61 protein-coding genes, 1 tRNA gene and 1 pseudogene (2 of these 63 running past the window's edge) are annotated in these 57,545 nt (G+C 44.9%); 34 read left to right on the top strand and 29 right to left on the bottom strand.

The window, feature by feature from the left end; translation table 11 throughout:
* Positions 1-582, top strand: partial view of a S41 family peptidase gene (locus HH214_RS05870; protein WP_169606446.1) — the 3' portion only. Its footprint begins 786 nt before the window's first position; only the last 582 of its 1,368 coding nucleotides appear in the window; its start codon lies off the left edge, out of view; the stop codon is at positions 580-582.
* A 387-nt stretch (positions 583-969) separates the two neighbouring features.
* Here the strand turns inward: HH214_RS05870 and HH214_RS05865 are convergent, their stop codons facing one another.
* The 14 genes from HH214_RS05865 to HH214_RS05800 all read right to left on the bottom strand — a co-directional run bounded on the left by HH214_RS05865 (position 970) and on the right by HH214_RS05800 (position 13,434).
* Positions 970-1,809 carry a bacteriorhodopsin gene (locus tag HH214_RS05865; protein ID WP_169606445.1) on the bottom strand — a complete coding sequence of 280 codons (840 nt, stop codon included), beginning with the start codon at positions 1,807-1,809 and terminating at the stop codon, positions 970-972.
* Between the two features lie 76 nt (positions 1,810-1,885).
* Positions 1,886-3,088, bottom strand: coding sequence for a family 1 glycosylhydrolase (locus HH214_RS05860; protein WP_169606444.1), 1,203 nt, complete (start codon positions 3,086-3,088; stop codon positions 1,886-1,888).
* 19 nt (positions 3,089-3,107) lie between these two features.
* A complete protein-coding gene (locus HH214_RS05855) occupies positions 3,108-3,836 on the bottom strand; it encodes an SDR family NAD(P)-dependent oxidoreductase (RefSeq protein ID WP_169606443.1) in 729 nt (242 codons plus the stop codon).
* A 41-nt stretch (positions 3,837-3,877) separates the two neighbouring features.
* Positions 3,878-5,269 carry a cytochrome b N-terminal domain-containing protein gene (locus tag HH214_RS05850; RefSeq protein ID WP_169606442.1) on the bottom strand — a complete coding sequence of 464 codons (1,392 nt, stop codon included), beginning with the start codon at positions 5,267-5,269 and terminating at the stop codon, positions 3,878-3,880.
* Between the two features lie 6 nt (positions 5,270-5,275).
* Positions 5,276-5,782: a QcrA and Rieske domain-containing protein gene (locus HH214_RS05845; RefSeq protein WP_169606441.1), complete on the bottom strand. Its 507-nt coding sequence runs from the start codon at positions 5,780-5,782 to the stop codon at positions 5,276-5,278.
* Entirely contained in the window at positions 5,775-5,999 is a 225-nt protein-coding gene (locus HH214_RS05840) for a hypothetical protein (RefSeq protein ID WP_169606440.1), read from the bottom strand. The genes HH214_RS05845 and HH214_RS05840 overlap by 8 nt, the downstream gene beginning before the upstream one ends.
* Entirely contained in the window at positions 5,992-6,822 is an 831-nt protein-coding gene (locus HH214_RS05835) for a cytochrome c oxidase assembly protein (RefSeq protein ID WP_169606439.1), read from the bottom strand. Before HH214_RS05835 ends, HH214_RS05840 begins: the two co-directional genes overlap by 8 nt.
* Entirely contained in the window at positions 6,819-7,370 is a 552-nt protein-coding gene (locus HH214_RS05830) for a cytochrome c oxidase subunit 3 (RefSeq protein WP_169606438.1), read from the bottom strand. Before HH214_RS05830 ends, HH214_RS05835 begins: the two co-directional genes overlap by 4 nt.
* Positions 7,360-9,054 (bottom strand): cytochrome c oxidase subunit I, encoded by a 1,695-nt coding sequence (ctaD, locus tag HH214_RS05825; protein ID WP_169606437.1) that lies wholly within the window; start codon positions 9,052-9,054, stop codon positions 7,360-7,362. The genes HH214_RS05830 and ctaD overlap by 11 nt, the downstream gene beginning before the upstream one ends.
* The gene (gene coxB, locus HH214_RS05820) at positions 9,051-10,019 is read right to left on the bottom strand and encodes a cytochrome c oxidase subunit II (protein ID WP_169606436.1); all 969 of its coding nucleotides are present in this window, start codon (positions 10,017-10,019) and stop codon (positions 9,051-9,053) included. The genes ctaD and coxB overlap by 4 nt, the downstream gene beginning before the upstream one ends.
* Positions 10,020-10,243: 224 nt before the next feature.
* Positions 10,244-10,852: a hypothetical protein gene (locus HH214_RS05815; RefSeq protein ID WP_169606435.1), complete on the bottom strand. Its 609-nt coding sequence runs from the start codon at positions 10,850-10,852 to the stop codon at positions 10,244-10,246.
* A 60-nt stretch (positions 10,853-10,912) separates the two neighbouring features.
* The gene (locus tag HH214_RS05810) at positions 10,913-12,421 is read right to left on the bottom strand and encodes a trypsin-like peptidase domain-containing protein (RefSeq protein WP_211166315.1); all 1,509 of its coding nucleotides are present in this window, start codon (positions 12,419-12,421) and stop codon (positions 10,913-10,915) included.
* Positions 12,422-12,489: 68 nt separating this feature from the next.
* Positions 12,490-12,900 carry a BON domain-containing protein gene (locus HH214_RS05805; RefSeq protein ID WP_256367699.1) on the bottom strand — a complete coding sequence of 137 codons (411 nt, stop codon included), beginning with the start codon at positions 12,898-12,900 and terminating at the stop codon, positions 12,490-12,492.
* 93 nt (positions 12,901-12,993) lie between these two features.
* On the bottom strand, positions 12,994-13,434 hold the full coding sequence (locus HH214_RS05800) for a hypothetical protein (RefSeq protein WP_248282217.1): 441 nt from the start codon (positions 13,432-13,434) through the stop codon (positions 12,994-12,996).
* A gap of 351 nt (positions 13,435-13,785) precedes the next feature.
* On the opposite strand from HH214_RS05800, the gene HH214_RS05795 reads away from it, so the two are divergent.
* The 6 genes from HH214_RS05795 to HH214_RS05770 all read left to right on the top strand — a co-directional run bounded on the left by HH214_RS05795 (position 13,786) and on the right by HH214_RS05770 (position 21,782).
* Positions 13,786-14,703 (top strand): mechanosensitive ion channel family protein, encoded by a 918-nt coding sequence (locus HH214_RS05795; RefSeq protein ID WP_169606433.1) that lies wholly within the window; start codon positions 13,786-13,788, stop codon positions 14,701-14,703.
* 37 nt (positions 14,704-14,740) lie between these two features.
* Entirely contained in the window at positions 14,741-15,790 is a 1,050-nt protein-coding gene (locus HH214_RS05790) for an AI-2E family transporter (RefSeq protein ID WP_169606432.1), read from the top strand.
* Positions 15,791-15,838: 48 nt separating this feature from the next.
* Complete coding sequence (locus HH214_RS05785; RefSeq protein WP_169606431.1) at positions 15,839-17,056, top strand: DUF2254 domain-containing protein; 1,218 nt, start codon at positions 15,839-15,841, stop codon at positions 17,054-17,056.
* Between the two features lie 91 nt (positions 17,057-17,147).
* Positions 17,148-19,007 (top strand): mechanosensitive ion channel family protein, encoded by a 1,860-nt coding sequence (locus HH214_RS05780; RefSeq protein WP_169606430.1) that lies wholly within the window; start codon positions 17,148-17,150, stop codon positions 19,005-19,007.
* The gene (locus HH214_RS05775; RefSeq protein ID WP_169606429.1) at positions 19,004-20,245 is read left to right on the top strand and encodes a cation:proton antiporter; all 1,242 of its coding nucleotides are present in this window, start codon (positions 19,004-19,006) and stop codon (positions 20,243-20,245) included. Before HH214_RS05780 ends, HH214_RS05775 begins: the two co-directional genes overlap by 4 nt.
* 238 nt (positions 20,246-20,483) lie before the next feature.
* Positions 20,484-21,782 (top strand): permease, encoded by a 1,299-nt coding sequence (locus tag HH214_RS05770; RefSeq protein WP_169606428.1) that lies wholly within the window; start codon positions 20,484-20,486, stop codon positions 21,780-21,782.
* Positions 21,783-22,071: 289 nt separating this feature from the next.
* Here HH214_RS05770 and HH214_RS22215 read toward each other — a convergent pair whose 3' ends face one another.
* Positions 22,072-22,176, bottom strand: coding sequence for a TetR/AcrR family transcriptional regulator (locus tag HH214_RS22215; RefSeq protein WP_169611055.1), 105 nt, complete (start codon positions 22,174-22,176; stop codon positions 22,072-22,074).
* An 80-nt stretch (positions 22,177-22,256) separates the two neighbouring features.
* Here HH214_RS22215 and HH214_RS05760 point away from each other — a divergent pair, with 80 nt between their 5' ends.
* Positions 22,257-22,526, top strand: a complete 270-nt coding sequence (locus tag HH214_RS05760; RefSeq protein ID WP_169606427.1) for a transposase — start codon at positions 22,257-22,259, stop codon at positions 22,524-22,526.
* 582 nt (positions 22,527-23,108) lie between these two features.
* Here the strand turns inward: HH214_RS05760 and HH214_RS05755 are convergent.
* Positions 23,109-23,771 carry a nucleotidyl transferase AbiEii/AbiGii toxin family protein gene (locus HH214_RS05755; RefSeq protein WP_169606426.1) on the bottom strand — a complete coding sequence of 221 codons (663 nt, stop codon included), beginning with the start codon at positions 23,769-23,771 and terminating at the stop codon, positions 23,109-23,111.
* A complete protein-coding gene (locus HH214_RS05750) occupies positions 23,771-24,274 on the bottom strand; it encodes a helix-turn-helix transcriptional regulator (protein WP_169606425.1) in 504 nt (167 codons plus the stop codon). The genes HH214_RS05755 and HH214_RS05750 overlap by 1 nt, the downstream gene beginning before the upstream one ends.
* A 210-nt stretch (positions 24,275-24,484) precedes the next feature.
* On the opposite strand from HH214_RS05750, the gene HH214_RS05745 reads away from it, so the two are divergent.
* From HH214_RS05745 to HH214_RS05670, 16 genes and pseudogenes are all read left to right on the top strand, one after another.
* Positions 24,485-24,907, top strand: coding sequence for a VOC family protein (locus HH214_RS05745; protein WP_315853189.1), 423 nt, complete (start codon positions 24,485-24,487; stop codon positions 24,905-24,907).
* A 118-nt stretch (positions 24,908-25,025) separates the two neighbouring features.
* On the top strand, positions 25,026-25,829 hold the full coding sequence (locus tag HH214_RS05740; protein ID WP_169606424.1) for a YncE family protein: 804 nt from the start codon (positions 25,026-25,028) through the stop codon (positions 25,827-25,829).
* Between the two features lie 140 nt (positions 25,830-25,969).
* The gene (istA, locus tag HH214_RS05735) at positions 25,970-27,499 is read left to right on the top strand and encodes an IS21 family transposase (RefSeq protein ID WP_248282179.1); all 1,530 of its coding nucleotides are present in this window, start codon (positions 25,970-25,972) and stop codon (positions 27,497-27,499) included.
* A gap of 16 nt (positions 27,500-27,515) precedes the next feature.
* Positions 27,516-28,268, top strand: a complete 753-nt coding sequence (istB, locus tag HH214_RS05730; protein ID WP_169605652.1) for an IS21-like element helper ATPase IstB — start codon at positions 27,516-27,518, stop codon at positions 28,266-28,268.
* Between the two features lie 120 nt (positions 28,269-28,388).
* Positions 28,389-28,790 (top strand): hypothetical protein, encoded by a 402-nt coding sequence (locus tag HH214_RS05725; protein WP_169606423.1) that lies wholly within the window; start codon positions 28,389-28,391, stop codon positions 28,788-28,790.
* Between the two features lie 11 nt (positions 28,791-28,801).
* Positions 28,802-29,212, top strand: coding sequence for a hypothetical protein (locus HH214_RS05720; RefSeq protein WP_169606422.1), 411 nt, complete (start codon positions 28,802-28,804; stop codon positions 29,210-29,212).
* Positions 29,213-29,229: 17 nt separating this feature from the next.
* Entirely contained in the window at positions 29,230-29,640 is a 411-nt protein-coding gene (locus tag HH214_RS05715; protein ID WP_169606421.1) for a hypothetical protein, read from the top strand.
* Positions 29,641-29,847: 207 nt separating this feature from the next.
* Positions 29,848-30,051: pseudogene (locus tag HH214_RS05710) on the top strand (M23 family metallopeptidase); the annotation flags it as partial.
* Between the two features lie 37 nt (positions 30,052-30,088).
* Positions 30,089-31,258, top strand: a complete 1,170-nt coding sequence (locus HH214_RS05705; RefSeq protein WP_169606419.1) for a zincin-like metallopeptidase domain-containing protein — start codon at positions 30,089-30,091, stop codon at positions 31,256-31,258.
* Between the two features lies 1 nt (position 31,259).
* Positions 31,260-32,036 (top strand): DUF4099 domain-containing protein, encoded by a 777-nt coding sequence (locus HH214_RS05700; protein ID WP_169606418.1) that lies wholly within the window; start codon positions 31,260-31,262, stop codon positions 32,034-32,036.
* Entirely contained in the window at positions 32,036-32,653 is a 618-nt protein-coding gene (locus tag HH214_RS05695) for a hypothetical protein (protein ID WP_169606417.1), read from the top strand. Before HH214_RS05700 ends, HH214_RS05695 begins: the two co-directional genes overlap by 1 nt.
* On the top strand, positions 32,613-33,071 hold the full coding sequence (locus HH214_RS05690) for a PH domain-containing protein (RefSeq protein WP_169606416.1): 459 nt from the start codon (positions 32,613-32,615) through the stop codon (positions 33,069-33,071). Before HH214_RS05695 ends, HH214_RS05690 begins: the two co-directional genes overlap by 41 nt.
* A 9-nt stretch (positions 33,072-33,080) precedes the next feature.
* Positions 33,081-33,356: a hypothetical protein gene (locus tag HH214_RS05685; RefSeq protein ID WP_169606415.1), complete on the top strand. Its 276-nt coding sequence runs from the start codon at positions 33,081-33,083 to the stop codon at positions 33,354-33,356.
* A gap of 273 nt (positions 33,357-33,629) precedes the next feature.
* A complete protein-coding gene (locus tag HH214_RS05680) occupies positions 33,630-34,610 on the top strand; it encodes a hypothetical protein (protein WP_169606414.1) in 981 nt (326 codons plus the stop codon).
* Between the two features lie 116 nt (positions 34,611-34,726).
* The gene (locus HH214_RS05675) at positions 34,727-34,990 is read left to right on the top strand and encodes a helix-turn-helix domain-containing protein (RefSeq protein WP_169606413.1); all 264 of its coding nucleotides are present in this window, start codon (positions 34,727-34,729) and stop codon (positions 34,988-34,990) included.
* 3 nt (positions 34,991-34,993) lie between these two features.
* Positions 34,994-35,281 (top strand): hypothetical protein, encoded by a 288-nt coding sequence (locus HH214_RS05670; protein ID WP_169606412.1) that lies wholly within the window; start codon positions 34,994-34,996, stop codon positions 35,279-35,281.
* Between the two features lie 10 nt (positions 35,282-35,291).
* Here the strand turns inward: HH214_RS05670 and HH214_RS05665 are convergent, their stop codons facing one another.
* The 3 genes from HH214_RS05665 to HH214_RS05655 form a co-directional block, all read right to left on the bottom strand.
* The gene (locus HH214_RS05665; RefSeq protein ID WP_169606411.1) at positions 35,292-36,566 is read right to left on the bottom strand and encodes a site-specific integrase; all 1,275 of its coding nucleotides are present in this window, start codon (positions 36,564-36,566) and stop codon (positions 35,292-35,294) included.
* A gap of 249 nt (positions 36,567-36,815) precedes the next feature.
* Positions 36,816-36,903 (bottom strand) — tRNA-Ser (locus HH214_RS05660).
* Positions 36,904-37,010: 107 nt separating this feature from the next.
* Positions 37,011-37,334: a hypothetical protein gene (locus HH214_RS05655; protein ID WP_169606410.1), complete on the bottom strand. Its 324-nt coding sequence runs from the start codon at positions 37,332-37,334 to the stop codon at positions 37,011-37,013.
* A 163-nt stretch (positions 37,335-37,497) separates the two neighbouring features.
* Between HH214_RS05655 and HH214_RS05650 the strand changes: the two genes are divergently transcribed.
* Positions 37,498-38,469 carry a polyprenyl synthetase family protein gene (locus HH214_RS05650; protein ID WP_169606409.1) on the top strand — a complete coding sequence of 324 codons (972 nt, stop codon included), beginning with the start codon at positions 37,498-37,500 and terminating at the stop codon, positions 38,467-38,469.
* Positions 38,470-38,604: 135 nt separating this feature from the next.
* Here HH214_RS05650 and HH214_RS05645 read toward each other — a convergent pair whose 3' ends face one another.
* On the bottom strand, positions 38,605-39,945 hold the full coding sequence (locus tag HH214_RS05645) for a Gfo/Idh/MocA family protein (protein WP_169606408.1): 1,341 nt from the start codon (positions 39,943-39,945) through the stop codon (positions 38,605-38,607).
* Between the two features lie 217 nt (positions 39,946-40,162).
* Here HH214_RS05645 and cdaA point away from each other — a divergent pair, with 217 nt between their 5' ends.
* The 6 genes from cdaA to HH214_RS05615 all read left to right on the top strand — a co-directional run bounded on the left by cdaA (position 40,163) and on the right by HH214_RS05615 (position 46,921).
* Positions 40,163-40,954, top strand: a complete 792-nt coding sequence (cdaA, locus tag HH214_RS05640; protein ID WP_169606407.1) for a diadenylate cyclase CdaA — start codon at positions 40,163-40,165, stop codon at positions 40,952-40,954.
* 306 nt (positions 40,955-41,260) lie between these two features.
* Complete coding sequence (locus HH214_RS05635; RefSeq protein ID WP_169606406.1) at positions 41,261-42,220, top strand: ABC transporter ATP-binding protein; 960 nt, start codon at positions 41,261-41,263, stop codon at positions 42,218-42,220.
* Positions 42,221-42,225: 5 nt separating this feature from the next.
* Complete coding sequence (locus tag HH214_RS05630; protein ID WP_169606405.1) at positions 42,226-43,800, top strand: ABC transporter permease/substrate-binding protein; 1,575 nt, start codon at positions 42,226-42,228, stop codon at positions 43,798-43,800.
* Between the two features lies 1 nt (position 43,801).
* Positions 43,802-44,947 (top strand): ergothioneine biosynthesis protein EgtB, encoded by a 1,146-nt coding sequence (egtB, locus tag HH214_RS05625; RefSeq protein WP_169606404.1) that lies wholly within the window; start codon positions 43,802-43,804, stop codon positions 44,945-44,947.
* A 23-nt stretch (positions 44,948-44,970) separates the two neighbouring features.
* Positions 44,971-45,972, top strand: a complete 1,002-nt coding sequence (egtD, locus tag HH214_RS05620) for an L-histidine N(alpha)-methyltransferase (protein WP_169606403.1) — start codon at positions 44,971-44,973, stop codon at positions 45,970-45,972.
* 139 nt (positions 45,973-46,111) lie between these two features.
* Positions 46,112-46,921 carry an SDR family oxidoreductase gene (locus HH214_RS05615; RefSeq protein WP_169606402.1) on the top strand — a complete coding sequence of 270 codons (810 nt, stop codon included), beginning with the start codon at positions 46,112-46,114 and terminating at the stop codon, positions 46,919-46,921.
* 68 nt (positions 46,922-46,989) lie between these two features.
* Here HH214_RS05615 and HH214_RS05610 read toward each other — a convergent pair whose 3' ends face one another.
* From HH214_RS05610 to HH214_RS05600, 3 genes are all read right to left on the bottom strand, one after another.
* On the bottom strand, positions 46,990-48,438 hold the full coding sequence (locus HH214_RS05610; RefSeq protein ID WP_169606401.1) for a RagB/SusD family nutrient uptake outer membrane protein: 1,449 nt from the start codon (positions 48,436-48,438) through the stop codon (positions 46,990-46,992).
* A gap of 11 nt (positions 48,439-48,449) precedes the next feature.
* On the bottom strand, positions 48,450-51,497 hold the full coding sequence (locus tag HH214_RS05605) for a SusC/RagA family TonB-linked outer membrane protein (RefSeq protein WP_169606400.1): 3,048 nt from the start codon (positions 51,495-51,497) through the stop codon (positions 48,450-48,452).
* A 639-nt stretch (positions 51,498-52,136) separates the two neighbouring features.
* Positions 52,137-52,643, bottom strand: a complete 507-nt coding sequence (locus HH214_RS05600; protein ID WP_169606399.1) for a hypothetical protein — start codon at positions 52,641-52,643, stop codon at positions 52,137-52,139.
* Positions 52,644-52,802: 159 nt separating this feature from the next.
* On the opposite strand from HH214_RS05600, the gene HH214_RS05595 reads away from it, so the two are divergent.
* Together HH214_RS05595 and HH214_RS05590 are read left to right on the top strand one after the other, a co-directional pair.
* Positions 52,803-53,717: a DnaJ C-terminal domain-containing protein gene (locus HH214_RS05595; RefSeq protein WP_169606398.1), complete on the top strand. Its 915-nt coding sequence runs from the start codon at positions 52,803-52,805 to the stop codon at positions 53,715-53,717.
* Between the two features lie 15 nt (positions 53,718-53,732).
* On the top strand, positions 53,733-54,023 hold the full coding sequence (locus HH214_RS05590) for a chaperone modulator CbpM (RefSeq protein ID WP_169606397.1): 291 nt from the start codon (positions 53,733-53,735) through the stop codon (positions 54,021-54,023).
* Positions 54,024-54,086: 63 nt separating this feature from the next.
* Here HH214_RS05590 and HH214_RS05585 read toward each other — a convergent pair whose 3' ends face one another.
* Both HH214_RS05585 and HH214_RS05580 read right to left on the bottom strand, forming a co-directional pair.
* On the bottom strand, positions 54,087-54,581 hold the full coding sequence (locus HH214_RS05585) for a hypothetical protein (protein WP_169606396.1): 495 nt from the start codon (positions 54,579-54,581) through the stop codon (positions 54,087-54,089).
* A 125-nt stretch (positions 54,582-54,706) separates the two neighbouring features.
* A complete protein-coding gene (locus tag HH214_RS05580) occupies positions 54,707-55,018 on the bottom strand; it encodes a hypothetical protein (protein WP_169606395.1) in 312 nt (103 codons plus the stop codon).
* Positions 55,019-55,153: 135 nt separating this feature from the next.
* Between HH214_RS05580 and HH214_RS05575 the strand changes: the two genes are divergently transcribed.
* Positions 55,154-55,330, top strand: coding sequence for a hypothetical protein (locus tag HH214_RS05575; RefSeq protein WP_169606394.1), 177 nt, complete (start codon positions 55,154-55,156; stop codon positions 55,328-55,330).
* A 7-nt stretch (positions 55,331-55,337) separates the two neighbouring features.
* Here the strand turns inward: HH214_RS05575 and HH214_RS05570 are convergent, their stop codons facing one another.
* The 3 genes from HH214_RS05570 to HH214_RS05560 form a co-directional block, all read right to left on the bottom strand.
* Positions 55,338-55,571 (bottom strand): hypothetical protein, encoded by a 234-nt coding sequence (locus tag HH214_RS05570; protein WP_169606393.1) that lies wholly within the window; start codon positions 55,569-55,571, stop codon positions 55,338-55,340.
* Between the two features lie 290 nt (positions 55,572-55,861).
* Complete coding sequence (locus HH214_RS05565; protein ID WP_169606392.1) at positions 55,862-56,320, bottom strand: thioredoxin family protein; 459 nt, start codon at positions 56,318-56,320, stop codon at positions 55,862-55,864.
* Positions 56,321-56,387: 67 nt separating this feature from the next.
* A protein-coding gene (locus HH214_RS05560; RefSeq protein WP_169606391.1) for a DUF6600 domain-containing protein crosses the window boundary here: on the bottom strand, positions 56,388-57,545 show its 3' portion. It continues 609 nt past the right edge of the window; only the last 1,158 of its 1,767 coding nucleotides appear in the window; its start codon lies beyond the right edge, outside the window; the stop codon is at positions 56,388-56,390.

The raw sequence follows: 57,545 nt of genomic DNA, 5'->3' as shown, positions 1-57,545 counted from the left end.
ACTACCTTAACTATTGACCTGCGCCAGAATACCGGAGGAAATGCTTTGATAGCACATCTGCTCATTAGCTACTTCAATACTAAGCCCTATGCACTTTCTGGTGGCAGATACTGGAAAGTAAGCCAGCGCTATAAGAACTACCTTGTCAGTCGTGGCGATACAGGGAATTCTTACCTCAGGCAGGTTAACGGAACTATATTTGACCAGAGACAGTGCGGCCCTCAATCCCCAATGTTCACGGGCAACAAGCTATTGTTTGGTGGAAAAATCTATTTGATTACAGGTCCACAAACCTATTCAAGTGCCACGCAATTGGCTGATGCCATAAAGCAGTACCACATGGCTACTGTTATTGGGCAACCAACAGGTGAAAACACCAACGACTTTGGCGAACTGTATAGGTTTGAATTGCCTAACAGCAAGATACAAATGCAGGTAACTACTACATTTGATTTAGGGGCGGACTGCAACGCCAAAAAAAATCAACCAGTAATGCCAGACCATCTGATTCAAGTACGACAAAAGTCACCGTCCGGCAGTAAAGATGCTGTGCTTGAATATATAATGAAGCATGTTAATTAAAAGGCGCATGAGTACCCACGATCTTACCGGAAGCCATCTTATGCACGGGCACCCTATTGGATACTAAATTTTATGGTAAAAAATATGAGGTAATTATAAACAAGCTCGTATGGAATTAGCAAAGTATCCAGGAATACAATTTATTTTAGAGTATTTATGAATAGTTTATAGAAGATATCTCACAGATATCCTGAATTCAAATCTGCACTCAAACACTCGGTTGACAATAACCTAAAATTGCTTGAAAGCACTTGATATTAACTTTCGATATGCATGGTGAATAAGCACAGAACAAGCTAATCAACGGCGTTGACCATTTATGAGATGACTTCTAATCACGCTGCCGCACATGGAAGTGATGCATGGGTTGAACAACCAGTTAAGCGATTAATCGACCAAATGCACCTCTGCTACCGCGTCATCCGCCACCTTTTTTTCCAGTACGCTTTTAGCCGCCAGATAAACCACCGCACCGGCGCCTACCTTATTGATTACATCAAATATACTGAAGGAGATATGAATGTAGTTCAGATTGAAACCATCCACTGTGGTCAGGATATAACCTAACGGGTAAACACCCCAGGTGGTAACGGTGGAAAGGGCCAGCCATTTAAACGCGGTACGTTCTTCGGGTTGCACGGTGTCTTTAAAGCGTTTCCACAGGTTCCATAGCACAACTGGAATGATGATGTAACCCACAGTGGATATGGCACCCCAGATGAGCTTATCACCTACCAGGATATGCCCGTCAGCGCCGATCTGCTGTTCGCCGATGTAGCCGGTAATTACCATAAATAAATCAGCGAACAATAGCCAGAATATCGCCGTTTTGGCCTGGCTGGGCTTGATCTTTAGCATACCTACTGTTTTAAGCAATAGCAACGGCGTGGTTACGGACCAGTCAATATATCGTAGCTGACCGATGGCGTTGTAAGATGTCCTTAATAGCTCTTCCCGTTTGGCCGGGTCGGTAAGGCGGGATAACTCACTGAGCATTTCGTGGTAAAAATGCGCTATCAGCATATAAGATATCCCGGCTACCGCGGCAATGATCGCCGTAAAGTACCGTGAGGTACGGTGCTCGGGTGCTACGCTGGACTTACCCAGCCAGGCAAAGATGAACCCGCCCAGAAAGGCATAAGCTGCAAAAATCATAAAAAAATAGGCCACCATCGATGAAATGCCAACGCTGTTGGCCGTGGGCAGAAAAGAGTCAGAAAAATGCATAATGTTTCGTTTTTAAAGGTGAAAAATGAGGTACTCAAATTGTTGTCAGGGGTGATAGATTGTCTTTTGTAAAAATCTACAGGTATTTCTGCAAACCAAAATTTTCCTTCTCCAGTACCGGCCGCCACAATTCAATCAGCTTTTTATAAGCTTCGCCCACCGGACGTAGTTTCCGGTTCAGGTCATAAAGGCCCAAAGGATTAACCTTGCCGGCGTTGTTGCGTAATGCCGAATCCCAGTCCACCTGATCGAGCAGGCTAAACCAGGTGAAACCCAGTATCGGAAAGCCGTCCTGCTTAAACCGGTAGATATTGGCCCATTCCTTTTTCAGCCAGCTGACGGATCCAGGTTCACTGATGTTCGTTTCGGTATGCATTACCGGCAGGCGGTAACGCTCATAGTATTGCCGGGTGATGATATAATAACCGAATATTTCGCCGGAAGCGGAGGTGCTGCCATCGGCATGGACCAGGTGCTCATTGGTGGCATAATAATCGTTACCCATAATACACTTGGCCTTTGTAACATTGTTATCCATGAACCACTGGTATTCTTCATGGGTCATGCCGTTGTCCAGCAGATACAGGTACATGTCCACGCTCACCGGGTGCCCGTACGACAGATCAAGTGCCAGGAACCGCTTCTCATTTAGAAAATCTGCTTTGGCCCGGCAGTCAGGGTCTTCGGCATGAAAGTATTCGGATGACTCACTTTGAATAAAGGTCGCATCTGGCTGCACTTCTGCAATGGCCTGCATCGCCAAAACGTTGGCTCTACATAGGTTTTTAAGTGCGGTAACGAACCCTTTCTCCGTTTTCAGGCATTCATTCCACCAGCCATACTGCCCGGAAAACATCGCACACACATAAATCTCGTTGACAGGGGTGTAAAATAGCTGCTCCGGGAAACGCTGTGCAAAAGCGCGGGCATATTCCGCAAAGTGCTGCGGCCAGTCGGCATTTTGAAAATCACCTACCCAGTCAGGCACACCAAAATGGCACAGATCCAGTATTGGCCTAATACCTAAGTCCTTCAGTTCCTGCAACGTTTTGTCGGCTATTGCCCAATCATAAGTGCCGGGGCCGGTATGCGCCGTGTAATAGGGCGGCCCATACCGCAGGAACTCGATACCTAAATCCTTGACCAGGCCGAAATCTTCTTTCCAGTGGCCGTAATGACCGGTTTTCTCCATCTCATCGATACGTATCTTCTTACCTTCACTCCAAATGGTAGGATAGCTGTTTTCAATGCCGGTGGCGAATATAAATTTGTTGTGCATGGCTGATGATTTTTCAGATTTATAGAATAGCTAAACGTCCGCCGTCTACAACGAGCGTAGTGCCGTTGACGAACCGGGCCTCATCCGAGGCCATGAAACAAATGGCGGCGGCCAAATCTTCGGGCTCGCCAACTTGCCCGGTTATTTTTTCATCACCATCCTTTACCTCCGGGTTTGACCACAGCATTGGGGTATCCACCGCACCGGGCGCTACACAATTGAAACGGGCTTGTTCATGTGTGTATTCACGGCTTAATCCCCTCGTAAAGGCTTCAATACCGCCTTTACTGGCAGCATAGGGCAGAACGGTTTGCTCGGTCTGGAAGGCATGTACCGAGCTTACATTAACCACCGCCCCCTTTTTCATATACGGTAGGCAGTATTTGCAGAAGGCAAATACCGAGCGGAGGTTCACGTCAATCACTTGGTCCCAATCAGCTATCGAAAGATCTACGATTTTTTGAAACGTCATCATGGCGGCATCATTCACCAGCACATCTATCTTTTTATACTTCTCCACAACCGTCTTGACACACTGTTCAATTTCATCCGTTACGCCCACATCTACCCGGATGAACATGGCTTGGCCGTCTTTTTTGGTGATTTCATCCACCGTTTTTATGCCTGATTTTTCTTCCCGGTCAATCACGATGACAGTACCGCCTTCTACCGCCATTCGCAGGCAGGTTGCCTTGCCAATGCCTGAACCGCCGCCGGTCACCAGGCAAACTTTGTTGCTGAATCTCATAGTTATGGTTTTAAGTGATTTAAATTATGCTTTTCAGATTCTCACTTTCTGCTTTGTAAGAAAGCGAGAATGTCCGTTAACTCTTTTTTGCTTAATATACCCCCGTAAGCCGGCATATTGCCGCCGCCATTTACAATACGGATGGTTAAATCACCATAGGATAATCGTAAGCCGACCTGCGTGAGGTTAGGGCCTCTATATCCGCCTTGATCATTTATCCGGTGGCAGTACAGGCAACCCTTTTTATAAAATAACGCTCCCCCGGCCATTACTTCGGGGTTAGTGGAATGAATATTAACGGCAGTTAATGGCTTGGATTTAAACCGGGGCGACCACGGTGATTTTTCGCCCAGCAGGAACAGTGCAAATACGAATATGACCACGCAAGCCGAACCAAATACGGCCCATGGCCGCCTGATCGGGTGACGTTCGCCCTTGTTGGAAACAAAAGGCAGGGCCAGCAGAATAATTATTGTCAGCGTAGGCCCGATGATGATCATGTACGATTCAATCCTGGCCGGCATGAGCGCAAACAGGGAAAAGATAGAAAGCATGTACCAGTCGGGCGCAGGCGTAGTGTTCAGGTGCGCGGGGTCGGGCGGTGTGGTCAATTCCGGCGGCCCGACAAAATAGGCGAAACCAATGATGGCAATAATGGTGCCGGCTCCAAACAAGACATCGCGCCAGGCCGCATAAGGCCAGAAAGGTACGCCTTTACTTTTCAGCATATCCTGGTACCATTGCCGGTAGGTTTTGGGGTCTACTAGCCGTCCGGCTTCAGGCGGTTCTGAGATGCCATTGCGGATGACCAGCATCAGGTGATAGCCCACAAACAGGAATATAATAGCCGGTATAATAAATACATGGTAGGAAAAAAAACGGCTCAGGCTATGCCCGCCAATGGTATCGCCGCCCAACAGTAAACGTGCCGCCCACTTGCCGATAAAAGGCAATCGTCCCAATTGTTCTGCGGCTACAACCGATGACCAAACCCCGTTTGAATCCCAGCGTAGCAGCTGACCGGTGAAGCCCATGGCTATCGTGAGGAAGAACAACAGTACACCGCTGATCCAGGCCATTTCCCGTGGAAACTTGTAAGCAGCGGTGAGGTAAACCCTGATCATGTGAACAGTTACCATAATGATCATAAATGAAGCGCCGAAATAGTGCATACCCCGCAGGATGTTGCCGAACGCCGCCTGGTGGGTAATGAATTGCAACGACTGGTACGCTTCCGCAGAAGATGGCTGGTAGAGTAAGGACAGTGCTACTCCGGTTATGACCTGTAACACCAAGCAGAATAATGTGGCGCTGCCGAACACATAACTCCACTTAGCACCCGGCGGTACCAGATGACCCAGCAGCGGCCCGAATATCTCGGTAAAACCACTGCGGTCATCAATCCAGTGCCATATTTTTTTCAGGGTTTTCATGCTGGCTTATGCGCTGATGTTGGTAATAGGCACTGGTGATGTTTGTACCTGCACCTGGTTTTTTTGAATGCGTACAGGGTACTGCACCAGTGATTTGGGCGGCGGCCCGGCAGCTACCGAACCGTCTTTATAATACACACCACCGTGGCAAGGGCACATGAATAGCTGTGCACCTGCTTCCCAGCGGACCGGGCAGCCGAGGTGAGTACAATTAGCCGAGAAGGCCGTAAATTTATGGTCGGCATCGCGCCTGAGCCAGGCGGCCGTATGAGTAGTTACGCCGGCCCATGCCTCAGCGTTGGCATTCTCAAAAGTGACCAGTTTGGTGGTGCCAATCTGAAAATCATCCAACAAGCCTACATTACGCCATACCTGCGGTGTCTTTTCAATCAGCGGTGCAAACAAGGCAGCCAGAACCGGCACACCGGCTACAGCTGCGGCCAGGCCGGCCAGGCCCAGACTCAGCTTTACTAAAAAGCCTCTTCGTTTTTCATCGGTGGTATCTTCATTCATGGCGTAATAGGTTAATCCACCCGATCAGGGAAACGACGAAAATCAACAAGCCGGCGGTCAGGATAACCCAGGTGGTGAGCAATCCCCAAAAGGTGAAGGCCAAACCCATCGCCAGAAAGAAAGGCCAGTAGGTAGGCTTGGGTAATACTTCCGGCTTCGCCTTCTCCCAGTCGGGGCCAGGCTTGATTTCCGGGTAAGAGTTTGCAGGCTCAATCATGGATTACAGGGGTATGTAAATGAATAGAAACGGTTTCAGTTTGAGCAGGGCTTTCCGCAAACCAGCGTTGCAGCAGGTACAGGCACCCGGTCAGGTAAACAAAGCAACAAGGCACCCACATAATCAGGCCGGCGACCTGCTGGTCGGTAGCCTGGGTTATATGCCACGGGTTCGTGCTGCCCATCTTCATGGTATTGCTTACATAATGATGATAGGTGGTGAGCGGCGCAAAAGTGATGAGCAGCCCCAGCAGGGAACAGCTCACACAAGCGGTAAACAAATATAATACGCCCGATAGCGGATGTATATGTAATTTCTTGTCCGGCCCGAACAACGGCCAACTAAAGATCACTCCGGCCAACAGCATACTACCCCCGTGTAAAAGCGGAACGGGGCTAAGCCAGCTGCCCATATGCACGAAGGAAGCATCAAATACCGCCGGTATATGCCAGAACCACATCACAGCCACGCCGCTGCACCAGGCCAGCCAGCTGTGTTTTCGAATAAAGCCAGACATAGCGGCCACTGTTTGATGGGTGCCGGAACCCGCCGGAAGGCTCATCACCAGTAACGGCCCGCAAACCAGCAGCAAGATGACATGAGCGATCATGTGCGCACTGAAATAACAGTGCATGCCTAAAAAGTGCAGGGGTGAGCATTCGGTTAGCAGGAACAGCGACAGTGCAATGCAAAAAATGATATTGTTCTGCCGGTGCTTATACCCGGCTAACCGGTAATAAAGGTAAACCAATCCCATAGCCAAAAGCATGATCAGCAAATTAAAATGCCATTCCCAAAGCAGGGGTTTCATCGGTGTCATCATACAAAATAAGGTGCTACGTAAACAATCAGAAAAACAACCGCCCATACAATATCTACGAAGTGCCAGTAAATGCCTATCGTTTGAATAATGCTGGATTGCCCCTGGTCATAATCACCCAGAAAGGTCAGGCAAGTAATGATGCCGATGATGACAAGCCCGGCAAAAACATGCAGGCCATGAAAGCCGGTCAGCGTAAAGAAACTGGTACCAAACGAACTGCTGCTGATGCTGACATGCGCATTAAGCAACTTCAGGTATTCACTGCCCTGCCCGAACAGGAAGACGATACCTAACGCCAGTGTCAGGATAAGCCACAATTTCAGGCGGCCCATCCGGCCCTGCTCATAATTGCTTTCGGCACGCCAATAGGTAAAGCTACTGCTCAACAGCAGCGCGGTAAAAATGCCCGTGGTTTTCGTATCCAGATGTTGCAACAGCTGCGCCTTGAAGCCCGGCCCGAATGAAAAGTAAACGAACGCCATAATCAGCGACACGAAAAACATCGCCTCGGTACCCACCACCAGCTTCATCATCAGTTTATTTCCCATCTATATTGCCATATTTGTTTGGCCGGTTCCAGTCGGCATCATCCGGCCTTTTATAGTCACGGTAAGGCCGGGTGCTTTTCACCGGTACAACCCTGTCAAAGTTCTGCAGGGCCGGCGGTGAAGACGTCATCCATTCCAGCGTGTTGGCATCCCAGGGGTCTGAGGATGCCTTTTCCCCGCTACGGATGGCTTTCACCAAAATGTAAATCAACAGTGCCACGGATACAGCCATCAGGAACCCGCCAATGGTGGATATCAAATTCAGTATGCCCCAGCCCGGCAGATCCGGATAAGTGTACACCCGGCGCGGCATGCCCATGGCGCCGAGCGCATGCTGAACCAAAAAAGTAAGGTTAAAGCCGACCACCATGAGCCAGAAGAACCACCGGCTCAGCCGCTCGTCCAGCATCCGGCCGCTCATTTTTGGAAACCAATAAAATAAGCCGGAGAACAGACCGAACAGACTGCCGCCGATAAAGACATAGTGCAGGTGCGCGACTACATAATAAGTGTCTGTTAACTGCCAGTCGATAGGCACCACGGCAAAGGAAACACCGCTCAGGCCGCCGATGGTAAACTCCACCAGAAACGCAATAGCGAACAGCATTGATACCCGGAAACGGACAGCGCCCCCATGCATGGTGGCCAGCCAGTTGAATATTTTAACGCCGGTGGGCACACCTATTAAGAGACTGCTGGCGGCAAAGAAGCTGTTTACCGTATTGCCCAGCCCCGTAGCAAACATATGGTGTACCCATACGCCAAAAGCCAGCAAGGCAATGGCAATACCTGAACCAATTACAAAAGCGTACCCAAATATCGGCTTGCGGCTGTACACCGGGAAAACCTCTGAAAAAATGCCGAAGATGGGCAGTATCAATATATAGACTTCCGGGTGCCCGAACAGCCAAAACAAATGCTGCCACAGGATAGCTGAACCACCGCTGGTCGCACTGAAAAAGTGGGCATGCAGCTGCCGGTCAAGCAGCAGCATAATCAGTGCAGCATTGAGCGAGGGAAAGGCGGCCAGTACCAGAAAAGAATTGATCAGGATCATCCATACAAACAGCGGCATCTGTTTCAGGCTCATGGAACTGACCCGGTATTTGAGTATGGTAACAATAAAATTAACCGATGCGGTTACGGTACCGATACCGGCAAACAGCAGGCCCGAACAATAATAATCAATACCCAGGGAAGATGAATAATTGTACTGGTTGAGCGGCGCATAATTAAACCAGCCAGCATCAGGTGCGCCGCCGGCGATGAAACTGAAGTAGAGCAAGCCGCCGCCAAAAAAAGTAGCCCACAAGCTAAAGGCATTCAGCCGCGGGAAAGCCAGATCATTAGCACCGATCATTAAAGGCAGCAGGTAGGTAGCAAAGCCAAAAATAGCCGGGGTCAGCACAAAGAAAATCATGGTCGTGCCATGCATGGTAAACAGCTGATTATACATTTCGGGGGCAATGAAGTGATTGTTCGGTGCAGCCAGTTGCAGGCGCACCAGTAAAATCTCGATGCCGCCGATAACCAGGAACAACACAGACAACCACAGGTACATGATGCCTAACTGCTTATGGTCAACCGAAGATATCCATTGCAAAATGCCCTGACTGCTGCTCAGGCTTAGGTCAGGAATAGGTTCCTCTGGTTCGGGTACTTCCAAAAAACCTTCTTTCATCATCTCAGGTGTGATAAATAGGCGGTTAAAGCACGCAAGCTATCGCTGCCAAAAATAAAGCGGGGCATATGTGCGCCGGATTTTACTTTCTGCGGATCTGTCAGCCAGCGGTACAGGTTTTCCGGGTTATTCGCCATCATGCCGGCCAGCATAGTGCTGCGGCTGCCGAAGTGGGTCAGGTCGGGCCCTTGTAAGCCAGCAGCACTGGTGCCGCTGATGCGGTGACAACTGCTGCACGAAGCGTTGACGAACAAGGCCTGCCCGGCTTTGGCCATGGAATCAACAGGTAATTCTTCGTCGGTTGCGTTGGCGACCAGCCAGCGCTGATAATCTGCCGGCAATTGGGCAACGACCCTGATGCGCATCCAGGCATGTTCCTGGCCGCAAAATTCGCTGCAAGCCCCTTCATATACGCCCGGCTTATGGATGGTCAACCACAAAAAGTTCCTGATGCCGGGTATCATATCCATTTTACCACCTAAAGCCGGCACCCACCAATCATGTATCACATCGGCACCGTTTAGCTGCAGCAGTAACGGGCGGCCAACGGGTAAATGAATTTCGTTAGCAGCGGTAACTTTTGCCGCCGGGTAGTTGGCCTGCCACCACCACTGGTGACCGGTAATAATTACATCAGGCTTGCGGTTGGCGTGTGCAGGTAAAATAGCGCTCATTACCTTTACTGACCAGAAGAAAAAGCCGATCACCAGCAGCAGGGGGATGCTGATCATCAGCGCCTCCATTGCCCGGTGGCCGCCCAGTTGTTTAGGTTCGGGGCTGCCGGCTCTGGCGCGGTATTTAATTGGAATGTAAATGGTCAGAGCCACAACCACCAGCATGATAGCAGATGAAGCCCAGATAAAGCCGTTGGTTATACCCTTTATCTTCTCCGCCTGCGGCGTAGCAGCGTCAAAAATGGTCTGCGCTTTAAGCCATAACAACTCTGTTTTTCCTGCAATCTGAGGCATAAATTATCCTGTTTATATCATAGGAGTTTTGAATAGGCAGCCATGATAAATGATTAGGCGCCGAGCCAACCGCCAAACACTCCTTACAGCAATCTTCATTGCAGCAGCATCAGGCTACCGGACATTGTAAAGCTATCAGCCACAACTTGAATAGTTTTCGCATAATAAAAATCAATCAGTTACACCTGTACACACAGGCTTTGCACTGCTCCCATCTCAAGCAATCATTGCGCTATGTTTCTGAACAAAGTTCCCACCTCCGCAAAAACATCCCTTACTGTTCCTTTCTGGTTAAGTGTTAATGTTTTTTCATCCATTACGTCTATTTTAGCTCTTAACGCTGCCGTAGAAGAAATCCCTGTCTGCAGTTTATTTGCCCGCTGGGTGTCTACAACATCCGCTGTTATGTAAAATGCTTTTTTTATCATATCCGCATGCCGGCCACTTTTCCAGTTGAACGTAAGTGAATCTGCCAGATGGCGGATCGACATAACTTCCGCATGTACCTGGAATTGTGTCTCGGATGCGGTGGAATCTGGTAACGCAGAAAGCACATCGGCGATCCTATACAAACCTGTTTTCGTCAGGTTGTGATCAAACGTCATCTTTCGTGCAGGTAAAACCATCAACCATTGCTCGTAGCGGTAAATAGCTGATGAAAGTTGATTGTTTGCTGACCGTACCGCCACGCTGTGGCCGGCTTTGCTTCCGGAATTTTCTGCAAGCTTCCAGTATACATACTGTCCGCCAACCGCAAGCAGGCCTACAACAATGAATCCACTCAGCCAGTACAGGATGGTATTGCTGTGCGGCCTATCTGTTATATCGGTCATATACGAGTTTGTTAATGTACTTTACCAGTTGCCGGGTTGTCCTTTTCAAGAAGTTTTGTTTTAAGTACCCAGGGACAAATTGAACATGATCCTTGAGCCATCGGGCGCAATGCAGGCAATCCTGATCGTACCACTGGCAGCTGCGGTTAGCGCTTTAGCCAGCTGTACCGGATCATTTACCTGTATACCGTTTACATTAACCACAATAGCCCCGGGCTGAATGCCGATTTGTTCAAAAAAACCGCCCGGTGCTATCGCTGTAACCAGCATACCTGAGCCTATTTGGTACCTCTGTTTCTGCTGGCCATCGAGCGGCGCAAAGCGGGCCCCCAGTTTATGATAAATATCGTTTAAGCCTGCTTCTTCTGTCGCTGTATTTCGCGTGGCGGCTGCTTCTCCCTTTAGGATAGCCGCAGTTGTTGTTGATTTACCCTTTCGGGAGTAGGCGAGGGTTACCCTATCATCCGGGTGATGCCGAGCAATACGTTCGGAAAGCTCTACTGATGAATTGAGGGCATGTCCGTCAATCTGCTGTATGATGTCGCCTTCTTTTAAGCCCGCCACTGCAGCAGCACTACCCGGGCGCACACCGGTGATATAAACTCCATTGATACTGCCCGGACTGATGCCCCGTTCTGCTAATGCCTGCTCTTCGGTAACTGGTGACGGAAAGACAACACCTAGATAACCCCTTTTAACGGTGCCGTACCGACGCAGGTCATCCACAATCTTTCGGACCAGGTTAACCGGGATAGCAAAGCCGTAACCTTCGTATCCACCGGTTTGGGAAGCTATGGCAGCATTAATACCAATAAGCTCGCCTTTAGTATTCACCAAGGCACCGCCGCTGTTCCCCGGGTTGATAGCCGCATCCGTCTGGATGTAGGCTTCTATGGCAGAGGCGCCTCGGTCGCTGTTTTGCTGTTCATCTTCATGATGACCTATGATACCTATACTTCTTTCTTTTGCACTTACAATACCTGCCGTTACAGTGGTATTTAGGGAAAACGGATAACCGATAGCCAGCACCCACTGCCCGATTTCTACCTGATCTGAATTACCCAGTTTAACAGGGTTTAATCCCTGAGCATTAATTTTGATCAGTGCCAGGTCAGTATTAGGGTCTCGGCCAATTAATTTAGCTGTATAGTTACGTTTATCTGTTAACACCACTTGCATGCGGGATGCATCTTCTACCACATGGTTATTCGTTATGATGTAGCCATCCTGGCTCAGCACTACGCCGGACCCGGAAGCCATCACAGGGGCCGTTTGCCGCCGTGGTCCGTAATACCTCGGAACCGCGATACCGGAAGCAGAGGCTTGTTCTGACATCGTAACCTTGATATGCACCACCTGACTGGAAGCTATTGCTGCGGCGTGGGTAAGGTTCGGATAAACTGCTGCTCCGGAGTCTGCGTCACGGCTTCCACCAGTCACCAGGCTAATTTTTCCCGTTGTATCTCTAAAGGCAACAGCGTGAAAACTGCGTTCCATAATTTTAAAGCTGGCTACGCTTACTCCAGCCGCAATCAGGATGGTTAAGAAAATAACTCCCCACTTGTTCATCAGCATTTATTCCAGTATGATAAAAAAAACACGTTTCGGAAATCAGGGCATCATGAACGCACAATGTCTTATTTCACAGCTAGTTGGTTGTCCAATTTCTTGGGCTTGAGTACCTGCAGCTCCGTCATCAGTGAATTTACGTCCTTTTTGTCAATGCTTCCCCGAAGCACTACGACACCAGCTGCTACGTCCGCCTGTACACCGTCATACTTGCTTACCACAGACTGCACCGATGTACGAAGCGTCAAATCAGTTTTCTCCTGTTTATGAATCTGGTTGTCAATGCTCTTAATTCCACCCACGGTTTTAACTTGCTGTGCAGCCAGAGAGTCGCAGTCGCCATTTTCGCAATTACCGCTCAGGGTAACTACGCCATCTTTAACAGTAGCACCAATCTCTTTAAACTGCGGATTCTGCTGTAACTTTTGAGTCACTTTTTTCTGAAGGTCCTCGTCGCTCGTACCGCCGCATGAACTCATGAAGATAAGTACTGCCGCTGCAGACAGCAGATGTTTGTGATATTTAATTTCTGTATGCTTCATTGTGCAATTATTCGTAAAATACTATTTCAGTTAATGGAATTCTTTGGTCGTCAGTACCACTTGCGAACCGGGTGTCTGTATGTTGGATTGATTTTCTGCTGTAACAAATACCCGTTCAGGCTTGAAGGGCGTAACAGCATGTAACAAGGCTTGGAGACTGCTCGAGAAGAAGCCACTGGAACTGTTCAAACGCCCCAGATTTTTAGTTCCGTTACGCTTAGTTTCCATCCAAACCACATAGGTCTCTTTGGGCGGATTGAGCCGGGAAGGTTCAGCCAGGCGCTTAATATTGACATCTACCGTATAGTTATGATTGTCATCTTCGGATATTTTGATATATCCTTGAGCTGCGGGCACCACACCCGAAGTTATAAAGCTCACTTTCTTGGCACAGGAAGTCAAACTCAGGGAATACCCGATTAGTAAAATCAGGTATAGGGCGTTGCGCGCAAACAATTGAAAGTATTGCATTCTGTTAAACATTAATGTGAAGAAAACTTGCAGAAGACAGGCAGGAGCAGCTATTGATGGTAGTGTATTGTGGATTTAACCTTTGACAGAGCAAATAGTTTTAAAATTATGACAATTATCTAACTTGAAGTTTATTCCGTGTAGTATAAGCAATGATGCATCTTGTCTCTCCCTCCCGCTTTAGGTAAACAGTCCAACTGAATGATTTCAGGTTTTTTAATAAAAGGCAGATAGCACCAACTAGTCATGTTTGAAATGATGCTGAACTGCTTTCTCCTGTTCCTCATCAAGTGACTTGGAGAAAGTTCAGCGTTTTAAAACATACCACGCGGGTGGTAGTTAATCATTAAGATGGATATTAAAAAAGCCTACCAGCTGGTAACTGAAAAACTTGCGTTGTGGCTACGCGATTTTATCCGCCTGCTGCCGAATATAATCATTTCTGCTTTCGTGCTAGTTATAGGTTTTTACCTGGCAGCCTGGATCCGCAGAATTGTTTTAAATCTGATCGGTAGGATATCAGAAAACCGAACCCTCAACAATCTGCTGGCCTCGATAGTTTACATTGTACTTCTGGCAGTTACAATCTTTATTGTGTTGAGCATCTTGCACCTGGATACAGCAGTCGCATCTATATTAGCCGGTGCAGGTATCGTGGGCTTAGCTTTGGCTTTTGCGTTTCAGGACATTGCTTCCAATTTTATTTCAGGCATCTTCATTTCTTTTAGGAGACCTATACGCATTGGCGATATTGTTAAAATTAAAGATTACATGGGTAAGGTAGAGGACATCAACTTAAGGGACACTATGTTGCGTACTTTTCAGGGCCAGATGGTTATTGTGCCTAACAAGGACGTCTACCAGAACCCAATTGAAAATTTTTCCATCCTGGGCAAACGCCGGTTTGATCTTGTGATAGGCGTTTCCTACGGTGAAGACCTCGAAAAAGTAAAGAAAATAACACTGGATAGCTTGAAAGGAATGGATGGGCTGACTACAGAAGACGAGATTACGATGTTTTATCAGGAATTTGGGGGCAGCACCATCAACTTCGTACTACGTCTTTGGGTAAGTTCACCGGAGCAGCCAGCCTATCTGGAAGTGGGAAGCAAAGCTATCATGCGGCTGAAAAAGACATATGATGAAAACGATATTATGCTGCCGTTCCCTACCACGACGCTTGATTTCGGCGTAAAAGGGGGAGTTCCATTGAGCGATGTTCCGATGAAAATTAATCTGGCGCCGCCTGCAGACTCCCCAAAACTGTAAGTTGTTCACGGTTTAAAATCACTCAAAACTCAATTATATGGAGAATGAAAGCAGCCCCCACACCGATTGGCCTTATTATATTAAAAAGACCTGGATCAAATGGGGTATCTTGGTCTTTTTGGTTGTCGCTGTTCTATTATTTAAAGCGATCGTCAGCATTATTTTGCTCACGTTAGCCGGTGCGCTGCTGTCCATTTACTTTTACGGCTTTGCAGGCTTGTTGCAGAAGCGCCTGCATTTACCTGCCACATTCAGCCTCATTGTATCTGTGGTTATCAACTTGGGACTGCTTTGCGCATTCTTCTGGTTTGCCGGAAGCCGGCTTCAGTCGCAAATCACGACACTTTCAGACACCTTACCTTCTACCCTGCAGCATGCCAAAGTACAGATGCAGCAGTCGCCTATTGGCAGTAAAATACTCGATTACATCGACCATAGTGGTAATGAAGGCAAGACATCCGCCTTCATCAGGCATTTTTTTTCCTCCAGCTTCGGTATTCTGAGCGACCTGTACCTGATTGTGCTGATCACCATGTTCTTTGTAGCCAGCCCAGTGATGTATAAACGGGGTATAGTGCACCTGCTGCCTGAAAATGCCAAAGATAAAGGAGATGAATTACTGGATCAGTTGGGCGATGTACTGAAAAAATGGATTAAGGGTCAAATTATAGGGTTTTTCTTTATTGCTGTTTTTACAGGCTTGGGGTTATGGGCGTTGGGCCTCCCGTTGGTATTTACGCTGGCGCTGATTGCCGGCTTTCTCAACTTCGTTCCCAATTTCGGACCCATCATCGCTGTTATTCCTGCCCTACTGCTGGCACTGATGCAGGGCCCGGCTACTGCTTTCCTGGTGTTCGGTATGTATACGCTGGTTCAGATTATACAAAGTGCCGTTACCCAGCCGCTCATTCAGCAAAAAATGATCAGCATGCCGCCGGTACTTACAGTGGTTGCGCAGGTAGCTATGGGCGCGTTAACCGGCTTTTGGGGCGTTTTGCTGGCCACGCCTGTCGTAGCCATCGGAATGAAGCTTACACAGGAGTTGTATGTAAAAAAACAAGCCTATCATAAATATCCGGTAGATTAATCCGCGCCTTAGGAAAGATCCCTCAAAACACTATTATCTGCCCCCATTATGAAACATGTACTGGCCAAATGGCTCCGCAAAACCTATAATCAAATTACGGGGAGTATTGCTTTTTATCCGGCACTGATTGCTATAGGCTTCCTGTTGCTATCATGGATAATGCTCGAACTTGATTTTTCAGAAAGCGGTAAGCACATCAAATCCAACTATTATCTGATCCGGCTGCGTGATGCCAGCACTGCCCGTACTATCGTTTCCACCATCGTCACTGGGATCATCTCCCTGGCCGTGTTCAGCTTTTCTATGGTTATGATTCTGCTTAACCAAGCTGCTTCGCAGCTTAGCAACCGTACCTTAGAAAATATGATTGCCAACCGTTTCCAGCAGCTGGTGCTGGGCAGCTATATCGGCACCATTGTTTATGCCCTGTTTCTGTTAAGCACCATCCGGGATCTGGATACCGGTATCTACGTTCCTGCGCTCAGTATTTATCTGCTGGTATTATTTACCGTTGGAGATATTTTTCTATTCATTTATTTTCTGCATTTTATTACACAAACCGTCAAGTTTGAAACGATCATTAAACGGGTGCAAAACCGCACATTGAAAACGCTGCAGCTGTCCGGCACAAGCAGTGTCTGGTTACCTTTCAACCGGCCGGACACTGTCAAAACAATTATCAGCATGCCCGCCGCTAATTATTATCAGTCGTTTGATGATAGAGATATGATGCGCTTTGCGGAACAGCACGATGGCATAATTGTCTTTCTGCACCCTAAAGGAACTTATCTGCTGAAGGGCATGCCGCTACTGGAATTTTATGCAGGCTATCAGTTAAGTGACAGGCAAATTGATGAACTGCTGGATGCCCTGGATTTCTATGTAGGACAGCCTGTTGAAAAAAACGCCTATTTCGGATTCCACCAACTTACGGAAATTGCTTTGAAAGCATTAAGCCCGGGCATTAACGACCCGCAGACGGCAGTTCTGAGCTTAAATGCACTTACTGCTTTGTTTGCCTATTTGTTAAATCATACTCAGCCCTCGGCTTTGCATGATAAACGCGGACAGGTACGGCTATATCTGCGGAATTATTCGTTTGAAGAGTTATTCGCAGTTTGTTACCCGCCGGTGTGGCATTATGGCGCTAAGGACCCTTACCTGCAGCAAGCCGTAAAAGTGATGCTAATCCAGTTACTCAGCACAGCACCCCCAGGTACCAATACTAAGTGCATTATAAACTTTCTTGACCAGAATGTGGAATAACAGACAGCTGGTGATAACCGACCGTTGGCTAATGTGGTGATCAGGTTGGTTTATTTGCTTACTTTTAATTAATAGCATCAACCTTTGTTAAATGAAGTATCTTCTACGTATTGCGATTTTATACCTCGGTTTTCATCCAGCATTTGCCCAGCAAGACAGCGTTCAGCACCAAACAGATTCTCTGCTCAACGTCAGGCTCAACAACCAGTCGGCAAAAGTTCAGCAACTTTCGGCAGAACGACTGGCTGATTCCCTGAAACGGGCAGACCTGGAAAACCGGATTAGCCTGCTCAAATCAACGGAACAGATCAAACGATCTGTACTGTTAAAGGAACTGACAGGATTAAAGCAGGGCGACTCCCTTCGTCTCATTAAACAAAAACATCAGATCGATTCGTTAAAGCGTTTTGTCAGTGGCTTCCCGGTCACACCTTTTCAGGACTCTTTATTCTATATATTTACTCGCCAGGGCAGTTTCACGCCAAAAGATCGCGCGGAAGCGATAGCTAACCGTATCCGGCAACTCGCAGATGACTATGCCTTCCGAGCCGATTCCATTAAGATATCTGCATCAGAGCAAACCATGGACATCCTATACAAAAGTAACCTGCTGATGTCTGTTTCAGAACAGGATGCGTTATGGCAAAATACAACTAAAGCAGGGTTAGCCGCACAGCTAAAAAATACAATTGGCAAGGCTGTCACTGGCTATCGCCTGGCGACCAGCTGGTCTACGCTCATCAAGGAAGGTTTGCTTGCCTTGTTGGTGCTGTCCGTTGTTATTCTGCTGATTTATGGTATCAACCGCTTGTTCCGATGGTCCCTTTCGAAAACAAAAGTAGAAAGGGCCTGGTACTCCAGCGGAATCAAGATCAAAAACTATGAGTTGCTGAACGCCGAACAGGAGCTTGGCGCCCTGCATTTTATCATCAACATTATAAAATGGGTTTTAATTGTTTTACTGGTTTACTTGGCGCTGCCTATCCTCTTCGGCATCTTTCCTTTCACCAAAGACCTGTCGGCTACACTGGTAGGGTATGTAACCAGTCCTTTAAAAAGGATTGGTTTGGGCATTTGGAATTACATTCCGAATCTGGTGACGATTCTCGTGCTGGTAGTCATTTTCCGTTACGTTCTCAGGTTCTTCCGGTACGTTAAAACTGAAATTGAAAAGGAACGGTTAACAATCCCGGGGTTTTACGCGGACTGGGCGAATCCGACTTACCAAATACTGCGGGTATTGGTCCTGGCATTTATGCTAATCGTAATTTTCCCTTATATGCCCGGGTCTGATTCACCTATCTTTAAGGGCGTATCTGTCTTCGTCGGCGTGTTGTTCACCTTTGGTTCAGCAGGTGCTCTGGGTAATATCGTAGCGGGTTTGGTTTTGACTTATATGCGGGCTTTCCGCTTAGGCGACCGGGTTAAGATTGGTGAGGTTACGGGTGACATTATTGGACGCACGTTACTGGTGACACGCATACGGACGATCCAAAATGAAATTATTTCCATTCCTAATTCTACGGTGATGAGTAATCATACAGTCAATTACAGTGCGGACGCCGCAGTAAACGGCCTGATTATTCATACAACAGTAAGCATTGGTTATGATGCCCCCTGGAGGCAGGTTCATCAGTTGCTGATCAACGCGGCCATTGCAACCCCGATGATTGAAGCCGAACCCAAGCCTTATGTATTACAAACCAGCCTAGATGATTATTATGTAAGCTACCGGATCAATGCCTTTACAAGAGCCCCAAACAAACAGGCCGTTATTTATTCATATCTGCATCAGAACATTCAGGATCAGTTTAACCAAGCAGGTGTCGAAATAATGTCTCCGCATTACAGAGCCTTGCGTGACGGAAGTCCTTCGACTATTCCAACGGAACATCTGCCCGGATATGCTGCAGCGCCGTCAACGATATCCCAGCAAACCCCGGACCAATGAACATCAACGAAATTCTGACCATAACAATCGTACTGGCCGCCGCATTTGCCTATATCAATCATCGCTTTATTAAGTGGCCCCCGACGATAGGAATTATGGTACTTTCGCTGCTTTCCTCTATAGCACTGGCTTTTCTGGGCAGCTTTCATCCTATACTTTCAAAGAAGGCGATTCAATTAGCTTCCTCTATTGATTTCCAGGACTTGTTAATGAACTTCATGCTGAGCTTTCTGCTGTTTGCAGGAGCCATTCACATTGATGCCGGCCAACTGAAAAAGGAACGATGGCCGATTATTATTCTGTCAACTGTAGGTATTCTAATCTCTACCTTTCTGGTTGGACTGCTGGTGTATTATCTCTTCCAAATTTTTCATCATGCGGTACCCTTCATTTACTGTCTACTCTTTGGCTCTCTGATTTCACCAACTGATCCTATTGCCGTGCTGGCTATTTTGAAAGAAGCGAAAATACCCGCTTCGCTTGAAATAAAAATATCCGGTGAATCCCTGTTTAACGATGGTGTCGCTGTAGTCATATTTATAACACTCATGAATGCAGCACGTGCCGGCGGCGCGGATGTTTCGATGTTCTCCGTCAGCAAACTGTTCGCTCAGGAAGCTTTTGGCGGCCTGATCTTCGGCGGTCTGTTAGGCTATGTGGGTTACCGTACATTACGCTCAATTGATGACTACAAAGTAGAGGTTATGATCACCCTGGCTGTTGTAATAGGCGGTTACTATGTCGCAAGCCATCTGCATATATCGGGACCACTGGCTATGGTAGTCGCGGGTATTACCATGGGCAATAAAGTCAGGGACGGAGCGGTGTCTGACCTAAGCCGGGATTATCTCGGCAAATTCTGGGAACTAATAGATGAAATACTGAACGCGGTGCTGTTCTTGCTGATCGGTCTGGAAATGCTGATTATTAAGATCAACATGACCGTATTCCTGATCGGGGGAATATCCATTATCATCGTGCTGTTGTCCAGATGGGTTTCTGTTTTTATTCCAATATCCTTGCTGCGTTATAACGTAAAATTTGAAAGGCATGCCGTTACCATGCTCACTTGGGGCGGATTGAGAGGCGGGTTGTCGGTGGCACTCGCGTTATCATTAAGCTCTGCTATGCACCGTGATGAGTTTGTATTTATTACCTATATTATCGTCGTGTTTTCCATTTTAGTTCAGGGTTTAACGATAGGCGCATTGGCAAAACAACTGCAACAGAGTGAATAACGATGTAAGTACAACTCTGTTCCACGAATCTTCCATACATGACCGGATATACCAGCTGCCGGTCAGCAAGTTCGGGAACTGACTATTTTTATTCCAGCCGGATAAACTTGCGGCAGTAATATTCATGCGTACAAGCTTCTTCCTAATTATGAGTAAATTTCGCTGCAATGCCTGTATAGTATTCATGTTCAACAAGTTAACTTACCCCTTAGGAAGTTGATCCAATCGCGAGAAACCGATGCAGGCTCACTTTCGGTACGCTTATATCAACGCCAGCTTAAATCCGTACCATGAGTACTGTTATGCTATGCTCACGAATACCCGGACTTTAACCGCGCTGCTTCAAATCAACTTCATCATTCTGCTGTTAAACTTTGAAAGTAAAACGATGAACGAGCTAAAGCAAATCGGCATAGCACTACTTTCCATGATCTGGGACATCTACTGGGGCTTAGCCTTCGGCTTTATGCTTTCCTCCGTCATCAGGGCATTTATACCGACCAGCGCTATCAGCTCACGGCTAGGAAAGGACAATGCCAAGTCCTTATCTTTGGCCTCGTTCTTCGGAGCCATCTCTTCCTCGTGCTCCTATGCCGCCGCTTCCATGGCCCGTACCCTGCTGATCAAGGGTGCAACCTGGTCTAATGCCGTGGCATTTATGGTAGCCAGCACCAACCTGGTTTTCGAAATCTTTATTGTCATTGTCAGCATTTTGGGCTGGTCGTTCTTTGGCGGTGAGGTAGCAGGGGGCATTTTATTTATTTTAATTTCCGCTTTCCTGATCGCTAGGTTTTTTCCGGCGAAAGTTAAAGAAGAAGCAAAGTCGAATTTGCAGGATGGACCTACGCAACAAGGTTTACAAGCCGGGCACATGCATGATTTTACTGAGGCCAGGATGCAGGATATGCATGAAAGTGACATAAAGGAACCGGAAATACCTAAAGGGTTTCGGTCCAAACTGCTGTTGGCCAGCAGTCATTTTTACATGGACGTGCTCATGGTAGGTAAAGATATTCTTATCGGCGTGGTTGTAGCCTCCGTCATGATGGTAGTGATGCCCAAAAGTTTGTGGAATACTTTATTCTTAACCGACAACCACACGCTGCCTCATATTCTCGTAGTTATACTGAATATTGTGGTCGGTGTATTTGTAGCTATAATCAGCTTCGTTTGTTCAGTAGGCAATATTGTGATGGGGGCGGCTTTATGGCACGGGGGCATTTCCTTCGGCGGTGTAATTGCCTACATTCTGGCCGATTTGGTAACGATCCCTATGCTGGCGGTTTACCGAAGCTATTACGGCAACAGGCCGATGCTACTATTATTGCTGGTGCTCAGCGTCAGTATCATGCTGTCTGCACTGGCTGTAGATTTAGGCTTCAGTCTTTTGCACATGATTCCGCAGCAACATACAGCATCAGATATGCATCAAAAAGTGTTTGCCTGGAACTATAAAACCGTACTCAATATTGTATTCATGCCATTATCAATCGCTTATTTTTTCATCGGTAAAAAGCAGGGTGGCATGAAAATGTAAATTGCTATTCAAGTGTCTCGTGATTTAAATGAACCAGCTTATCCTGCAACCGCAGAGAAGTGACTCGTGACGGCATCAATTCTTTATCCACTTACAACTGAAACTAGCCGCGGAACATTTGCGGTTAGGAAGTACATTTTCATGTAGAAAAAGCTCATGTTTCCGGATGATACAATAAATGGAAACTGTCATTACACGCCGACTTAAAGTACAAGGCTCATTTTAATTAACGTCAGTAACAAACGCGGGTCAGCCTGTTCGTATTGTATTCGAACGCAGCCAACGCAATTTAATCTTTATTCTTGAAGCTGTTGTAAATGCATCCTTTAGATAGATCAGTGGCATGTATGAGATCAGTTAATGAAGTTCCAGCGTAACCTTTCTCATTAAATATTAGGGCGGTCTTCTCTGTAACCCCTCCTAAAAACCGGACTGCTTAAAGGACGAAAAGTCTTAACTTTAAACAGTCAAACGATGAAGAACCCTGTGGTCATTAGCGAAGCCCAGATTGTAAAGGCCATCAAAGAGTATGAAGGTGGCCGCGACTTAAAGGATATCTGCCGGGAACTGAACATTCACAAATCCACTTTTTACAACTGGAGAAAGAAGTATTCTGGCATGGATGCTCAGGAGCTGAAGCGTCTAAAAGAGCTGGAAGAAGAAAACCGCAAACTGAAGCAGATGTATGCGGAACTGGCGCTGGACAATAAGATGCTCAAGGACGTACTCTCAAAAAAGTTTTGAAGCCCTGCCAGCGCAAAGACATGGTTGCTTACTTAATGGAAAGTTATACGGTAAGTATCAGCAGGGCTTGCGGGGTAGTTAGTCTACCCAAATCCATGTATTACTATAGGAATGTGAGAGATGACTCTGAAACTATCGATAAGTTGCTTGAACTTGGAAAATACGGAGGCCTTGACCATATGATTATGTGCTCTTTTGATTATATGCTTGTGTTAAGGCTATGTTGAACTACATCCCTATAATCAATAAATTAGCTTGGTCAAATTGTTTCAGAACAATTGATCCCTGATTTACATAATTTAGTGGTCACGGGTTCCGTATTCTCCACTTATACCAGGAATTGGGAAGTAACAGAAAGATCCGGCTGAATCTAAACGCAGTAAACTGTACTTTTGGGATTAAGTTAACCACATGCGGATAAGAGGAAGGTTATAATACCCATGCGCTACATGCTGACCGTTAAGTATTCAGCTGTACACCGCTTCATTTTTTTCAGGCACTGACGCATAAAAGCAACAGGCATAGTTTCCGGAACGTCTTTGTCCAGGGTCCATGTGATGACGGTCGCTTTCCCGGTAATGGTTAGAGCGGCCGCTGAGCGAAGCTTTCCAGGGCATCCTCGAAATCTTCCTTAATAAAAGGCCATTCCTTTTCTTTTAGACAGATAGGGTCAAAATCTTCGTCAGCCTGGTCAAAATCCGTAAACTTCTGAACGACCAGTTGTTCATCATGCGTCCATTCATAAGCCTTCGCATGCAAATCGATCATTTGTTTAACGCTGTATTGCTCAAGGAGCTCGTGCAGGTCCCAGAAATCTTTTTTTCTGCCGCCTCGCTGTACAACATCCACTTTCATAGCGATAATGTCTGCCACTGATGCCAAGCGGACATCATCCACTTCCGTCACCTCATTCCTAAAGGATTCACTGGAATAATAAATATCTACCTTGACAACATCGTCTTTATGCTCGCCAACCAGGTAGGATTTACCAAACACGGGATCGCTGCCGAAATCACCACTTACAAAAGGAAAGCTTTCTTTCAAATACGCCTCAATCGCGTTGTAGTCAACCGTCCCATAGTCACCGGCATCCGCAAACAGGTCGATGTCAACGGACATGCGGTGGCCAAGGTACAGGCTCAATGCTGTCCCGCCGACGAGCCGGTGGCCCTTTAAGAGCTCTCCCTGCATTAGGGTGAGCAGGGTCGTGCGCAATCGATTTGAAACTGTTTCCCAGTGTAGCATCAGCTGGTCTTTGGTCTTAAAAATGAGGGATGGCGGGAGTCTGCTTTCGTATGATTAATAATGGCATCTACTATATCCGCTCCGTAATACCGCTTGATCTCCTGTTTTTCTTCTTCGTTACCGCGTTCCCATACGCGGCGAACAACTGCTTTCCTTTGCTGTTGCCAATTGATCTTAGCGAAATCGGTATCCCAAAAAAGAATCCTCCTGATCTTTGAAAAATCAGGGTGGTCGGTTTGATGGAGTTTGTCCTTTACCAGCCGCGTCTCGTACAGGGCTTGTAGAACGGCCATGGTACTTTCCTCGAATCCGAGACCCTCATCAATTTTCACTGCTACTTCCGGCGTCATTTTCCGGCTGCCCTTGATGATGGCATTGATGGTCTGGGCAGGAACATGAATATGCCTGGCAAAAGCATTTTGCTTCACCTTTCTTTTTTTGAGCTGCCGGTCAAGAATAGCGCCGGGATGAATACCCCGATATTTCTCAATCCACTTTTCCATATTCAAAAATAAACAGAATTGTTTATTTTTTGTTCAGTTTTCAAAATTAAATGCGCATTCGATCGCATGGCAACGTCATCCCTTCTGTAATGACTGCCATGTTCAGCCATCATCCATCCAATGATTATTAACAGGGCTTGGTTATCAGCCTGGCTACCATATGGAAGAATTCAGAAATGGTTCCTTCAGTCCAGTTAGTTTTACACCGAAGTGATGGGCTGGTATGTGGTGATGCAGCCCAGCGTAGTCACGGAAGAAACCCAAACGGCGATCGGAATCATGTGCTCCGATGTATTTGGTAGTGGCTGGGGGCAGTTTGAGATCGCCCACTTGGCCACGGCTGACGGCATAGGTATGGAGATTTTTTCATTTTCAAAGATGGACAAGAAAGCGCCTGCCTTTCAGCCTTTCCATACCGGCTTATTTCATTTCTGCGTTCAAGATCCGGATGTCCAGGGCTTGGTTGACAAGATTGTAGCCCATGGCGGCAAGCAGCGTATGCCGGTTCGTCATTATTATCCCGGCGATAAACCCTACTGCATGTGCTACGTCGAAGACCCTTTCGGTATCGTCTTTGAAGTATATTCACACAGTTATGTGCTGACCTATTCCTTGGGCGCTTATGCTAAATAAGTGCAGGAGGATAGGCGCAGGATTGCTCACTGGTCTGTTATTCTGCAGTTTCGTAGTATCCCACTGCCAAGCGCAAGCAAAGCGATATGTGCTGATCTTGTCCAAGGGCCAAAAACAGATGTGGGTACTGGATGACCGAACACTTGATCTGGTAACTAAAATTCCTGTAGGTGAAGACCCGCATGAGATTGCCTTGTCTACCGATCAGCATACGGCCTATGTGTCTAATGCCGTGATCGCAGGAACCGGACACCTCATTAATGTGATTGATTTGAACACCTTGCAGCCGGTGAAGGACATCGATACCCAGCCCTTTTATGTGCCGCATGGGATGGCCTATCATAACGATACACTCTGGTACACGGCTCAGGGTTCCAAATGCGTCGTTGCCTACGATGTTAAACAGGACAAACCTGTCCAGGTCTTGGGCACAGGTCAGGATTTCACGCACCTGCTGTACCTGACGCCGGACGGCAACCGCTTCTATACCACCAATGTGGAATCCGGGACGATCAGCATTTATGAAAAAAAAGTACTGCCGCCTTATATGCCGCCAACAGGTGTGTTGCTGGCAAACGCCAAACCCCGGCTGGAATGGCGGCAAACGCTGGTCAGGGTGGGCTATGGGGCTGAAGGCTTTGATGTGACACCGGATGGGAAACATCTCTGGACGGCACGGCCGGACGGTCATGTGGTGATTGTCGACCTGATCAGGAAGCAAGTACAGGCAGAAATAGATACGCATGTGCAGGGATTGCACCGTATTGCACTTACGCCGGACGGCAAGACGGCATGCGTGGTGAGCGTAAAAACCGGCGACCTGTTGTATTATGATGTACGCACGCACAGGCTCGAACAGGTGGGTATTCTGCTGAAAATGACCAGGTGTTCTGTCTTAAAGAGGTCAGGCGTTCCGGCGTAAACTGACCACCCCATTCCGGGGCAAACTGACCAGGGATTCCGGGCGAAACTGACCACCCCTGGAATGCAGCTGATGCGGTAGCAGCCGTCATCTTTGTAGGGTTACAAAACTCTCAAAGTATGGCTAACACTACGATCAGTATGAGTAAGATAAGAAAGATCTTAAGGATGTACACCAACGGGCGCAGCATCATGTCTATAGCAGCCCAGGCAGACGCATCCAGAAACACCGTAAAGAAGTATCTGGCCTCTTTCAAGGAGAGCGGCTTCAGCTTTGATGAAGTCAATGCTTTGAATGATAAAGAGCTGGAAGACTTGTTTGGCAAGGCTAAGGAGCGCTCTCCCAACAGCCGTATGCAAGCCATGCTGCGCTGCTTTCCCAAAGTAGACAAAGAGCTGAAACGTACCGGTGTTACCCGTCAAATGCTTTGGGAGGCTTATCGTAAAGAGTTTCCGGACGGTTACCAGTATAGCCAGTTTTGCTTTTATTATACCCAGTGGCAGGCCCGGGTTAACCCTGTGATGCACATCGACCACAAGGCCGGTGATAAGCTGTATGTGGATTTTGCCGGTCAAAAGCTGAGCATCACAAACCGGGATACCGGGGAGATCATTCCTGTCGAGGTCTTCATCGGCATACTTGGGGCCAGCCAGCTGACCTATGTCGAGGCGGTCATGAGCCAGCAAAAAGAAGACTTCATTTCCGCTTGTGAGCATACCCTGCATTACATTGGCGGCGTGCCGGAGGCCATTGTTCCGGACAATCTGAAAGCTGCCGTCACTAAAAGTAACCGTTACGAACCTACGCTGAATGAAACGTTTGAAGACTTCAGCAATCATTATTGCACGACCATCTTACCTGCCCGGGCATTCCGCCCTCGTGATAAAGCGCTGGTAGAAGGTGCCGTAAGAATCATCTATAGCCGCATTTATGTTCCCCTGCGCAAGAGCGTTTATCATTCCTTGCAAGAGCTGAATGCCGCTATTCATGAACTGCTGGAAGCCCATAATAACCGGCTGATGCAAAGCCGGCCTTACAGCAGAAGGCAGCAATTCGAGGAGGTAGAGCGTGAAACGCTTATGCCTTTACCCGTGTTGCGCTATGAGCTTAAAAAGCAGTTTCATGCCACCGTGATGAAAAACGGGCATGTCAGCCTCGGGCCTGATAAGAACTACTATAGTGTGCCTTACCGCTTCATCGGCAAAAAGATCAAGCTGCTGTATTCCAGCACGACGGTAGAGGCCTTCTATCATTATGAACGCATAGCCATTCACAAGCGTACCAAGGGGCTGCACCGCTACATTACGGATAAAGACCATCTGGCTTCCACCCACCAGTTCGTTGCCGAGTGGAACCCGGAAAAGTTCCTGTCCTGGGCCGCATCGATCCATGAGGATGTGCGCCTTTATATCCAGCATATCCTTAGCCGCAGGCACCATGCAGAGCAGGCTTACCGATCCTGCATCGGTGTGCTGGGCTTTGCCCGTAAAGCCGGGAATGAACGCCTGATCCTGGCCTGCAGAAGAGGCCTGAGTTATGGCATGTACAGTTACAAGACCATACAAATGATCCTGGAAAAGAACCTCGATCAGTACGAAGAAAGCTTATTTGCCAATGAACTTACCATGCCCGAGCATGATAACATCAGAGGCGAAGACTATTACCAGTAAACACGAATCAAGTCATATGAATACAAACACTTTAGACAAACTGCGGAAGATGAAGTTCTTCGGCATGTTCCATGCTTTTCAAAGCAGCCTGGAAACCGGGCAAACAGATCACTACACGGCCGATGAACTCTTGGCCTACCTGGTGGATGCCGAATGGGATGACCGGCATAACCGGCGTATAGAGCGCCAGATCTATCATGCCAAGTTCCGCTACAAAGCGTCCATTGAAGAGGTGAACTACCAGGCAGAGCGGAGCATTGACCGCAACCTGGTCATGCGCCTGGCGGACTGCACCTTCATTGAGCGCAATGAGAATGTGCTCCTGACCGGCAGCACCGGCATTGGCAAAAGCTACATCGCCTCTGCTATTGGTTACCAGGCCTGTATGCAGGGCTATAGGGTATTCTATGCCAGTACACCCAAGCTATTTGCCAAACTCAAGATGGCCAAGGCTGATGGCTCCTACATCAAAGAGATCGCAAAGATTGAACGCCAGCAACTGCTCATACTCGATGACTTTGGCTTGCAGCCTTTTGATGCACAAAACAGGGCTGCCCTGATGGAGATCATTGAAGACCGGCATGGTAAAGCATCCCTGATCATTACCTCACAGCTTCCGGTCAGTAAATGGCATGAGGTCATCGGTGAAAAAACAATAGCTGATGCAATATTAGACCGTATCGTACACAGCGCTCACCGGCTGGATCTCAAGGGTGAATCCATGAGAAAAAAACGCAGGGCTGATGAAAAGGAAATCAGTTACCAATAATAACTTGAGATAGCTAACTTTGTAATAATGCTTCTACAGCATTGGCTGCATCATTCCGCCAGTTCTCAGACTGGTCAGTTTGCCACGGAATAGCCTGGTCAACATCCCCGGAATACCTACTTGGGCAAGTCCAAGCAGATTGGTGAAGGCTTGTCCATCGACCGCAACAAGACCTCGACCTCGCTGAACGAGAAACTGGAGATCCTGATTCCAGCTGGAAAAATTGCTTCTCTGGGCAGCGGTGAAATGGTCGGCGTCATTGCCACCGATGCCGATGAGCATTATACCGGCGAGTTCAAAACCTCAGCGGTGAACTGCCGCATCAACCTAGATATGGAAGCCCTTAAACGGGAAGCGAAGGGCTACCGCCCGCTGCCGGCGTTTTATGATTTCGGCGGCAGGCAGGATGAAAAGCTCCGCGAGAACTTCCACCGTATCAGCCAGGAAGTGCAGGTGCTGGTCGCCCGCTTCAAGCCGGCCGAATCACCTGTACCGCCGAAAGGCTCCTTTAAAAATAACTAATTCCATCCATCATGAATCCAGATGAACTGACCGGGATGACCGTGATGGTGCATCCGCTGCTCTGCGATGACCCTGCGGGGCGAATGGGGCAGATCGGTGTCATCATTGAAGCTGACCGCGGAAAGGATGATTATCTGATCCGCTTCGACGATATGGTGTTGGCGCATTACAGTGCCGGTGCTTTACAGGTGCTGCAGCCACCCGAAAAGCTGTATGAGCTGATGGAGAACCGGGCCACAACGCTGTCGCCGGGTATCTGGAAAGACCTGCATTCCATAGCGCTGCTGCAGCGCTATGGCTCGGCCATACAACTTAGGACGGCTTTCGAACTCGTGCAGCAGCACGAGCACCTGCAACCCTTGGTCATCCTGAGCCTGGAAGATGCGCTGGGCGAATACCGGAGCCGCAGGGTCGGCCGCTAACCTTTAATTAAAAAAACATGAAAAATTTTGAAAACCTGAACGGGTCGCTGGTACTGGTGCGACCCGACTTTCACGACGACCCGGTGCGCCAGCAGGGCAAGGTCGGCGTCGTTACTTATGCCCGTGACGCAGACGAAATCTATGTCACCATGCTGGGCGGCAAAGAAGCCAACTACAGCAGCCAGGATCTGATGCTGCTCAAACACAAGGTAGACATCCTGCAGGAACTGACCGACTCCGGCACGGGCATGAAGCTCGACGACTTCAAGGCACTCTATAAAGTGATGCTGCTCCAGGAAAAAGGTACCTCCACTGCCATCGTCAATGCTTTGCAGATGGCGGCGGAACACCCGGCGATCTGGGATAAAGCCCTGGTAGCCGCCATGCCGGCAAGGGAACTGGAAGTCAGCAAAGCGTACAGCCGGTGAAGTGCTGTATGCTTGCCCTGCTGGTGTGCCTGCCGCTTCGGCACCTGCACATCAATTCGTCTTTCGGTTACCGGTGGCATCCGCTGACAGGACGCGTACAGTTTCATGAAGGCGTTGACCTGCATGCCCGCCACGACACGGTGTTTGCTGTACTTGGTGGCACGGTCAGGTGTAAATCTTTCGATGCTAAACTAGGGGGTTTATGTAGCACTGCAGCATGGCGTTATGCAAACCATCTACGGACACCTCAGCCAGGCTTTTGTCGGGGGCGCTGACTCGGTAACTGCAGGTCAGCCGATCGGCATCACCGGGGCAACCGGCCGGATTACCGGTGAGCACCTGCACTTCGCCGTGCGCTATCGCGGCCGCTTTATCAATCCTGTGCAATTTTTCAGGCTACTGCTTCGCTAAAGCGCAGGCAGCTCTTTTCATTAAACAAATTAATATCATGGCTAAAAATTTTAAAGCACTTCCTGTGCAGCTTTCAGAAAAGCTGGTGCAGGAGATCAAAGACGGAACATCGCTGTTCCAGCAGCCCGTGAAGGAAAATGGTCGACCCGCTTTTGTCACGCCGGTCAACCCGGTCACCGGCAAAGGGTACAGCGCCATGAATGCGCTGATCTTGGGTATGCAACGGCACGACGACCCCCGCTGGTTGTCTTTCGATGCCGCCCGTTTTGCGGGAACACCGGTGAAAAAGGATGCTTCAGCAACCCTGATCGAGTTTTCCAAGAAAACAGAGATTCAGAAAATGCGCACGCCGGATGACAAGCCCATCAAAAATGAGGAAGGCGTCACCCAAACCCGCACGGTCACCTTCGACAAGCCGCAGCCCACCAAAAGCTTCCTGTTTAACGGCAGCCAGATGAATAACATGGAACCCTTGGAAACTTATTTGGGCAAGCTGGAGGCTGCGGATACCCAGACACCGGTGGAAAAAGCCGCGAAACTGATCGAAGCCAGCGGCGCTACGATCATCGAGGGCGGACAGGAAGCTTATTATGATCAGAAGCGCGACGCTATATTCCTGCCCGCGAAAAGCGCCTTTGAGAATGAAACGAAGTACTACCAGGCCGCTATCCATCAGCTGGCGCACTGGTCAGGCCACGAGAGCCGTTTGAAACGCCCTATGGAAGGGCGGCTGGGATCCATGGAATATGCCCGCGAGGAACTGCGGGCCGCGATTGCCGCTATCCTGATTGGTGGTCAACTAAAGCTGGGGCATGACTTCGGGCAGCATAAAACCTATATGGGCGCTTTCGCCAAAATTCTGAAGGATGAACCGTTTGAAATCGCGAAAGCTGCCCGCGATGCCCAGCGGATCACCGGGCTATTGCTGGGTACCGGACGGGAGCGCAGTCAGAAACAAGCGGCCCCCAAGCCCGTCGGATTCAACAAAGGTGACGGGATTGCTTATCTGGACACCGTCTACAAAGTGCTGGAAGTTTATAAAAACAAGAGCGTCAAGGTAGAGGATACGGAAGGCACCAAGCGAACCATCAAGCCCAGCGATGGGCTTTTCAAGTCGCTGCTGGAAGCTAAAACCAATCCGCGCGGGGAAGACCGCCTGATGGCTGAAGAACCTGAACTGGAACACACCTATAAAATGACCCGATAAGATGAACCTGATTAGTTTTAACGAACAACAACTCCCTATGCGGGATTTGGAAACCATCGGTTTGGCGACCGGCGGTCAGCTGCTGCTGAATGTGGATGACCTGAAGGCCTTGCTTTCCGGCAGGCGTACAGCTCTTTTAGAACTGCGCAACCTGGAAGCCGGCAATATCAAAATCAAATCCCTGAATGCCAAAATTTCACTGACGGAGGGTAAAGACGGCAAAGTCGATCTGCTGATCCACCCGGTGTACCGGAAATCCGCCACACCGGATTTCCTGGACGATTTTGAGTCCGAACAGTTGCAGAAAGGGGAAGTTGCCAATCTGCTGAAGATTACCGTTGACGACAAGGGCAATAGAACGGAACGCCTCGTTGAGTTTGATGCGGATACACGTGAATTCATCGTTTCCGACACAGAAAAAATTCTGGTACCGGATATGGTGAACAACGAGTTCCTCACGCCCGCACAGAAAGAACGCTACCGGAAAGGGCAGGAAGTGGAACTGGCGGACCAGACCCGCTTTGCCTATGCCGCGGCCGATTTGCATGGCATCCGTTCCAACAAAATAGCGCTGGTAGCTTCAATTCTAATTGACGGCGGGTTGTCTTACATGCTTTACAAAGGACTGAATGCGTTGTTCAATAAGCCCCGGGATGAAAAGGAAGCGGAGCGCCTTAGCGCTGGCTACCGGAATGCCGTTGCAGACCTGGAAGATCAGGTGCGCCGGTTTCCGGAGCAGACGCCACGTTCCAATACCCGTAACGGCAGTTCACGCTGATGAATCCCGTGCTGGAAAGGCTGGGCATCTTCCCGGAGGCTGAGGCTTTTTTTCATGCAGAAAGTCTTTGCTTTGATTACGGCGGGGTAAGCGAAGTTTATGATCAAGGTTACCATTATGTTCCGACGACCGACGGCCTGTGGCTCGCGGGCAACCGGTATGCTCAGGAAGTAGTCATCACGAACTCCGCTATGGAAGCGATTGCCTGGTATGCGATTCACCGGTCCAGTTACGCAGATCCGGCAGCTTTAGCGTTCGTATCGCTCGGCAATCTTCCCACACCCGCGCAGTTGTCATGGCTTCGCAGCGCGTTCCGACGCCGGAAATTTACGCTGGTGTTTGCTCATAGCCTGCTTGGAAAGCTGACAGACATCAAAGCAGCGTGTTTGCTCAAGGGTAAAACGGTCTCTTTGTGCTGGCAAAAAAAGAAAGCAGCAGTCAGCTATCAGGGCCGAACCGCTGACTTTGACGAAAGCTGTTGCAGTCTGCACCACTTTGAAAAAGCCTTTGGCCTGCGCCTTGGCATCCGCACCAGCAAACCTGCCCTGCACGTCACCCATTTAATCCAGTTACAATATGACTCCTCCAAAATTGATTACCCTCAGGCCCGCGCTTAGTTATGCGCTATGGCGGTCTGTCTTACCGACCGGATTATCCCTGCTTTTTCTGGTGCTGGCCTGGACCCTGTCACCGGTGTTCATCTGGTGCAGCCTGGCGTTCATGCTGGCTGCCGTATATCGGCTGCGGTATATCCGGAGTATTCAGTACGTGATTACGGAAGGTTCCTTGCAGGTCAGCAGCGGTTTACTTTTCAAAAGAACAGATTATCTGGAACTCTTCCGGGTGAAAGACTACATTCTGACCCGGCCCGTTCTCATGCAGGTTTTCGGGTTGATGAACCTGACCCTGAAAAGTACGGACCCTGAGAATCCTGTGCTCACGCTGACCGGTATTCCCGCAATGGACCTGGTGGGAGAGCTGAGAGAATGGGTACAGCGGGCCCGCGCATTGAACTGCATTATGGAAATAAATTGATGCTAATAATTGCGAATAGCTAATTTTATTAGTATTTTAGAACCTCCACACGAAGCTGAAATGAAAACCTTTGCTCACCTGATGATTACCTGTTTGATCTCTACTTTTGCGTTTTGGGGTGCCCTGGGCAATAAAACCTATCCTTGGCCGTGCTATGGCATTGCCTTCGGTATCTGGGCTATCTTCCTGTGGCGGTTGAATGTTCGGATGAAACGCACGGAGATGAGGCGGCGCTTGGATGAGCATCAGTTTCGTGAATACATGCGGTATCGGCATCAGCGGTGATCCGCAAAAAATTTTTATATTGGGCATCTCAGGCAGCCTCGTCTGCCTGAATTGTGATAAGGTTTAGGTTGAAAAGTCCCGGCGGCAAGCGCTTAGGGACTTTTCTCTTTTAATCCTGTTTTTATAGCTAAGTAATTCCGGCTCTTGCAGGCACGCATTGTACGGTTTTATCGTTTGCTCTCTGCACCCATTCACGGGTTTCAATCAGCTCATAAAAAGCCCATTTCCGCAATAGCAGCCCTGCTTTCTGACTTACACTTTAACTTTTTTCTCATGAAAGATGCAAGTTTATTAAACAAAGACCTGGCACTTACCGAACAGCAGTTCCGGGAAGCCATCACCAACGATTTTATAGGCGCAGAATTTACTGACCGCCTGGAATGGGCCATGCTCATGATACAGCAGAATTTTCATCAGATGCGATTCGCGGAATACCTGCCGGCTGTTACCCGCAATCATTTTGACAAAGCTTATCTCATTGCTGACGGACCTGATACGCTTCACCGGCAGATGCAATATTTTATGCCGTTTACAGACCTGCAGGCGACGCCGGAAATCTTTCCGGACCTGAACATCAAATTGATGACCCTTGAAGAAACCATTCAATTAAACAAGGTCAAACAGTTGGATTTACGCACCAAGCAGAATTTAAGGTCACGTCTTCAGTATGCTTACGAAATCTCTTCCGCCTTTTACAATAAACATACAGAAGCCTTTTACGGGTTTAAAGATGGCTATGAGCTCAACAGGGGCTTCTTCTCCCTGGCATCAAAATTCGAGGACGCAGATAAACTGTCCGTCACTGAGTTGCCGAATCCGATCTCTTTGCACCCCAGCTATGTTTTGCCGCCGAACGCTATTAGACTTCTGCCTAAACGGCAATTAATGGATATCATGAAACTGATCGCCATGTCGTATCAGGTTGCCCTTTCTATGTATTATGAGTGGTCCGTTTACATCAAAGAATACGACAATATCGGACTGATCGTGCCGGTAGAGCCGCAGATCCTGTCTGAACTTTACAAGACATCGCTCATGAGGTTCGAAAGTAAAAAGCAGATGGTTCACTTTGTTAAAGAGCATTACCGCAGGAAAGTTGCCAGACCCGATGAAGATTTTTCGGTTTTCGTGAAGCGTTACCTGCGCGGTGAACACCGGTTTAATTACCGTGGCTTTTATGCCGAGGTCGTTCCCCCGAAGTATGATCTTTTACGGACCCGAACCAGGAAGAAGTTTGTAGACGCTTCTGGGTAGGTAAGCTTGAATACCAGGTTCAAAGCAAAGTGAAAACACCTTCAATGCAGATACCGGGGCAACGTCCCTGGCGCCCTTTTTTCAACAAAATTATTTAACTTCTTAAACTACCCTTTGTGGCAATAGAAATAATCACCAAAGATGATCTGGAAGCTTTCCGGAAAACGCTGCTCAATGACATTCAGGCTTTACTGATCAACAACAGACCGGAAACGAAAGAATGGCTTCGGTGTGCAGATGTGCGCAAGCTGCTGAAAGTTTCCACCGCCACCGTTCAGAACCTGCGCATGACCGGCAAGCTGAAATCTCATAAGGTAGGCGGCATACATTTTTACAGACTGGCCGATGTGGAAAGCATGATCAGCGGTAAAACCCTATAGTATATGACACCTGAAATGTTAACACTGGTTTCCTTATACGCCAAAATTACAGAAGACCCGCGTGTCAGCGTCTGGCACATCAGTTTGTATACTTCTATCTTAACCCTATGGCAGAAAGGCGGCTGTCCGCAGGAGTTAAGGGTGTCCCGGAAACAGCTGATGACCGGCGCACATTTTCGAAGTATAACCACTTACCATAAGTGCATTAACCAGCTCAGGAAGCTGGAATACATTGAATACTTTCCAAATTATGATGCCTATCAGCGAAGTATCATTAAGCTCATCATTTGAACGCGGTTAGTTACGGTAATTCGAAAAAGCTTTTAGCCATCCTGGTTTCGCCCTCCTTCAAACTATTTTTCTCCAGCAAGTTTTCCTCTAGTTGGAGCATATCCCTGCTCACCTTATCATCCTGCATTTTCGCGTAATGCTGGGTCTGCTTGATGTCGGCATGACCCAGCATTTTTGATACTGATTCTATAGGCACGCCATTATTGAGTGTGACCGTAGTGGCAAAAGTATGCCTTGCAATATGGAACGTAAGTTCTGCCCTGATCCCGCAGCAGTCGGCAATTTCTTTCAGGTATGAGTTCATCCGCTGGTTCGTCAGCACAGGTAATGCTATCCCAGTGTTGCAACATTTCGGATCATTCCTGTACTTGGAAAGAATGTTTTTAGCCTGAACGAGCAATGGAATCCTCGAGGGCGCATTCGTTTTCTGGCGGTGTACAAAAATCCAGTGCTTCCCATCAGCCCCAATTCTGATATCTGACCGTTTCAGCTTCTGAACATCTGCAAAAGCAAGTCCTGTATAGCAGCTGAACACAAAAATATCTCTGACTGCATCCAGCCTGGCTGTCGAAAATTCCTTCTCCTCCAAACGCCTCAGTTCCCGTTCTGTCAGGGCGGTTCTCTCCACTTTTTTCTTTGTTAATTTAAAATTGGCAAACGGATCACCCGGCAGCCACCTGTTTTTAACACATACCAGCACTACCTTCTTAAAATTGGCGAGGTACTTGACCGTAGAATTGTGATTGCATTTTCTGACTGTTTTTAGCCAGAAGGCATATTGTGCGATAAACTCGTGATCCAGTTCCCTGATGTCCTTATCCTCATCGGTTCCATACATCCATTTCATAAACGACCGGGTATGCCCGAACGAAATCTCATATCTGCCAATCGTGCCGCGTGCATAATCAATGCCTTCCAGTGCCTTCATCTGGTCATTATGATGCCTGAAAATTTCAAGGATCATTCTTGGCTTTTCATAATTGCCGGTAAGTATATCTTTAATGGCCTGAGCAGAAACAGGTTTATTTGATTCTATCAGCATTCTCTTGGCCAGGTACACCTGCTGCTCCAGTGTATCCAGGAAATAGTTCAGTTCTTTGACAGCTTCTTTATTCCCGGTCGCTCGTCCTGCGTGTACATTCCACTTTGACGCTTCACATTTGCGCTTTGTTGACAGTTCTTTGGATTTGCCGTCAACCGTGATTTTGATGTAAATAAATCTGTCGTCATTCTGGTTCTGAGACTTTTTAAGAAAAAAAAGCAGACCGAAGGTTTTCTCTAACATAACTCTAATTATTACGGTGAAACAAAAGTACATTTCTGGCATTGGTCACACAAGATGTCCATGCCGTAAACAGGCTGTATTACAGCTGTTTACACAAGTTTCATTGCGTGATTTTGAAATTTGAAATCACGCAATGAATCACGCAATAGAGTTATGCGTTTTTATGTGATTTTTAGTAGGGTGGAAAATTAAAAAAGCCCTTTAATATACAATTAAAGGGCTTTTTGACACTTTTGTTAACGTAATCAGCGGAGAGGGAGGGATTCGAACCCTCGATACGCTTTTGACGTATACACACTTTCCAGGCGTGCTCTTTCGACCACTCAGACACCTCTCCGTAAATGCACTATTGAGCTACAAAGGTATAATAATACCCGACTTTGTGCAATAAAAAAGCGAAGCCCGCTTCCGGTACTTCGCTTAAACAAAAACTACAACTCAGTACTAATATCTTTTTAAATCATTATGCTTGTATCGATGAATATTATGGCTAAGCCTATTTTCTTCATGGCGTAAATGTCGGCGTTCGGCGCGGCTTACATGGCCGTTGGCTTTAGCCATACGTTTGTTTAATGCCAAACGTTGTTCTTCGCGGCGTAAACGGTAAGCCTCTGCACGGGTAAGCTGGCCATGGTTAACACCATGGTTAATACGTTGATGTTGGTTGTGCTCACGCATGTTAATAACAGGTGTTTTGGTTTGAGCTTCGGCTATAGTAGTTAGTGCTAATGCGGCTACTAACAGGCTTCCAAATATTTTAATTTTCATAAGTTTTATTGTTTATCTGATTTATAGAGCCTGCATCCTTTAAATGGTTTAACGGTTATGTTAATTTTATTCATCAACGGCTTATCCATATATTTTATTTATGTTTGCTGCCGGTTATCCGTAAGGGTAAAACTCACACACTAGAATACGTTGTTTAGTTTGAATGCTGAACCTGGACGAGATTAAAAAGCCTATAGCTGCCGAGATTGATGTTTTTGAGGAAAGGTTTAAAGCCTCTATGCAAAGCTCAGTGCCCCTGCTTGATCGTATTACACATTATATTGTAAAGCGAAAAGGTAAGCAAATCAGGCCCATGTTTGTATTTTTTTCGGCCAGTTTATGTGGTGGCGTAAATGAGGCCACTCATCGTGGAGCGGCTTTAGTTGAACTGCTGCATACTGCCACGCTGGTGCATGATGATGTGGTAGATAATTCTTATCAGCGCCGCGGATTTTTCTCTATAAATGCTTTATGGAAAAATAAGATTGCAGTTTTAGTCGGCGATTTTCTGCTGGCGAAAGGCATGGATTTATCCTTGGCGAATAACGATTTTCAATTACTGCGCATTGTAAATGAAGCTGTAAAACAAATGAGTGAGGGTGAGTTGTTGCAGGTTGAAAAGGTACGCCGTATGGATATTAACGAAAATATTTATTACGACGTTATTCGCCAGAAAACTGCATCATTAATTGCAGCTTGTTGCGCATGTGGTGCTTCATCAGCAGGAGCTGATGTTGAAACGGTAGAGAAAATGCGATTATTCGGTGAAAAAATTGGTATTGCCTTCCAGATTAAGGATGACATGTTTGATTTTGGTACCAATGATGTGGGGAAACCTTTAGGTATTGACATTAAAGAGAAAAAGGTAACCTTACCATTAATTTATGCTTTAAATAATACTAGCTCTTCCGAGAAAAGGCGTATTATTAATCTGGTGAAAAATCATAACGAAGAACCTGAGAAAATTACTCAAATTATTAGTTTTGTACAGCAAACCGGCGGATTACAGTATGCCGAAACGCAAATGCAAAAGTACCAAAATGAAGCATTTGAAATTTTAAACACTTTTCCACCAAGTGAAGCCCGCCAAGGGTTGGAACAGCTAGTTAGATATACTACTGAGCGTAATAAGTAGGTTAAGAAAAACGTAATAACCAAAAGCCAAGAATATACTTCATAAAATGCTGTTATCATTAAGCAGCTGCTTGCTTAATATTTTGGTTAATTATTTTATATTTTATCTTGGCTTCTGGTCTTGATTCTTCCTGCTTTATGATTCTTTCGGCGCATTATCTACGTGCCGGAACGTATCTAACGTGGTAATCATTTCTAACTTTACTGGCTTGCCGGTACGGGCCGATTCATAAATAGCTTCCATGATTTTATGGTCTTGCAAACCTTCCTCACCAGGGGTATAAGGCTCATTGTTTTCCATTATGCATTGTGCAAAGTGGTCCATTTCCAATGCAAATTGTTTTTTGTCGCTTATGATAGGATTTTGCTTCATCTCTATTTTGCCTTGTGCTTGCGATGCTTCCATTTTAAGACCTTCATAATCAAAAGCTGGGTCTAGGCCGAACCAACCACCATTATCGGCAAAGCAGCGGTAGTTTTTAGAATTATGTACTCCATAGCTGCACACATTGTTGGCAATAGCACCACTTGGGAAAAACATCTGGAACATTACCGCTTCCTCCACTTCTTTAAAACGTGGGTCGTTAGGTGTGCTATAGGTGGATGCAACAACGGTATGCGGCTCTTCCCCCAATAAAAAGCGATTAGTATTAATATTATACAAACCAATATCAGGTAACGAGCCACCACCTGATAATGCCTTTTTTAAGCGCCATTGCGACGGATCGCCTATGTTTTGCACATTGGTAGAACTAATTACTTTTACCTTACCAAAATGCTTTTCACGCGTCCACTTCATAGCCATGCGGTTGTGAGGTTCATACTGAATGCGGTAGGCAATCATCAGTTTTTTACCAGCTTTTTTGCAGGCGGCTATCATGCGTTCAGCTTCTTTGCTGGAGTTAGCCATGGGCTTTTCACATAGTACATGTTTGCCGGCTTGTGCTGCACGTGTCACAAACTCTTCGTGCATGCCATTGGGCAATACAATATATACGGCTTCAATTTTCGGGTTGTTTTTAATTTGATCGAAATTCTGATAGTCATATATGTTCTTCGGGTTAATGCCATACTGCGCTGCTACCTTCTGGGCCTTGTCTGGATGACCGCTTATCAATGCTACCGGTTTTGCATATTTGCAGGCGCCAAAAGCAGGCATAATCTGGCCTATCGTTAATTCACCAAGTCCGACTATAGCATAGCCTATACGCTTATCCGGTTCTATCATAGCGGTGCCAGTTTCCTGCTGCCTTTCGGTAGCCGCATGCTGACTAGGTACCTGTACCCGAATAGTATCGGCCATAGATTTATGCATGCCGCCACCTCCCATATTTTGAGCATCGGCAGTGCACGAAGCTAGTTCGCCAATAACAGTAGCTGCCATTAACCCTTTACCGGCATTTTCTAAAAATTCGCGCCGGTTGCATTCACCCGATGATGATAGAAAAGATTGCATCAGTTGATTGATGTTTTTCATGATAGTAGAATATTATTGAAATGAATTTTCTTGTCAGTTATTAAAATTGCATAAAACACAATTGGTAAATAGGTTTTGTTTGATAAGCACAACGGATTGGTAAATGCGTAATTACGCAGGTAAAAGCATTATTTCTTGTAACATTTTGACGCAATAAGTAGTAAAGTGCATTTAGCGCTAATCAATCAAACAACTAAAAAAATCCTATCTTCGTTACATGCCCGCACTTGATTTAAGCCAATTTCATTTTACACTGTTTAATGCATTGGATATTGTGTTGGTGGCTTTGTTGATCTACCAACTCTACAACCTGATTAAAGGCACCATAGCCGTTAATATTCTTATCGGTCTTATCATCATCATCCTGCTCAATTTTGTGGTGCATGCCTTACACATGACGCTGCTCATGAAAATACTGGATACCTTTATCCAAGTGGGCATTATAGCAGTGGTCGTCATTTTTCAGCAGGAGTTACGGCGTTTTTTGCTATTGCTGGGGCGTAATGCCTCGTTACAGCGTAATAGGGCTTGGTGGCGTTACTTTTCAGGTAATAATGATGCAGCTAAAGATAATTACAAACGCATTAAGCCCATTGTAGATGCTTGCAAAAGCCTCAAGCAAACCCGTACCGGAGCCCTGATTGTTTTTGTACGTGATTACGACGAACAATCATACGTAAATAGTTGTGAGGTGATGGATGCCATTATCTCTAAGCGATTGTTGGAAAGTATTTTCCAAAAAACCAGTCCGTTGCATGATGGAGCTGTAATTATATCAGGCAACAAAATTCGTTCGGCCAGTTGTATCTTACCACTTACCGATAATACCGACTTACCGCCGCAATTTGGCTTACGCCACCGGGCCGGCATTGGGGTTACCGAGGCTAATGATGCTACAGCTTTAATTGTATCTGAAGAGACTGGCGAAATTTCATATGCGAAGCAAGGCAAAGTGAAAATGAACATCAGCTTTGCAGAGCTAGAAAAACTGTTGAATAAAGATTTTTAAAGAAGCTACTTCGCCTTTAAACAACTGAATCACAAATGTTCATTGCTTTATAAAAATGGGCATCAATGTTCCAGAAAATATAATTGAAGCGGTTGGTATACCTGATGCTACCTATTATTCATCAGGCTATCAGAACGAATCAATACGGTTTTTATAATCTAAACATATTGAATACCTACTAGATACATGAATATCTTAAAGCTTAATAGTTAGAATGTTTATCTTGTAACGTAGCTATTTAATAATCCCTACAATCTTTAGAGTTAACTCGCCAAACAACAGACGTATTTATTACATTTACGTTGCATGATTAAGGTTAAAAACCTGAGTAAACATTATGGTTCGGCCAAAGCGGTTGATGATATCAGCTTTGAAGTAGCCGAGCATGAAAACCTGATTCTACTGGGTACCAGCGGCTGTGGCAAAACTACTACGCTAAAGATGTTGAACCGCTTGGTGGAGCCAACCCATGGAGAAATATTCATCAACGGTAAAAATGTTAACCAGCAACCACCCGAGCAGTTGCGAAGAGGTATAGGTTATGTACTGCAAAATAATGGCTTATTTCCACATTATACCATAGCTGAAAATATTGCTATAGTACCTAAGCTGTTAAAGTGGGATGCAAAACGAATCAACACCCGGATGCATGAATTAGTAGAAAAACTACACTTGTCGGTCAATTTTTTAAACCATTACCCTAATCAATTAAGCGGGGGACAGCAACAGCGTATTGGCTTAGCACGTGCATTAATGGCCGATACGCCGGTTTTATTAATGGATGAACCGTTCGGTGCACTTGATAATATTACCCGTGGTAAGATACAAGCTGAGTTTAAGCAACTTGATGAGTTGCAACGCAAAACTATTGTGATGGTAACACATGATGTGCAGGAAGCTTTCGAGCTGGGCAACCGCATAGCTTTGATGGATCAAGGCCATTTAATACAACTAGGCACACCGGCCGAGCTGCTGTTTAATCCGGCTAATGAGTTTGTAAAAGAATTTATGCAAGCTCAACGCTTGCAACTGGAATTAAAAGCCTTGACATTAGATGATTTATGGAGCTTGTTGCCTCCATCGTTTAAGAATACTCATAATTATCCAGTTATCGACAGTAGCAATAATGTGTGGGCAGCTATGGAGGCTTTTAAACTACAAAATGCACAGGTACTGAACATTAAACAGCCGGAAAAGGATGAAAAAAAAGCCATAACCTTCGAGCAACTCATGTCGGCTTTTTACGCTTATCAAAATAAACGCTAAGCAATATGAACAACCAGCAACAAAGTTTATGGCAGTTTATGCAGCAGCAATCGGGTAAGCTGGTGCAACAAACGCTGGAGCACATAGGGCTTACTTTTATTTCGCTATTCATTGCCGTGCTTATTGGTTTACCTTTAGGTATTCTTATTGCTCGTAAAAGACAGCTTTCCGGTACGGTATTAGGCATAGCCGGGGTGTTACAGACTATACCTAGCATTGCATTGCTCGGTTTCATGATTCCTTTACTCGGCATAGGGCCCAAGCCCGCTATTGTAGCTTTGTTTTTATATGCGTTATTACCTATTATTCGTAATACTTATACTGGTATTACCGGGGTAGATGGTTCAATAAAAGAAGCCGCATTAGCTATGGGCATGAGTAATAGCCAAGTACTATTTAAGGTAGAATTACCATTGGCTATGCCAGTTATTTTGGCGGGTATTCGTACTGCTACAGTAATTAACGTGGGTGTAGCTACGCTTGCATCCTACATTGCTGCTGGAGGTCTGGGGGAATTTATATTTGGAGGTATATCCCTTAATAACAGCAACATGATTTTAGCAGGCGCTATTCCGGCTGCTTTGCTGGCTGTGGTGTTTGATTTTTTGCTTTCATTGGTGCAAAAAATTAGCTTTAAAAAATTGAAAGTGGGTACGTATGCTGTGCCGATAATCGCCTTGATACTGGCTTGTTTTTACTTTGTGCCCTCGGCTTACGGTAGCAAGCTTACTGCTGGTTTTACCCCTGAGTTCATGGGGCGACAGGATGGTAACTTGGGTTTACAGCAAAAATATGGTCTGAAAATTCATACTATTGTGATTAATGATGCTGTAATGTACAATGCCGCTTATGAAAAGCAATTGGATGTAATTAGTGGCTACTCCACCGATGGTCGGCTGAAGGCTTTTAACTTAGTAGTGCTGAATGATGATAAAAAGATATTTCCACCCTACTATGCAGCGCCTATTGTACGGCAGGATGCATTGCGGAAATTTCCGGAGCTGGAAAAAACGTTGAACTTATTAGCCGGGCATATCAACGACTCAGTAATGACCGAGCTTAATTATCGCACCGATTACCTGCATCAAACACCCGAACGGGTAGCTAAAGATTTCCTGGTAGCACAACATCTATATAAACCCAGTCGAAACGGACAGGCAGGCGTAGTGCGCATTGGTTCTAAAGTTTTTGGCGAACAATACATTTTAGCCAGTATGTACAGCATGCTGATTGAAGGGTATACAGATTACAGTACAGCTACTAAAACCGGCTTAGGCGGTACCAAAATATGTTTTGATGCTTTAACTAATAACCAGATTGATTTTTATCCGGAATATACCGGTACAGGATTACTGGTACTTTTACAACCTTCGCAAAAAGATATACAAACTGTAAGTATTGATAAAGATGCAACCTACCATTACGTACAACAGGAGTTCCAAAAACGCTACCAAATTCAATGGTTAAAACCGATAGGCTTTAATAATGCGTATGCACTCATGATGCGGCAAAAACAAGCTAACGAATTGCACATCAAAACAATTTCAGATTTAAAACGCTTTCTGACTAGTAACCCATAACATGACTTTAGCTGATCGTTACCGAGCTGTGCGCCAGCGCACCGAACAAATATGCAGCCCTTTGCAAACTGAAGACTATGTTGTACAACCCATAGTAGATGTAAGTCCGCCTAAGTGGCACATCGGGCATGTAACTTGGTTTTTTGAAACTTTTATTCTAAAACCTCATTTTATGGGGTACCAGGAATACAATCCTGATTATAACTATGTGTTCAATAGCTATTATGAAACCGTTGGTGCAAGGGTAATCCGTACAGATCGCGGTAATTTAAGCCGGCCTACAGTAAAAGATGTGTATTTGTATCGGGAGTACGTGGATGAAGCCATCTATAACTTTCTATGTCATGAACCATCACTTGAAATAGAAGAATTATTCATTTTGGGTTTAAACCATGAAGAGCAGCACCAAGAGTTGTTGTATTACGATATCAAGTACATTCTGGGACATAACCCGTTGTTCCCGGCTTATGATAGGAATTATAGCTCACCCAAAATAGAAGAAACATCGGGGTTCATCAGCATGAACGAAGGAATTTATGAAATCGGTCATACAGGTGAAGGTTTCAACTTTGATAATGAACTGAATCGGCACAAAGTATATCTGAATGCTTATCAGATCAGCACCAGTCAGGTAACCAATGCCGAATATCTAGAGTTTATTAATAATGGCGGTTATCAAGATTTTCGCTATTGGCATGCAGAAGGTTGGGATTGGGTAAAAACAAATAAAATTACTGCCCCTTTATACTGGCACCTGATAGAAGGGGAATGGTTTATTTACACCCTGCGCGGGCTAGAACCTTTAAACCTTAATGATTCGGTAATGCATATAAGCTATTACGAAGCTAGTGCCTACGCCGCCTGGAAGGGTATGCGCTTACCTACCGAGTTTGAGTGGGAAGCTGCGGCTACCCAATTTACTTGGGGTAAAAGTTGGGAGTGGACCGAAAGCGCCTATCTTCCTTATCCTGGTTTCAGCAAAGCGCCAGGTGCTATTGGCGAGTATAATGGTAAATTTATGGTAAGTCAGCAAGTGCTTCGCGGTGCCTCAGAAGCTACGCCGCCGGGACATAGCCGTATTACTTACCGAAATTTTTTTCACCCCAACCTGCGCTGGTTATTCAATGGCATCCGTTTAGCGCGTTAAACTTATACCTTACATCTTCCTACATGAAAAATACCGATAATCAGGCTTGTACAGAACAAGCCCCGTGTACACAGCCCATTCTTAATCAGCAGTTTTATGAGGATGTAGTTAATGGGTTAACATCCCATCCTAAGCATCTGGAAGCAAAATATTTTTATGATAGTGCTGGTGATAAGCTATTTCAACAGATCATGGCCTGCCCGGAATATTACCCTACTAATTGCGAGTTGGAAATATTTACGCAGCAAACCCAAGCTATTTGCGAAGCTATGATGGCTGATGGAAGCGCCTTTGATTTGATTGAATTAGGTGCCGGTGATGCTACTAAATCTACTTATTTGTTACGGTATTTACTGGAGCAGCAGGCTGATTTTACTTATATGCCCATCGATATATCGGCTAATACTATTACTTACCTGAATGCTGCTTTGCCTGGTGCTTTGCCCGGTTTACAACTGCATGGCCTCAATGGTGATTACTTTGATATGTTACAGGAAGCAGCCAAAATATCTACTCGCCGAAAGGTAGTGCTGTTTTTGGGTTCTAACGTAGGTAATATGCCGGTTGCTGATGCACAAGCTTTTTGTACTAAATTACGGCAGTACTTGCAACCTGAAGATCGGGTGTTAATAGGTATTGATTTAAAAAAGAATCCGCATACCGTACTGGCTGCTTATAATGATAATACAGGTTATACCCGGCAGTTTAATTTAAACTTGATGGAACGTATAAATCGTGAATTGCATGCTAATTTCAGTATTTCGCAATTTGAACATTACCCAATGTATGATCCGGAAACAGGTTCGTGCAAAAGTTATTTGATTAGTTTGGTTGACCAGGAGGTGACCATAGGAGCAAATGAAACTATTCATTTTAAAAAGGACGAATATATTTTTATGGAAATTTCACAGAAATATGCCGTGGCAGAAACTGATCAACTAGCTATACAAGCTGGTTTTAAACCTATACAGTACTTTTTTGATGAAAGGCAGTGGTTCTTGGATGCGATTTGGCAGGTAGTATAAAAAATATTGTTTGCACGGGAACCTTATAGTTAAAAAGCAGTTAAGTGCACAGTTAACTACCTTTTAATTGCTTTTTACAAGTCCATCTTGCTAATTTTTATTTGCTTTGTAAAAGACCGATTTAAAAGAACTTATTATAATGGAATTTTCATTAAAAGATAAAGTAATTATTGTAACTGGTGGTACCGGTATTTTAGGCGATGCATTTATTAAGGGCATTGCACAAGCCGGAGGCATAGTAGGTGTTTTAGGTCGTAATGAGAAAGTAGCTCAGGAGCGTGCCGATGCCGTAAATGCCAATGGTGGTAAAGCCATTGCTTTGATTGCCGATGTAATGAAAGAGGCTGACTTACTAACTGCTCGCAATAAAGTATTAGATACATATGGCCGTATTGATGGCTTGGTAAATGGTGCTGGCGGTAACATGCCGGGCGGTATTATTCAGCCGGATCAGGATATTTTTACCATGAACATGGATGGCATGCGCCAGGTAATGGAGCTAAATCTGTGGGGTACACTTATCCCAACTCAAATATTTGGCGAAGTAATGGCCAAGAGCGGTAAAGGTAGCATTGTTAATATATCATCTATGGCATCACAACAAGCTATTACCAAGGTGCTAGGTTATAGTATGGCCAAAGCAGCTATTGATAACTATACCCAATGGTTTGCGGTAGAAGCAGCTAACCGCTATGGTGATGCTATCCGCATGAATGCTATTGCTCCAGGCTTTTTCCTGACCGAACAAAACCGTGCCCTGCTTACTCAACCTGATGGCAGTTACACCGAGCGAGGTAACCTAGTACTTAAGAATACCCCTTTCAAGCGCTTCGGTAAAGCTGAAGAATTAATAGGCGCTTTAGTTTGGCTATTAAGTGATGCTTCTGCCTTCGTTACCGGAACTGTAATTGCTATTGATGGCGGCTTTTCAGTATTCAGTGGCGTGTAAGGATTATTAGCTTTAAATAAATAAGGCTCAAGCATATGCTTGAGCCTTATTTATTTAAAAAACAAGAATTATTGAGGTGTATATCCTGGATTTTGTGTTAAGTTCGGGTTAGCATCTCTTGCAGATTGAGGAATAGGCAGTATCCGGTGGTAATCTGTTTTTAGTACCGTTGGATAGGATACATAACCATAAGCTTGAGCTGGACGAGTAAAATCCAAATTTAAACGTGTAAGATCAAAGAAGCGTAAACCTTCAAATGCCAATTCTTTTCTTCTTTCGTTTAAAATATCAGTAATTAACTGCGCACCACTAGAAGTATAACCTTTGAAAGAAGGATCGCGCAAAATAGCTAACTGATTTAAATAGTTTTTTGCGCTGGTTTCATCGCCTGTACGGGCATAAGATTCAGCTAAAGTAAGAACAACTTCAGCATAGCGTATAATTTTAGTCTCGTCTTTATCTGTATTGGTATAATTTGGAAACTTATTAATAATCCATGCTTGTTGACCACCTCGGGTACCATTTATAATAAGAGTTCTTCTTAAATCAGTAGAGGTATAAGCATTATACAAGTTATCAGTTGCTTGTATATCGCCATAACCCGATTGAGAAAAAATAGCATCTAAACCTGTGTTGCCTAAGTTGCTTGATGCATTTTGGTTCAACTCGAATACTGTTTCGAGCTTTCCGGTTTGTGCTGCAGGGTTAGCCCAATAGCCTGTGAATGTTGCTGCTGTAGTAGCTAAACTATAGCCCCCTTTATCAACTACCAGTTTGGCAGCTGTTAATGCGTTGGCATAATCGCCTTTATACAAGTAAGCTCTTGATTCTATAGCTTTTGCAGCATATTTAGCGATATAGTCAGAATTTATGGCATGATAAGTAGTCCCGGCTTCAGGCATTAATGTATAAGCACTATCCAAATCGCTAATTATTTGGTTGTATACAGCGTTTACTGTAGCTCTTGGAAGTTTTATATCAAACCCGGTTATGTAAGAGGGTGTAGTAACAACAGGAACAGCACTAGCATTAGGGTTAACGGTATAAGGTGAACCAAACCAAGTAACTAATTCCAGATAAAGTAATCCTCTTGATGCATAAGCCTCACCCATAAGTTGATTATTATCTGCTGATGTAGCCAATTTTTTACCTTCATAAATAATCCGGTTAGCCTGTAAAATTGAATAATAGGCTCTACCATAAATATTTCCAGGTTCTGCAGTAGTAGGTATAAATTGATAATTGTTTTCCAGGAGGTAACGCCCTGAGTTAGAAACGTTCACATAGGTGTTATCAGCCAGCAAATCACCTAATACAGGTATGTCTCTGCCAAATAAAGTTGTAGCCTTCATTACGTTATACATACCATTAACAGCATCAGCCAAATCGTTTGTTGTATTAATGGAAGTCTGAACAGTTACAGCAGTACTGGGCTGCTCATCCAGAAAGCTTTTTTTACAAGCCGCTAGAGTTGACGCACCTGCAAATAATAAGTATAGTATTTTATTAAATTTCATTTTCTTCTAAATTAAAAGCCAACGTTTAAACCAATTGTGAATGTTCTGACTTGAGGGATATCTTGAGTATTAAAGCCATTAATAGGCACTTCAGGGTCAAATGGTAAACGCTTGTCATATGTTTTTGTCCATACGTTAGTTACACGTCCGTACAGATACAGTCTGCTCATGCCATATTTTTTCAGAATACTTAGGTTCTTGAAATCATATCCTAATGAAAGATTCTTCAAACGGATGTAATCACCATAGTACAAGAAGCGCGAAGAGAAGCTTGATGAGCTTGACGAACTGCCGCCACCATATACGTTTTTAGGTACATCTGTTATTTGGCCTGGAGTAGTCCATCGGTTTAACCAAGTATATTGATATTTATTAGCACCAGTAATATACGTTCCATCATTTAAGTAATATGACCAACTATCGCTGATACGATTACCAAAGTTTCCATAGAAGTCAACTGATAAGATAATACCTTTGTAGTTGAAGTTATTGCTGAATCCACTGGTGATTTTAGGATCTGCATGGCCATATGGAACGCGTGCAGCAGCACTATAGCTGGTTGTAGTAGTTGTTCTATTAGCATCTGCAAACCATAATGCATTGCCATTAGCTGGATCTACACCTGCATAAATGCGAGTATAATAGGTGTAATAATCATATCCTGTAGCTAGCCAGTAACTACCGTTAACTTGGTTGTTTTGAGCAAGCTTAGTAATCTTGTTTGCATTATACGCTGCGTTAAAGTTTACATTCCAGGTAAAGTCTTTTGTTTTAACTGGTATACCTTTAATTGTGAACTCCCAACCTTTGTTCTGCATCGCACCAATGTTTTGGTACTGTCCACTACTAAAGCCAGTTTCCCATGGAATGTTTACATTCTGAATTAAGCCATCAATCTTATTTTTATAATAATCTATATTGAATAACAATCGATCATTGAAAAAGCCAAAATCAAGACCAATATCAAACTTTTTTGACGATTCCCAGGTCAAACTTGGGTTGCCTACGGTGTTGTAAGCTTGGCCGTTTGCTAAGTTATAGTTAAATCCATATCCTGCTGTTGGCCGCCAAGTGTAGTTGCCCAAAACATTGGCATTACCTGTAGTACCATATGAACTTCTAAGTTTCAGGGTAGTAAGTATTGTTTGTTTTTTGAAGAAGTCTTCGCCATCAATATTCCAAGCGCCACCTACAGAGTAAAAGCTACCGTGATTGTTATTAATACCGAATCTTGATCCACCATCTCTTCTATAAGATCCACTTAAGGAGTACAAATTTTTATAATTAATGCTTGCTCTTGAATATATAGCATCAAAGGTGTAATTTGAGGTATTTTCTGAAGCAGTAGATGGTGTAGCTGCATTCGAAACAGCCGTTAATGTAGGCTGGGTCAAAGGATAGCCTGTAGCATAAGCTTGGTTGAAATAAGCTTTTGATCTTTGTGCTTCATAGCCAACGGTTGCATCAATATAAAAGTCTTCTACGCCATGTACATTATACCTATAATCTAATTGATTACGAACCAGCCAATTAAAATAACGGCTATAAGAACTGGTACCAGATCCTTTTAGGCTTAAAGCGTCTCCCATGGTGGGGTTCAGAAATGTAGTTTCTTCATAAGTTTGGTAGTCAACGCTTGCATATCCCGTATATTTTAATTGATCCCAGATATTCCATTTAATGGTTTGGGCACCTAATATACGCACGTTGCCTAATCCTCTTTTATCATTAGCAGCTATATATAGCGGGTTAGAGTTAGAGGAAGCGGGAAAGTTACCGTTACCGGTAGTGCTAGAATTAAGGCTACCATCTGGGTTATACGCTAACTGAAACGGCCTCAGAAAGTATGCAGAAGCTAAAGGACTACTGTAGTAAGCGCTGCCCTGCAATGGTGCATTTTGTAGAACACTAGAAGCGTTTAAATTGGTTGAAGTCGAGAAGTTTTTGTTAATGGTGTGATCCCAATTTAGGGTACCGGTAACTCTGTTCAAATTTGATTTTAGCACTGTTGCTTCCTGTCTGAAGTATCCAAATGATGAAAAAACTCTGTTCTTCTCATCACCAGTAGTTAACGAAACATTGTATTGCTGTTGAGTGCCTCTTTTAGTTACTAGATCATACCAATTATTCCCTGCGCTGTTTAAGGCATAACTATTGTCTAAAGTCGCAATTTGAGCTGCTGTATAACCAGCGTTAGCAAATGCTTCGTTAAACATAGAACGATATTGATCTGGTGTTAAAATTTTACCAGCTTGTGGTACTGGTAAATTAGAGCTTACACCGGCTTCTGCATCAAAACGAATTTGGGTTTTACCGGCACGTCCACGTTTGGTGTTGATAACGATAACTCCGGCAGAACCACGTGAGCCGTAAATAGCCGTGGCAGCAGCATCCTTTAATACAGTAAAGTTTTCAATGTCGTTTTCATTTATACCTGCTAAAGGATTAAAGGTTCCGCCACCTCTTTGTGTTGGATCGTTGCTTCCATTAATAATCATACCATCAATTACATACAAGGGCTGAGATGCTGCAAGACTGGAAATAGAGCTTATGCCACGAATACGAACTTGGTTTAAAGCGCCAGGCTGACCACTATTGATTTGCACGTTTACACCAGCAACTTCACCTTGTAAGGCTTGCTGAATGGTTGAAAATGGTTTGTTTTCGTTTTCGGCACCACTTACCACACCGGCAGCACCAGTGTAAGACTTCCTGGATTGCGTACCATAGCTGTCTTTAATTACTACGTCAGATAAAACACGGGCATCAGCTTTTAGCCTAACCGGTGGGAATGCACCTGCAGTAACGATTATTTGTTGCGCGGTAAAGCCTACATAGGTAAATACTAAAACTTGACCAGTTGAAGCATTTAATGTAAAAGTGCCATCCCCATTTGTTAGAACACCTTGTTTGGTACCTTGAAGAGCAACTGATACACCAGGTAACGGCTGTCCATCATCAGCACTGGTTACTGTTCCTGTAATCTTTCTGCTTTGGGCCATTGCATAATTTATTGCAAAAGCACTTAATGTAAGAAGAATAAGTAAAATTTTCTTCATTTGTTAATTTGTTAGTTAGTTAATCCTCTAATTTAGGTATGTTGTAATAATTTAAAAACTTTTAAGGTAAATAATTTAAGATTTGTTAGCAGAATACCTTGTATTGTGGTTAGTTGTGTGTAATTATGATGAATTTTTATGGTTTATTTTCTGTATTTGTATTTTTGTACTTTTAAACATGGTGTTTAGTTAAATGAAATATGTCTTTTTGCTTTAAATAATTGTTTTGTTCTGGAAAGAAGGATGCTTTAACTTCTGCTTTAAATGAAAAAGCTTAAAAATTGCGGCGTAGATTAAAGTGCAATAATAGAATAGGGTTCTAAATGATACTTCTATTATGCAACTTGATTGTTATGAGAAGACAGTTAACGTAGTAGCGAATGCTATTACAAGAAAGGTACACTAAACATTGTGACCAGAGTTTTTGATAACAGTATTAGTATGTACAAGATAGTTTGTTGTAGCTAATTTTGCTGGATGCAAAATCAGTGAAAGACTGTGTAGGTCCCTTAAATAATTAATGCTATATTCCTTATACTGTCTTTAGTTACAATGGTAAAAAAAAAGCATAGGATTTTAGGTAAGCAACTGCATTGCGTTGCCTTTAACATGTTTATATACGTTCGGATTATGTACTAATTACAATAATTTGTTATCATATAACAACAGATAAATCCAGGTAATTACAAAAATTACAGGTATCATAAGGGGGGATATACGCTGAAAGGTACGTTCCCAGCGGTTACCATTCAGCATAGGATAATAGCCTTCCTGCGAGCTGCCATTAGTGTGCTCTTTATAATTTAACCGTAGTTTGCGGATATAAAATAAACCAGCTAATACATCAATAAGGGTAAATAGGGCAACTAAAAATGCGGCTATCGGGAAAATAACAGCTAGCATCTGTTGTTTTTTAAATAGTTCGGGTGTAGGTGCTTTAGCTGTTACCAGCATAGCATACACATTAAAAAAGAACGACTGACCAATAGATAGCCATATTACTCGCTGATTAACAGCATTATCATGATGCTCAATCTGAGCACGGCTAACTATGTATAGCTGTGACAGCTTTTGTTCTTCTTTCGGTCCTTGGTCTGTTGGTAAACTATCTGTTTGTTTTTTGTTATCGTTTTGAGGATCTGCCATAATGTAATAAGTGTATTGTAAGCAGCTATGTAACAGTAGGTATAAAGGTTAGTTTGTAATAAAGTAGTTTTAATAAAAAAGAAGCTTTGGTATGACAACTATATTTGCCTGCTACTTGTTAAAACCATAATACTGCAACAGCAGTTATTATGAATAACTATGGCTTTTGTTGATTATTATAAAATATTAGGGATAGATAAGACAGCCAGCGAAAAAGATATTAAAAATGCTTATCGTAAGCTGGCTCGAAAATACCATCCTGACCTGAATCCGAATGACTCGGAGGCAAACAAAAAGTTTCAAGAACTAAATGAAGCTAATGAGGTATTAACTGATCCCGAAAAACGGAAGAAGTACGACCAATATGGCGAGAATTGGCAACATGCCGAAGCTTATGAACAAGCCCGACAGCAGCAGCAACAAAGTCGTAGCTATAGCGGTTATAGTGGCGGTGGTCAGGATGGTGGCTTCAACTTCGAATCGTTTGGTGGTGATGGTGGAGATTTTTCCGACTTTTTTCAATCTATGTTTGGTAGTGCTGGCGGTGCCGGTAGGCAACAGGTACGTTACCGTGGGCAGGATTATAATGCCGAATTGCAGCTCTCCTTACAGGATGCTGCTACTACGCACAAACAAACATTAACCGTTAATGGCAAAAACATACGCATTACCATACCTGCTGGTGTTGAAAATGGCCAAACTATTAAAATTGCGGGCCATGGCGGTGCAGGAGCCAACGGCGGCCCCATAGGTGATCTGTATATTACCTTCCTGGTAGCTGATGATCCACGTTATAAGCGCAATGGCAATGATTTGCTGGCTACTGTAAAAGTTGATTTGTATACCGCTATGCTGGGTGGAGAAATTACTGCCGATACTTTGACCGGGCAAGTAAAAGTGAAAGTGAAGCCGGAAACGCAAAATGGTACTAAAGTTAAACTGAAAGGAAAAGGTTTCCCAATTTATAAAAAAGAAAATGAAGCAGGCGATTTGTATATAACCTATGAGGTGCAATTGCCTACTAACTTGAGCCCTCGGCAAAAAGAGTTGTTTGAAGAGTTGGCTAAATCCTGATTAAATTAAGTTTTTATGAACCATGAGCATTTAACTGCTGCAGATGAGTTTTGCAGCTATCATCATATTGAAGCCACATTTATCCGATCACTGGAAGATGCCGGATTGGTGCAGATTACCGTAGTAAATCAAAGCCGCTTTATACCTGAAAGCCAATTGGCTCAGTTGGAGCGGATGGTAAGGCTACATCGTGAATTAGATATTAATCTAGCGGGTATTGAAGCTATAACGCATTTACTACAAAGGGTAGAAGCTATGCAGCTTGAAATGCAGGGCTTACGTAACCGTTTGCGGATTTATGAATAGGAAAAGCTAAAAGAATTAGTTAATAAAGCCATGACGAGGAAATATTTGACATGGCTTTATTGATTAAGCAGGTATAACTAAAGAGAGTTTATCTTTACGTCCAACCTTCTCGGTATTAAGCTGTCCTTTGCTTTTCAGAGTTGATAAAATGCCTGAGATTTGTTTGCTGATTTTTTTAGCGTCAGATTTCGGCTCATATTGTGCCATGGTATTGGCAATATCTTCGTTAAAGCCAGATCCTATTTCATTCAAGGCAAAAGCAATTTTAGCGATGATAGGTAAATCATCTGTATATTTTTCAGGTATTTCCAACGGTTTGACAGAAGCTGTTGCAACACCGCTTGCATCATTGGCTTTGCGAGACGATTTAACAAACTCTTCTGGCGCGGAATCTATTTCTTCATCATCAGCCTCTGACTTAGCTTTGCGGCTACGTGAGGTATGATAATCATTAGTAAACGCACTTAACAAGTTTTCAATCCGCTTAGCCTCGTTCTGATGAAACTTTATTTTTTCTTTTAGATGATGAATAATGTCTTTCTCGGTAACAGTTGCCATGTTGTTAAATTCAGTTTCGCTTTATATATGTTTTTATAGAAAGTTTATATCATACTTCATAGTACAATAATGTAATAGAAGGCCCAAGCTATAAGAAACTGTAAAATAGCTTTAATTTCTTTGTACTACATGGCTACGCTATGATCTGAGCGGGGATCTTCTGGTAGAATTTCCATTTCCGGATGCTCAATGTAGTCAGCATACCATTGTATGGCACTAATTACATCTAAGGCATCATCGGGCGTAATGTTTATAGTTTCAAAAGCATAAAGCTTTTTACCAGCATAACCATAAAGTTGTATTTCATTAGGGTCAGGCGAAAAGCCTTCTTCTGTTACACAATAAACTTTTACTTTCAATGTAGTATCTCGTGAATGGATAACGTCACGGCAAGCATCATGAGGATCGGTAGCTAAAAGATAAACGTTGTTTTCCATGATATTGTAACAATAGAACTATTATATAGTTTAACAACCGTAATGTTTAACCTGTTTAATAGCTAGTAAGATTTAAGTGAAAGGCTAAATGCTAAATTCAGAAACAATAAAGATTGTTTTTTGTCTTTTTCAGGTATGAAGAAGGTGATAAAATTATCAGCGTTTATAAGTGCACTTACGCTATTGTTAAGCGCATGTCACGAAAATCCGCACAATACATTTGGCGGACCATCTAACTTCCCGCAGGACACTGCGGCTCATCAGCGCGATACTTCCTTAGTCGGAACTCGTACTGATGGCCGGGAACAGTAAGTAATTGTTAAACTCTTGTATGATCGGCTTTACCATTTCGTCGGGTAGCCAAGTTAAAAGTGGCACCTAAGAATAGTAAAATAATGCCAGTGTACACAGGCCATTGGAATGACTTATGGCCTCTATAATCAACCGTAATCGGTTTTGAATCGGCTACGGTATTAGCTTGTTTGTAAAAGAAACCGCCCGCAATTAGCAGCACAGCCCCAACAATAATCAAAATGATGCTTATCCTTCTCATGGTTTCTGTTTTAAAATGTAACAGCCCCAAATACAATCAGTTTTATTTAATATGAAATGTATGCATTATAAACTTTGGAGAGGGTTGTCTGGGAAAGAACGCCACGGTTTGTGGTTTAATTTCTACAAAGCATGTGTCTTTATAGCTGGGTGGAGCAGATTTAAACTTGAAAGCATTTCTTAACTGATGGTATAAAGTTTGCCTATATTAAAATGCCCTACTCAAAGGGCTGTTTTTCATAGGTAGATGTAGAGTCGGAAATACTGCGAGAGTAGTTCCGGCTTTTTTAGTTAAATGCCTTTGTCCTTATCTAAAGCTTGTTGCCCGAACCGCATTAAATCCTGAGCGCCCAAATAACCTACTGTACCTAAAACGGGTTTGCCTTGTGCATTAAAAATAATTAGTGTAGGATAAGCTTGTATTTGCCACTGTTGTGCTAATTGTGGGCCTAATCCTTTTTCCATATCTATAGATACGTTAATGAAGTTTTGGTTGAAAAATGCAGCAGCTTTATTGTTTTTAAAAGTAGTAGCTTTTAACATTTTGCAGGGGCCACACCAAGTAGCATAAGCATCTACAAAAACGTATTTGTTCTGCGCAGCAGCTTTTTTCAAGGCCTCGGGCCAGGCATCCTCAATAAAATTTATTTGCTTGTCTTTTTTGGGTGGCTGTTCTTGGGCACATCCAACTAAAGCCCAACTGCTGAACAAGCACCAACACATTAATATTTTAAATAAAACTCTCATCATGGTAAAACTTGTATTTAAGGGTAAGTTACAAAAATAGCATCTTCAAACTGAAGATGCTATTTGTCTATTATGGATGCTGCTCCTGCGGAGGTCTTTGTTGCTGCTGACGTTGCGGGTTCTGCTGCTGTTGTTGATTTTGTTGCTGACGTTGTTGCATGTGTTGTTGTCTTTGCTGTTGTTGTTGCTGCCACTGCTGTTGACGCATTTGTTGTTGCTGCTGATTTTGCTGTTGCATCTGCTGCTGGCGTTGTTGATCAAATTGTTGACGTTGCTGTTGGTTGTTTTGTTGTTGTTGGTTTTGTTGCTGCCACTGCTGCTGACGCTGTTGCCATTGTTGCTGCCTTTGCTGCATCATTTGCTGGCGTTGCTGATCAAGTTGTTGCTGGTTCTGCTGCTGTTGATTTTGTTGTTGCTGTGAATTTTGCTGCTGACGTTGTTGATCTTGCCATTGTCGGCGTTGCTGGTCAGCTTGTTGACGCCATTGTTGTTGACGCTGCTGATCAGCTTGCTGCTGTTGATTTCGTTGTTGGTCTTGCTGCTGGCGCTGTTGATCAGCTTGCTGCTGCTGATTTTGTTGCTGTTGCCGTTGCTGGTCAAACTGTTGTTGATTAAACTGCCGCTGCTGATCGCCTTGTTGTTGGCGTTGCTGATCTGACTGTTGCTGCCGCTGCTGCCATTGCTGACTCCTTTGTTGCATTCTCTGCTGATCTATTTGCTGCCGCTGTTGTTGCCCAAATGATTGATTAGGCTGCTGCCCATTTTGTTGCTGATTGCGGTCGAAGCCACTGCGGCTAGGCTGATTGTTAAATCGATCACCGTTATTAAAACCACCCTGGCTATTGTTGCCGTTATTAGGCCGGTTAAAATTATTATTGTTATTTGGTTGGCGGTTATAATCACGATTGCCATTGTTGATGCGTACCATGTTACGATTTGAAGCATCATTGCTGCGGGCAATATTAGCTAACCTATCGCTATTGGTTGGGTTAATACCAAAACCCATGTTGCGATTGGCAATGCGGTAGTTCGGGTTATTGTTACGGTATGCTGCGGCATCAACCACACGTTCTGGACGAGCATCGCCTGAGCGCCTCACCATAGGACGGTATAAGTTCAGCCGGTTGTTATCGAAAAATGCACGGGATGGTCGGTTCATACTATTGATGTGATATATCTGTATACGATTGTGGCTAAACCGTTGCATATCAGCTAAACCTGGCCCACC

Source organism: Mucilaginibacter robiniae (assembly GCF_012849215.1).
GTDB classification, from domain to species: domain Bacteria; phylum Bacteroidota; class Bacteroidia; order Sphingobacteriales; family Sphingobacteriaceae; genus Mucilaginibacter; species Mucilaginibacter robiniae.
Note: the sequence above shows the minus strand (reverse complement) of the source record. Positions and strands in the feature narration are given on the sequence as shown.

Coding starts and splice junctions, on each gene's coding strand:
- HH214_RS05865 (WP_169606445.1), bottom strand. CDS start 1,809: ATGCATTTTTCTGACTCTTTTCTGCCCACGGCCAACAGCGTTGGCATT.
- HH214_RS05860 (WP_169606444.1), bottom strand. CDS start 3,088: ATGCACAACAAATTTATATTCGCCACCGGCATTGAAAACAGCTATCCT.
- HH214_RS05855 (WP_169606443.1), bottom strand. CDS start 3,836: ATGAGATTCAGCAACAAAGTTTGCCTGGTGACCGGCGGCGGTTCAGGC.
- HH214_RS05850 (WP_169606442.1), bottom strand. CDS start 5,269: ATGAAAACCCTGAAAAAAATATGGCACTGGATTGATGACCGCAGTGGT.
- HH214_RS05845 (WP_169606441.1), bottom strand. CDS start 5,782: ATGAATGAAGATACCACCGATGAAAAACGAAGAGGCTTTTTAGTAAAG.
- HH214_RS05840 (WP_169606440.1), bottom strand. CDS start 5,999: ATGATTGAGCCTGCAAACTCTTACCCGGAAATCAAGCCTGGCCCCGAC.
- HH214_RS05835 (WP_169606439.1), bottom strand. CDS start 6,822: ATGATGACACCGATGAAACCCCTGCTTTGGGAATGGCATTTTAATTTG.
- HH214_RS05830 (WP_169606438.1), bottom strand. CDS start 7,370: ATGGGAAATAAACTGATGATGAAGCTGGTGGTGGGTACCGAGGCGATG.
- ctaD (WP_169606437.1), bottom strand. CDS start 9,054: ATGATGAAAGAAGGTTTTTTGGAAGTACCCGAACCAGAGGAACCTATT.
- coxB (WP_169606436.1), bottom strand. CDS start 10,019: ATGCCTCAGATTGCAGGAAAAACAGAGTTGTTATGGCTTAAAGCGCAG.
- HH214_RS05815 (WP_169606435.1), bottom strand. CDS start 10,852: ATGACCGATATAACAGATAGGCCGCACAGCAATACCATCCTGTACTGG.
- HH214_RS05810 (WP_211166315.1), bottom strand. CDS start 12,421: ATGAACAAGTGGGGAGTTATTTTCTTAACCATCCTGATTGCGGCTGGA.
- HH214_RS05805 (WP_256367699.1), bottom strand. CDS start 12,900: ATGAGTTCATGCGGCGGTACGAGCGACGAGGACCTTCAGAAAAAAGTG.
- HH214_RS05800 (WP_248282217.1), bottom strand. CDS start 13,434: ATGCAATACTTTCAATTGTTTGCGCGCAACGCCCTATACCTGATTTTA.
- HH214_RS05795 (WP_169606433.1), top strand. CDS start 13,786: ATGGATATTAAAAAAGCCTACCAGCTGGTAACTGAAAAACTTGCGTTG.
- HH214_RS05790 (WP_169606432.1), top strand. CDS start 14,741: ATGGAGAATGAAAGCAGCCCCCACACCGATTGGCCTTATTATATTAAA.
- HH214_RS05785 (WP_169606431.1), top strand. CDS start 15,839: ATGAAACATGTACTGGCCAAATGGCTCCGCAAAACCTATAATCAAATT.
- HH214_RS05780 (WP_169606430.1), top strand. CDS start 17,148: ATGAAGTATCTTCTACGTATTGCGATTTTATACCTCGGTTTTCATCCA.
- HH214_RS05775 (WP_169606429.1), top strand. CDS start 19,004: ATGAACATCAACGAAATTCTGACCATAACAATCGTACTGGCCGCCGCA.
- HH214_RS05770 (WP_169606428.1), top strand. CDS start 20,484: ATGCAGGCTCACTTTCGGTACGCTTATATCAACGCCAGCTTAAATCCG.
- HH214_RS05760 (WP_169606427.1), top strand. CDS start 22,257: ATGAAGAACCCTGTGGTCATTAGCGAAGCCCAGATTGTAAAGGCCATC.
- HH214_RS05755 (WP_169606426.1), bottom strand. CDS start 23,771: ATGCTACACTGGGAAACAGTTTCAAATCGATTGCGCACGACCCTGCTC.
- HH214_RS05750 (WP_169606425.1), bottom strand. CDS start 24,274: ATGGAAAAGTGGATTGAGAAATATCGGGGTATTCATCCCGGCGCTATT.
- HH214_RS05740 (WP_169606424.1), top strand. CDS start 25,026: ATGTGGGTACTGGATGACCGAACACTTGATCTGGTAACTAAAATTCCT.
- istA (WP_248282179.1), top strand. CDS start 25,970: ATGAGTAAGATAAGAAAGATCTTAAGGATGTACACCAACGGGCGCAGC.
- istB (WP_169605652.1), top strand. CDS start 27,516: ATGAATACAAACACTTTAGACAAACTGCGGAAGATGAAGTTCTTCGGC.
- HH214_RS05720 (WP_169606422.1), top strand. CDS start 28,802: ATGAATCCAGATGAACTGACCGGGATGACCGTGATGGTGCATCCGCTG.
- HH214_RS05715 (WP_169606421.1), top strand. CDS start 29,230: ATGAAAAATTTTGAAAACCTGAACGGGTCGCTGGTACTGGTGCGACCC.
- HH214_RS05705 (WP_169606419.1), top strand. CDS start 30,089: ATGGCTAAAAATTTTAAAGCACTTCCTGTGCAGCTTTCAGAAAAGCTG.
- HH214_RS05700 (WP_169606418.1), top strand. CDS start 31,260: ATGAACCTGATTAGTTTTAACGAACAACAACTCCCTATGCGGGATTTG.
- HH214_RS05695 (WP_169606417.1), top strand. CDS start 32,036: ATGAATCCCGTGCTGGAAAGGCTGGGCATCTTCCCGGAGGCTGAGGCT.
- HH214_RS05690 (WP_169606416.1), top strand. CDS start 32,613: ATGACTCCTCCAAAATTGATTACCCTCAGGCCCGCGCTTAGTTATGCG.
- HH214_RS05680 (WP_169606414.1), top strand. CDS start 33,630: ATGAAAGATGCAAGTTTATTAAACAAAGACCTGGCACTTACCGAACAG.
- HH214_RS05670 (WP_169606412.1), top strand. CDS start 34,994: ATGACACCTGAAATGTTAACACTGGTTTCCTTATACGCCAAAATTACA.
- HH214_RS05665 (WP_169606411.1), bottom strand. CDS start 36,566: ATGTTAGAGAAAACCTTCGGTCTGCTTTTTTTTCTTAAAAAGTCTCAG.
- HH214_RS05655 (WP_169606410.1), bottom strand. CDS start 37,334: ATGAAAATTAAAATATTTGGAAGCCTGTTAGTAGCCGCATTAGCACTA.
- HH214_RS05650 (WP_169606409.1), top strand. CDS start 37,498: ATGCTGAACCTGGACGAGATTAAAAAGCCTATAGCTGCCGAGATTGAT.
- HH214_RS05645 (WP_169606408.1), bottom strand. CDS start 39,945: ATGAAAAACATCAATCAACTGATGCAATCTTTTCTATCATCATCGGGT.
- cdaA (WP_169606407.1), top strand. CDS start 40,163: ATGCCCGCACTTGATTTAAGCCAATTTCATTTTACACTGTTTAATGCA.
- HH214_RS05635 (WP_169606406.1), top strand. CDS start 41,261: ATGATTAAGGTTAAAAACCTGAGTAAACATTATGGTTCGGCCAAAGCG.
- HH214_RS05630 (WP_169606405.1), top strand. CDS start 42,226: ATGAACAACCAGCAACAAAGTTTATGGCAGTTTATGCAGCAGCAATCG.
- egtB (WP_169606404.1), top strand. CDS start 43,802: ATGACTTTAGCTGATCGTTACCGAGCTGTGCGCCAGCGCACCGAACAA.
- egtD (WP_169606403.1), top strand. CDS start 44,971: ATGAAAAATACCGATAATCAGGCTTGTACAGAACAAGCCCCGTGTACA.
- HH214_RS05615 (WP_169606402.1), top strand. CDS start 46,112: ATGGAATTTTCATTAAAAGATAAAGTAATTATTGTAACTGGTGGTACC.
- HH214_RS05610 (WP_169606401.1), bottom strand. CDS start 48,438: ATGAAATTTAATAAAATACTATACTTATTATTTGCAGGTGCGTCAACT.
- HH214_RS05605 (WP_169606400.1), bottom strand. CDS start 51,497: ATGAAGAAAATTTTACTTATTCTTCTTACATTAAGTGCTTTTGCAATA.
- HH214_RS05600 (WP_169606399.1), bottom strand. CDS start 52,643: ATGGCAGATCCTCAAAACGATAACAAAAAACAAACAGATAGTTTACCA.
- HH214_RS05595 (WP_169606398.1), top strand. CDS start 52,803: ATGGCTTTTGTTGATTATTATAAAATATTAGGGATAGATAAGACAGCC.
- HH214_RS05590 (WP_169606397.1), top strand. CDS start 53,733: ATGAACCATGAGCATTTAACTGCTGCAGATGAGTTTTGCAGCTATCAT.
- HH214_RS05585 (WP_169606396.1), bottom strand. CDS start 54,581: ATGGCAACTGTTACCGAGAAAGACATTATTCATCATCTAAAAGAAAAA.
- HH214_RS05580 (WP_169606395.1), bottom strand. CDS start 55,018: ATGGAAAACAACGTTTATCTTTTAGCTACCGATCCTCATGATGCTTGC.
- HH214_RS05575 (WP_169606394.1), top strand. CDS start 55,154: ATGAAGAAGGTGATAAAATTATCAGCGTTTATAAGTGCACTTACGCTA.
- HH214_RS05570 (WP_169606393.1), bottom strand. CDS start 55,571: ATGAGAAGGATAAGCATCATTTTGATTATTGTTGGGGCTGTGCTGCTA.
- HH214_RS05565 (WP_169606392.1), bottom strand. CDS start 56,320: ATGATGAGAGTTTTATTTAAAATATTAATGTGTTGGTGCTTGTTCAGC.